The 57,671-nt window shown below is 59.7% G+C and carries 47 protein-coding genes and 1 pseudogene (1 of these 48 running past the window's edge); 21 read left to right on the top strand and 27 right to left on the bottom strand.

Features of this window, described 5'->3' with window-relative positions; translation table 11 throughout:
• The 4 genes in view from NKH73_RS29935 to NKH73_RS29920 are tightly spaced (at most 15 nt apart) and all read left to right on the top strand, a layout consistent with a single transcriptional unit that may run on beyond the window.
• Positions 1–637, top strand: the 3' portion of a protein-coding gene (locus NKH73_RS29935) for a hypothetical protein (RefSeq protein WP_352938561.1). It extends 29 nt beyond the left edge of the window; only the last 637 of its 666 coding nucleotides appear in the window; its start codon lies off the left edge, out of view; its stop codon occupies positions 635–637.
• 7 nt (positions 638–644) lie between these two features.
• The gene (locus NKH73_RS29930) at positions 645–2,891 is read left to right on the top strand and encodes an OmpA family protein (RefSeq protein ID WP_352938559.1); all 2,247 of its coding nucleotides are present in this window, start codon (positions 645–647) and stop codon (positions 2,889–2,891) included.
• 15 nt (positions 2,892–2,906) lie between these two features.
• Complete coding sequence (locus tag NKH73_RS29925) at positions 2,907–3,398, top strand: Rab family GTPase (protein WP_352938555.1); 492 nt, start codon at positions 2,907–2,909, stop codon at positions 3,396–3,398.
• A gap of 3 nt (positions 3,399–3,401) precedes the next feature.
• Positions 3,402–4,472: an adenylate/guanylate cyclase domain-containing protein gene (locus tag NKH73_RS29920; protein WP_352938552.1), complete on the top strand. Its 1,071-nt coding sequence runs from the start codon at positions 3,402–3,404 to the stop codon at positions 4,470–4,472.
• Positions 4,473–4,644: 172 nt separating this feature from the next.
• Here the strand turns inward: NKH73_RS29920 and NKH73_RS29915 are convergent, their stop codons facing one another.
• Positions 4,645–5,778 carry a glycosyltransferase family 4 protein gene (locus NKH73_RS29915; RefSeq protein ID WP_352938548.1) on the bottom strand — a complete coding sequence of 378 codons (1,134 nt, stop codon included), beginning with the start codon at positions 5,776–5,778 and terminating at the stop codon, positions 4,645–4,647.
• 291 nt (positions 5,779–6,069) lie between these two features.
• Here NKH73_RS29915 and NKH73_RS29910 point away from each other — a divergent pair, with 291 nt between their 5' ends.
• The 3 genes from NKH73_RS29910 to NKH73_RS29900 are packed head-to-tail and all read left to right on the top strand — an operon-like array spanning position 6,070 to position 10,468.
• Positions 6,070–7,665, top strand: a complete 1,596-nt coding sequence (locus tag NKH73_RS29910) for a DUF4214 domain-containing protein (protein ID WP_352938544.1) — start codon at positions 6,070–6,072, stop codon at positions 7,663–7,665.
• Positions 7,662–9,110, top strand: a complete 1,449-nt coding sequence (locus tag NKH73_RS29905; protein WP_352938542.1) for a lipopolysaccharide biosynthesis protein — start codon at positions 7,662–7,664, stop codon at positions 9,108–9,110. Before NKH73_RS29910 ends, NKH73_RS29905 begins: the two co-directional genes overlap by 4 nt.
• Complete coding sequence (locus NKH73_RS29900; protein ID WP_352938539.1) at positions 9,107–10,468, top strand: glycosyltransferase family 4 protein; 1,362 nt, start codon at positions 9,107–9,109, stop codon at positions 10,466–10,468. Before NKH73_RS29905 ends, NKH73_RS29900 begins: the two co-directional genes overlap by 4 nt.
• Here NKH73_RS29900 and NKH73_RS29895 read toward each other — a convergent pair.
• From NKH73_RS29895 to NKH73_RS29885, 3 genes are all read right to left on the bottom strand, one after another.
• The gene (locus NKH73_RS29895; protein ID WP_352938536.1) at positions 10,381–12,462 is read right to left on the bottom strand and encodes an oxidoreductase; all 2,082 of its coding nucleotides are present in this window, start codon (positions 12,460–12,462) and stop codon (positions 10,381–10,383) included. The two genes, NKH73_RS29900 and NKH73_RS29895, sit on opposite strands and share 88 nt — an antisense overlap.
• An 11-nt stretch (positions 12,463–12,473) precedes the next feature.
• The gene (locus tag NKH73_RS29890; RefSeq protein ID WP_352938533.1) at positions 12,474–13,226 is read right to left on the bottom strand and encodes an FkbM family methyltransferase; all 753 of its coding nucleotides are present in this window, start codon (positions 13,224–13,226) and stop codon (positions 12,474–12,476) included.
• Positions 13,227–13,512: 286 nt separating this feature from the next.
• Positions 13,513–14,337 (bottom strand): PIG-L deacetylase family protein, encoded by an 825-nt coding sequence (locus NKH73_RS29885; RefSeq protein WP_352938530.1) that lies wholly within the window; start codon positions 14,335–14,337, stop codon positions 13,513–13,515.
• An 88-nt stretch (positions 14,338–14,425) separates the two neighbouring features.
• On the opposite strand from NKH73_RS29885, the gene rfbF reads away from it, so the two are divergent.
• The 4 genes from rfbF to NKH73_RS29865 are packed head-to-tail and all read left to right on the top strand — an operon-like array spanning position 14,426 to position 18,729.
• Positions 14,426–15,265: a glucose-1-phosphate cytidylyltransferase gene (gene rfbF, locus NKH73_RS29880; protein ID WP_352938527.1), complete on the top strand. Its 840-nt coding sequence runs from the start codon at positions 14,426–14,428 to the stop codon at positions 15,263–15,265.
• Entirely contained in the window at positions 15,201–16,244 is a 1,044-nt protein-coding gene (locus NKH73_RS29875; RefSeq protein WP_352938524.1) for an NAD-dependent epimerase/dehydratase family protein, read from the top strand. The genes rfbF and NKH73_RS29875 overlap by 65 nt, the downstream gene beginning before the upstream one ends.
• Before the next feature lie 26 nt (positions 16,245–16,270).
• On the top strand, positions 16,271–17,518 hold the full coding sequence (locus tag NKH73_RS29870; RefSeq protein ID WP_352938521.1) for a class I SAM-dependent methyltransferase: 1,248 nt from the start codon (positions 16,271–16,273) through the stop codon (positions 17,516–17,518).
• Between the two features lie 44 nt (positions 17,519–17,562).
• The gene (locus NKH73_RS29865) at positions 17,563–18,729 is read left to right on the top strand and encodes a class I SAM-dependent methyltransferase (protein ID WP_352938518.1); all 1,167 of its coding nucleotides are present in this window, start codon (positions 17,563–17,565) and stop codon (positions 18,727–18,729) included.
• Here NKH73_RS29865 and NKH73_RS29860 read toward each other — a convergent pair.
• From NKH73_RS29860 to NKH73_RS29845, 4 genes are all read right to left on the bottom strand, one after another.
• Complete coding sequence (locus tag NKH73_RS29860) at positions 18,716–19,696, bottom strand: DUF707 domain-containing protein (RefSeq protein ID WP_352938515.1); 981 nt, start codon at positions 19,694–19,696, stop codon at positions 18,716–18,718. The genes NKH73_RS29865 and NKH73_RS29860 overlap by 14 nt on opposite strands.
• A 40-nt stretch (positions 19,697–19,736) precedes the next feature.
• Positions 19,737–20,696 carry a glycosyltransferase family 2 protein gene (locus NKH73_RS29855; protein WP_352938512.1) on the bottom strand — a complete coding sequence of 320 codons (960 nt, stop codon included), beginning with the start codon at positions 20,694–20,696 and terminating at the stop codon, positions 19,737–19,739.
• Positions 20,697–20,725: 29 nt separating this feature from the next.
• Complete coding sequence (locus NKH73_RS29850; protein ID WP_352938509.1) at positions 20,726–21,709, bottom strand: class I SAM-dependent methyltransferase; 984 nt, start codon at positions 21,707–21,709, stop codon at positions 20,726–20,728.
• Between the two features lie 233 nt (positions 21,710–21,942).
• The gene (locus NKH73_RS29845) at positions 21,943–23,223 is read right to left on the bottom strand and encodes a glycosyltransferase (RefSeq protein WP_435528737.1); all 1,281 of its coding nucleotides are present in this window, start codon (positions 23,221–23,223) and stop codon (positions 21,943–21,945) included.
• Between the two features lie 358 nt (positions 23,224–23,581).
• On the opposite strand from NKH73_RS29845, the gene NKH73_RS29840 reads away from it, so the two are divergent.
• Both NKH73_RS29840 and NKH73_RS29835 read left to right on the top strand, forming a co-directional pair.
• Positions 23,582–24,448 carry a glycosyltransferase family 2 protein gene (locus NKH73_RS29840; protein ID WP_352938503.1) on the top strand — a complete coding sequence of 289 codons (867 nt, stop codon included), beginning with the start codon at positions 23,582–23,584 and terminating at the stop codon, positions 24,446–24,448.
• Positions 24,449–24,462: 14 nt separating this feature from the next.
• Positions 24,463–25,899: a polysaccharide biosynthesis/export family protein gene (locus tag NKH73_RS29835; protein WP_502893925.1), complete on the top strand. Its 1,437-nt coding sequence runs from the start codon at positions 24,463–24,465 to the stop codon at positions 25,897–25,899.
• 15 nt (positions 25,900–25,914) lie between these two features.
• Here the strand turns inward: NKH73_RS29835 and NKH73_RS29830 are convergent, their stop codons facing one another.
• A complete protein-coding gene (locus NKH73_RS29830) occupies positions 25,915–27,387 on the bottom strand; it encodes a hypothetical protein (RefSeq protein ID WP_352938500.1) in 1,473 nt (490 codons plus the stop codon).
• A 19-nt stretch (positions 27,388–27,406) separates the two neighbouring features.
• Here NKH73_RS29830 and NKH73_RS29825 point away from each other — a divergent pair, with 19 nt between their 5' ends.
• A complete protein-coding gene (locus NKH73_RS29825; protein WP_352938497.1) occupies positions 27,407–27,781 on the top strand; it encodes a hypothetical protein in 375 nt (124 codons plus the stop codon).
• A gap of 53 nt (positions 27,782–27,834) precedes the next feature.
• Here NKH73_RS29825 and NKH73_RS29820 read toward each other — a convergent pair whose 3' ends face one another.
• From NKH73_RS29820 to NKH73_RS29800, 5 genes are all read right to left on the bottom strand, one after another.
• Positions 27,835–28,701 carry a sugar transferase gene (locus tag NKH73_RS29820; RefSeq protein ID WP_352938494.1) on the bottom strand — a complete coding sequence of 289 codons (867 nt, stop codon included), beginning with the start codon at positions 28,699–28,701 and terminating at the stop codon, positions 27,835–27,837.
• Between the two features lie 303 nt (positions 28,702–29,004).
• Positions 29,005–30,921 carry a Wzz/FepE/Etk N-terminal domain-containing protein gene (locus NKH73_RS29815; RefSeq protein WP_352938491.1) on the bottom strand — a complete coding sequence of 639 codons (1,917 nt, stop codon included), beginning with the start codon at positions 30,919–30,921 and terminating at the stop codon, positions 29,005–29,007.
• 67 nt (positions 30,922–30,988) lie between these two features.
• Complete coding sequence (locus NKH73_RS29810; protein ID WP_352938488.1) at positions 30,989–31,759, bottom strand: response regulator transcription factor; 771 nt, start codon at positions 31,757–31,759, stop codon at positions 30,989–30,991.
• Between the two features lie 383 nt (positions 31,760–32,142).
• The gene (locus NKH73_RS29805) at positions 32,143–32,856 is read right to left on the bottom strand and encodes a Crp/Fnr family transcriptional regulator (RefSeq protein ID WP_352938485.1); all 714 of its coding nucleotides are present in this window, start codon (positions 32,854–32,856) and stop codon (positions 32,143–32,145) included.
• Positions 32,857–34,004: 1,148 nt separating this feature from the next.
• Positions 34,005–35,246: an acyltransferase family protein gene (locus NKH73_RS29800; RefSeq protein WP_352938482.1), complete on the bottom strand. Its 1,242-nt coding sequence runs from the start codon at positions 35,244–35,246 to the stop codon at positions 34,005–34,007.
• Between the two features lie 179 nt (positions 35,247–35,425).
• Here NKH73_RS29800 and NKH73_RS29795 point away from each other — a divergent pair, with 179 nt between their 5' ends.
• Positions 35,426–35,770: a hypothetical protein gene (locus NKH73_RS29795; RefSeq protein WP_352938479.1), complete on the top strand. Its 345-nt coding sequence runs from the start codon at positions 35,426–35,428 to the stop codon at positions 35,768–35,770.
• Here the strand turns inward: NKH73_RS29795 and NKH73_RS32645 are convergent.
• The 5 genes from NKH73_RS32645 to NKH73_RS29770 form a co-directional block, all read right to left on the bottom strand.
• Positions 35,759–36,142, bottom strand: coding sequence for a hypothetical protein (locus tag NKH73_RS32645; protein WP_502893926.1), 384 nt, complete (start codon positions 36,140–36,142; stop codon positions 35,759–35,761). The genes NKH73_RS29795 and NKH73_RS32645 overlap by 12 nt on opposite strands.
• A gap of 143 nt (positions 36,143–36,285) precedes the next feature.
• Entirely contained in the window at positions 36,286–37,848 is a 1,563-nt protein-coding gene (gene guaA, locus NKH73_RS29785; RefSeq protein WP_352938476.1) for a glutamine-hydrolyzing GMP synthase, read from the bottom strand.
• A gap of 55 nt (positions 37,849–37,903) precedes the next feature.
• Positions 37,904–38,569, bottom strand: coding sequence for a 5'-methylthioadenosine/S-adenosylhomocysteine nucleosidase (locus NKH73_RS29780; protein WP_352938564.1), 666 nt, complete (start codon positions 38,567–38,569; stop codon positions 37,904–37,906).
• A 4-nt stretch (positions 38,570–38,573) separates the two neighbouring features.
• Positions 38,574–39,032, bottom strand: a complete 459-nt coding sequence (locus NKH73_RS29775; protein ID WP_352938473.1) for a PaaI family thioesterase — start codon at positions 39,030–39,032, stop codon at positions 38,574–38,576.
• A 97-nt stretch (positions 39,033–39,129) separates the two neighbouring features.
• Complete coding sequence (locus NKH73_RS29770) at positions 39,130–40,419, bottom strand: RsmB/NOP family class I SAM-dependent RNA methyltransferase (RefSeq protein ID WP_352938469.1); 1,290 nt, start codon at positions 40,417–40,419, stop codon at positions 39,130–39,132.
• 340 nt (positions 40,420–40,759) lie between these two features.
• Between NKH73_RS29770 and NKH73_RS29765 the strand changes: the two genes are divergently transcribed.
• The gene (locus NKH73_RS29765) at positions 40,760–41,437 is read left to right on the top strand and encodes an MIP/aquaporin family protein (RefSeq protein WP_128285315.1); all 678 of its coding nucleotides are present in this window, start codon (positions 40,760–40,762) and stop codon (positions 41,435–41,437) included.
• Between the two features lie 102 nt (positions 41,438–41,539).
• Here the strand turns inward: NKH73_RS29765 and katG are convergent, their stop codons facing one another.
• Positions 41,540–43,735 carry a catalase/peroxidase HPI gene (katG, locus tag NKH73_RS29760; RefSeq protein WP_352938465.1) on the bottom strand — a complete coding sequence of 732 codons (2,196 nt, stop codon included), beginning with the start codon at positions 43,733–43,735 and terminating at the stop codon, positions 41,540–41,542.
• Between the two features lie 143 nt (positions 43,736–43,878).
• Between katG and NKH73_RS29755 the strand changes: the two genes are divergently transcribed.
• A complete protein-coding gene (locus NKH73_RS29755; protein ID WP_352938462.1) occupies positions 43,879–44,784 on the top strand; it encodes a hydrogen peroxide-inducible genes activator in 906 nt (301 codons plus the stop codon).
• Positions 44,785–44,963: 179 nt separating this feature from the next.
• Here NKH73_RS29755 and NKH73_RS32640 read toward each other — a convergent pair.
• Both NKH73_RS32640 and NKH73_RS29750 read right to left on the bottom strand, forming a co-directional pair.
• Positions 44,964–45,056 (bottom strand): annotated as a pseudogene (locus tag NKH73_RS32640) (VOC family protein); the annotation flags it as partial.
• Positions 45,057–45,065: 9 nt separating this feature from the next.
• A complete protein-coding gene (locus tag NKH73_RS29750; RefSeq protein ID WP_352938459.1) occupies positions 45,066–45,287 on the bottom strand; it encodes a cysteine rich repeat-containing protein in 222 nt (73 codons plus the stop codon).
• Positions 45,288–45,366: 79 nt separating this feature from the next.
• Between NKH73_RS29750 and NKH73_RS29745 the strand changes: the two genes are divergently transcribed.
• Both NKH73_RS29745 and NKH73_RS29740 read left to right on the top strand, forming a co-directional pair.
• On the top strand, positions 45,367–46,533 hold the full coding sequence (locus tag NKH73_RS29745; RefSeq protein ID WP_502893924.1) for an efflux RND transporter periplasmic adaptor subunit: 1,167 nt from the start codon (positions 45,367–45,369) through the stop codon (positions 46,531–46,533).
• Positions 46,530–49,679, top strand: coding sequence for an efflux RND transporter permease subunit (locus NKH73_RS29740; RefSeq protein ID WP_352938454.1), 3,150 nt, complete (start codon positions 46,530–46,532; stop codon positions 49,677–49,679). The genes NKH73_RS29745 and NKH73_RS29740 overlap by 4 nt, the downstream gene beginning before the upstream one ends.
• 147 nt (positions 49,680–49,826) lie before the next feature.
• On the opposite strand, the gene NKH73_RS29735 is transcribed toward NKH73_RS29740, so the two are convergent.
• From NKH73_RS29735 to hisS, 4 genes are all read right to left on the bottom strand, one after another.
• Positions 49,827–51,593 (bottom strand): AMP-binding protein, encoded by a 1,767-nt coding sequence (locus tag NKH73_RS29735; RefSeq protein ID WP_352938452.1) that lies wholly within the window; start codon positions 51,591–51,593, stop codon positions 49,827–49,829.
• A 210-nt stretch (positions 51,594–51,803) separates the two neighbouring features.
• The gene (hisG, locus tag NKH73_RS29730) at positions 51,804–52,505 is read right to left on the bottom strand and encodes an ATP phosphoribosyltransferase (RefSeq protein WP_352938449.1); all 702 of its coding nucleotides are present in this window, start codon (positions 52,503–52,505) and stop codon (positions 51,804–51,806) included.
• Positions 52,502–53,623 (bottom strand): ATP phosphoribosyltransferase regulatory subunit, encoded by a 1,122-nt coding sequence (locus tag NKH73_RS29725; protein ID WP_352938447.1) that lies wholly within the window; start codon positions 53,621–53,623, stop codon positions 52,502–52,504. Before NKH73_RS29725 ends, hisG begins: the two co-directional genes overlap by 4 nt.
• Positions 53,624–53,801: 178 nt before the next feature.
• Positions 53,802–55,334, bottom strand: a complete 1,533-nt coding sequence (hisS, locus tag NKH73_RS29720; RefSeq protein WP_352938445.1) for a histidine--tRNA ligase — start codon at positions 55,332–55,334, stop codon at positions 53,802–53,804.
• Between the two features lie 216 nt (positions 55,335–55,550).
• Here hisS and NKH73_RS29715 point away from each other — a divergent pair, with 216 nt between their 5' ends.
• Positions 55,551–55,802, top strand: coding sequence for a hypothetical protein (locus tag NKH73_RS29715; RefSeq protein WP_352938442.1), 252 nt, complete (start codon positions 55,551–55,553; stop codon positions 55,800–55,802).
• Between the two features lie 31 nt (positions 55,803–55,833).
• Here NKH73_RS29715 and NKH73_RS29710 read toward each other — a convergent pair whose 3' ends face one another.
• Positions 55,834–56,469, bottom strand: a complete 636-nt coding sequence (locus NKH73_RS29710; protein ID WP_352938440.1) for a DNA-3-methyladenine glycosylase I — start codon at positions 56,467–56,469, stop codon at positions 55,834–55,836.
• 212 nt (positions 56,470–56,681) lie between these two features.
• On the opposite strand from NKH73_RS29710, the gene NKH73_RS29705 reads away from it, so the two are divergent.
• Entirely contained in the window at positions 56,682–57,428 is a 747-nt protein-coding gene (locus NKH73_RS29705) for a L,D-transpeptidase (RefSeq protein ID WP_352938438.1), read from the top strand.
• Positions 57,429–57,671 lie beyond the last annotated feature (243 nt).

Genomic DNA, 57,671 nt, shown 5'->3' with positions numbered 1-57,671 from the left:
TTCAGCAAATAAAGCGGACGTAAATCTGATAGGTAATGCAGACGGAAACGGGCTGGCCTTCATGGCGGCCCAGGCTCGCGAGAGTGGAGGCCCCGGCGACGCTGTAGGTGTCGACAAGATACGTGATCTGCTGTTCGGTAACCAGATGCAGGACTATGACCGCCGTTTTTCCAAGCTTGAAGAACGGTTCTTGCAGCGCTTCAAGGATGTCGAATCCGAGGCCAAGCGCAATCTTGAAATGTACGAGTCAAATGCAAAGAAGCAGGTTGAATCGCTTGCGGGGCAATTGCGGAACGAAAAAGATGCACGAGCCGAGGCCGACAAGGAGATTGACCGGAATCTTCGCGAGCAAAATCAGGCGCTTGAAAAGCAGGTGCGCGCGTTGTCGGATCAATTGAGCGAGCTTGAGCGCGAAGTTGCGGACCGGATAAATCGAAGCGATCAATCGCTGCGTGAGGAAATCAAGCAAAAGAATGAAACCATTCAGATGGTAATGGAGAAAATGTTTTCCGATCTCAGCAACGTCAAGACCGACCGAAATCTTTTGGCCGGCCTGTTTGTCGAGGTTGCAAAATGTCTGAATCAGGATCCCGTCGGCAGCAAGAGCAACTCGGAACGTAGCTGGAAAGTGAGTTGATCGGAACTTGACGTCGACCGTCGACCCAATCAGCCTTCCTCAAGCAGCTTCGAACGATACAGAGATTGATCGCGAGGCTCTGGCTAGTCTTTTGGTCGAAATTGCCCGGAACGTTGATCCGGACTATCGCGCGCGTTTCGACGGAGTTCCAACCGCCGATCCTCGCATGGAAACGCTGCGCCAGTTGCTGGTCGGCCGCGAAATTTCGGAGCTTTCACGAGTTACGCACCTGCTCGACGAACCTGAGCAGCTTGCGTCTGCAGTTGGGGGTGTTCTCCCCAGTGCAGCCGCACGTGCGCCTTATGCGCAACTCGGCGAAGCCCTTGCGCCAGCTGTCGAGAGGGCTGTGCAACGGTCTATCCAGAAGAGCCCGCGCACGCTTACGGATATATTATACCCGGTGTTTCTGCCGGCAATTCGCAAGTCGATCGGGGAAAAGATCGATCAGACCTTTCAGTCGCTGAATGAAACTTTAAGACATATATTTACCTGGCATGGGCTCAAGTGGAGATTTGAGGCCTGGAGAACGGGCGCAAGCTTCTCAGAAGTTGTTCTTAAGCATTCACTTGTCTATCGTGTAGAGCATGTCTTTCTCATTAACCGCAATTCCGGCCTTTTGATAGCGCATGTAACTGCCGACAATGCAACGAGCGAAGACCCTCAACTCATTTCATCGATGCTTAGTGCAATTCAAGATTTTGTAAAAGATTCATTTAACGAGAAAGAGCAGAGCGGCCTGGACACTATCCGTTTTGGGGAGCTTCGTCTCTGGTCGGAAGTTGGACCGTTTGCGACCTTGGTTGCGGTGATCCGGGGGAATCCCCCAGAGGAATTACATGAAATAGTTCGCGATGTGTTGCTTCGCATCCATGATGAATGCTCACAGGCCTTAGAGGAGTTTGACGGCGACAGTTCGCAGTTGGCCGGCGTAGAGACGCTGTTGCAGACCTGCGTTGAACTGAAGCAGGAGGACTCTAACCAGGGATTTCCTTGGCTGGTGGTGGCTGCAGTTCTGCTGGTTTTGATTCCGGCAGGCGGTTGGTTCCTTCTTTCCTGGCAATCCGGGCAGCGCTGGCAGGCCTATGTGTCGCGGCTGAGTACCCAGCCGGGCATCATCGTTGCCGAACAAAAGGTGCGCGATGGCCAATTCTATATTGCCGGCCTGAGAGACCCGCTTGCCGCCGACCCGCAGTCGCTGTTGTCCGGAACGCAGGTCGATCCCGCCCGCGTTCATTCGCAGTGGCAATTCTATCAGAGCCTTGAGCCGGAGTTCGTGCTGAAGCGGCTAACGGCGTCGCTGACCCCACCGAAATCGGTTCGACTTTCGATCGTCAACGATCGCATCGTTGCCGAGGGTGAGGCTCCCGACACCTGGATAGATCGGGCACGCGCAGCGGCCCGACAGCTTTCGGCAGGCGGACCGGCATTCGACATCTCCAAGGTTCGTGACGTGAGCCCCGAAGCACGCGCGGCGGAGCACTGGCAGCATTATGTGTCGCGACTTGAGGCCCAACCGGGGATCATCGTCGCCCAACAAACTGCGAGGGGCGGACATTTCTACATTTCCGGCCTGAGAGATCCGCAGGCCGCCGACCCGCAGGCTCTGCTGTCCGGAACAGGGGTTGATCCGGCTCGCGTTCATTCGCAGTGGCAATTCTATCAGAGCCTTGATCCGAAGTTCGTGGTGAAGCGGCTGATGGCGTCGCTGGTCCCGCCGGATTCAGTACGATTTTCGATCATCAAGGATCGCATCGTTGTCGTGGGTGAGGCTCCTGCCGCCTGGATAGATCGGGCGCGGGTGGCCGCCCAACAACTGGCCGCGGACGGACTCTCTCTAGAAATTTCCGAGCTGCGCGAGGTGACCCCTCAGAAACTCACTCATTTGAGGGAGGCTATTCAAGCGGTCGACATTTTCTTCGATTCTGGCAAGGCTGTACCGGGGCCAGAGCAACTACCAGTTCTCGACAAATTGGCGAATCAGTTGAAGGAATTGGCCAAGGACGCCCGCAAGGCAGGCGTAACAGCACAGTTCATGTTGACTGGCCATTCGGACGCCGTGGGCCGTGAGACGGCCAACGCTTCGATCAGCGCCGCCCGCGCCGAGACAATTCGTGCGCTTCTCAAGAAGCGCGGCGTCGCTCCGGAATCGCTTTTGGTTCGCGGCGCGGGCACCTTTGAGCCGGCGGAGACTGAGAATAGCAGAACCGGGAGCTCCGCCAATCGCAGAGTTTCGGTTACGGTCAACTTCCACTAGGCGGAGCCCAGGATATTGCAAAAGAAGATCTGCATGTTGGGCGGGTTCGCTGTCGGAAAGACGAGTCTGGTTCGCAGATTTGTGCAAAGCATCTTTTCAGAAACCTACTTGACCACGGTGGGAGTGAAAATCGACAAGAAGAGTGTCGCACTCCCGGACAAAACCGTGGATCTGATTTTGTGGGATTTGGCCGGCGAAGACGATATCGGCTCATTCCGCGTCAGCTATGTGCGAGGTGCGAGCGGGCTCGTGCTTGTCGTCGATGGAACCCGCGCTGCTACTCTTGCCGTGGCGCTCACGCTGCGCGAGCGGGCCGAGGCCGAATTCGGCGCTATGCCGTTTGTATTGCTGTTCAACAAATCCGATCTGGCCGATCGGTGGGCAATCTCGGATAGTGAGATTGCCGAATTCAGGCAACTAGGATGGCAAATCTATCTAACAAGTGCGCTTTCAGGTGAACACGTTGATGATGCATTTCGTCAGCTTGCTTCGATGGTCACCAAATAGATCATGCATGGATTGCCAAGAGAAGTCAGAAGCTGGATTTACGATTTCTTCTACAACGAGCACTCTGTCGCATATCTGAAAATTGATGCACAGCTTTGCATCGCTGCGAAGGGCGGTAGTGTAAAACATTACGGACTCTCATCACTTCGCATTGGTAGGCCTGTTGCCGAGCAGCTTGAATTCATGGAGGGTTTGCTGCCTTGCCCGGAGCTGCCATATCATATGGCCATGGTCGAGCTGCCCAGCGGGCGTGTCGCGGACCTTCATCTTTTTGCTGACAATGCCAGCGTATGGCTGCTCTTTCTTGACGCCACTGCCGAACGCGACAATAGGCAGCGGCTTCAACAGAAGGCTTATGAAATGACCCTCCTGCAAGAGAGGGAGCGCCAACTCAACGAAAAATTACAATTGATGAACGAGGCGTTGAGGCAGAGCCAAGAGGGATTGTCGCGTGAATACCAGCGCGCCGAAAACCTACTCCTCAATATTCTTCCGGCGTCGATCGCGGAGCGGTTAAAAGCGGACGAACAAATTGCAGACAACCACGCTGAGGTGAGTGTGCTTTTTGCCGACATCGTCGGCTTTACGGAAAGAGCGCGGAGCGTCGGAGCCGAGACGACGCTCGCTATGTTAAATTACTTCTTCAAGGCGGCGGATCTGCTCTCGGAACGATACGGCTGCGAAAAGATCAAGACAATCGGCGATTGTGTGATGGTGGTCGCTGGCCTGCCCGCCGCGCGATCCGATCATGCAGAAGCCCTTGCGCGCTATGCACTTGAACTGCGGAAGGCGGTTAAGCTCGAACGCTTCGCGGGACAACCGCTAAGACTCAGGATTGGAATTCACTCAGGACCAATCGTAGCGGGCGTCATAGGCAAAAGACGGTTTGCCTATGACCTGTGGGGCGAGACCGTTAATCTCGCCGCACGTATTCAAACGTCAGCGGAGCCCGATGAAATCCGTGTTTCGGATGCAACTCGCAAACTGCTTGGACCAAAGTTTGCCTGCGATCCACTCGCGGAAACGGAATTGCGTGGTACAGGTCGTGTGCGAATGTGGCGGCTCCCGGCCTGACGTCCGTCAGCGGAAGGCCTGGCCGGTGCAAGCCACACGAAGCGAACATCTAGTCGGAGCAGTTGGAAGCTATCGCGCTATTCAAGCCCGGCAGCTACACCACCTGGGCGTGGCCCCGACAAGGCCGCGCCATACTGTCCAAAACGGTTGTTCCGAATGGGGCGGCAAGTTGCTAATTCAGACAGTATTCGGCTTTGCTAAGTGGCGGCGGCACTTTTGGAAATCCATCCACGCTGGCCATCAGTTCCAAATATCGCTGAGCCGACGCGGCCCACTGAAATCGGGCCGCCCTCGCACGACCGCGTGCGATCAATTTGGTTCTGAGGCCTTCCTCGTGGACCAGGCGCATGAAACAATCGAACCATGCGTTCTCATCGCAAGGCGATGCGTACAAAACCGCATTCCCGCCGATTTCGGGCAGACTGGCACGATCCGACATGACCACCGGACATCCTAGCGTCATGGCTTCGAGGGGCGGTAGTCCGAAACCTTCAACCAGAGAGGGGAACGCGAGGCACAAGCAATCGCTCAGAAGCGCGCCGAGTTCAGCGTCTGACCTTCTCCCCAGCCAGATGATGTTAGGCGACTTCTTGTTGTCAGTGCTGCCGAAGACACGGGACGTGGATGCACCCACCACAACAACCTGTAGCCCCGCAGCGGCAAGTCGTTGGTGCATGCCGGTGATCAGACCGACATTTTTGTGCGGGATCGAACTGCCAAGTACGACGATTGTCCTAGGACCGGCAACGGCCAGTGTTTGTTCCGAGTGACCGGGGGTCCATCGCAGCGCATGTTCATGCCCGTTGCTTACAACCTCGACCTTTGCCGGCGGGCACACGCCATAGCGCGCCAGTTCAACCGCAGAGTACTGCGACACGGTCGCAACCTTACGCGCGGTCCTGCCCAAGGCGGGAACTAAGGTGCGGTAAAGGAGCCGAAATGGAAGTGAATAGCTCTGCGGGCATGCTCGTGTATTGAGGTCGTGAATGCAAAGAACCTGCTGGCGTACAGTCAGAGGGCCCGTATTGCAGAGGCTGAGCAGGCCGCCGCGAGAGTAGGCAGGAAGCACGGCTTGTTCCCACGCATGCCCACCGAAGCTGCCGACAGTCCGGACACGGATGGCGGCCAAGGGCAAATTGTCAAGCGCCCCCGGCGGGACCAGCAGCTCGAGGGTCAGATCCCGTGCCAAGGGAGCTTGGCCCACGATCAAGGCATCCAGCGCCGAAACGATCTCGCGTGCGTACCGCTGAACTCCGGTGGTCGGCTGCGCGAGAAAACGGCCGTTGATCGTCCAATGTCGTGTCATCGCGAACCACGTCCGGGCGACAGGTTTTGGTCACCAGCGCTATGTCTCAACTCCGCGACTTTGGATGACCGAGACGGCCGGGTCATCTTGGCCTTTGGGACGTAGCCGGTCGTTCTGCCCGGAACAATTTTCGGGGCAGCTTTCATCCGAATGGCGTGGCAAATCCTGAGTGTCTACGCCGAATGTGTGAGGTTCCGCATGGCGCGGCGGTGGTAGACTGGGTTGAGTGGTGCGGCAGATCTCAATCGTCGTGCCCGGATGAATCTCAGGCAGAGTTCAGCGAATGGAGTGATGCCGCATGATATCTGGCGCAAGACAAGCAAGTTCGCGCTAATGCAGCGGTCGACCAATCCGTCGCAACCAAGTCTCGTTGGACGGGCCGTCGCCACGACCAGACGTCTATGGACAATCCTGGCATGTCTGCTGGGTATGACGGCCTCGTGCGCAGCGGACCTACTCTGGGGGGTAAATGGCCACCCCTTCAACGCTTATCACGGGGTATCGATCGAACAGCAGCTCGACTACGTCCGCGACCTCGGCATGAAGTCATATCGGGTCAACATTTCCAGCGCCGACAGCGCCGCCAAACTTGCCGAGCTGGTCAAGGCGGGCAAGGAGCGCGGGGTCCAGATCCTACCTGTCATCACGCCCGACCTCGACCTCGACAATGGAACCGTCGATGACCTCTATGCGCAGGCCTATCGCCTCGCGTCGACGCTCGTATCCCGCTTCAAGGACGACATCCGCACTTGGGAACTTGGCAATGAGATGGAGAACTATGCGATCTTGATGCCCTGCGAGATGCAGGACAGCGGAATACAATACAACTGCTCCTGGGGCCCTGCCGGCGGCACCGTGACATCCGACTATTTCAGTCCGCGCTGGGCAAAGGCGAGCGCAGTGCTGCGCGGTCTATCGGATGCAACCATCGCAGTGGATCCAACGATAAAAAAGGCCATGGGGACTGCCGGCTGGGGTCACCGTGCAGCATTCACCCGCATGCTGCAGGACGGTATCAGATGGGATATTTCGGTCTGGCATCTTTACGAAGGTGACCCGGAGGAAGCATTCAAATTCCTGGCGACATTCGGCCAACCCATCTGGCTGACAGAGTTCAATCACAGTGGCGGCAGCCAGCGAGGGGAAAAGCAGCAGGCCGAAGGTCTGGTCGAGACCATGACACTCCTGCGCAGATATCAATCTCTATACGGACTGCAGGCTGCCCATATCTACGAACTGCTCGACGAGCCATACTGGGCGCCAAGCTATGAGGCCTTCATGGGCCTTGTCCGCCTGAAGAAGCGCGACCACGGGCTATGGGCACCGAGCGGGCAAAAGCTGGCATATGATGCCGTGAAGAAAATCATTGCAGATGGCAATGCAGTTACCAGTTCGTCGACGGTCTCGACGAAGACCCCGCCGCCGCCGGACCAGACGTCGGTGCCCGCCGTTGTGGGCACCGGTACATTTCACCCCTGTTCGCTTGATGCGTTCGACAAGTCTGCCTTCAACCACGCCAACCAGGTTGCATATGCCTATTGTCTGATCTTGCATCGCATGCCCTCCCCGACCGAGCAGTGGCGCGAGGTCGTCGCGATGAAGAAGGATCCATCTATATTTCCGACACTGACGAAGCTGTTGCATTCGGTTGAATTCAGGACTGAAAATCGGCCAGTTGGGCTTGGAAATGCGCAATACGTAGCCCTTCTCTATCGGCTGCTGCTTGGACGGGAGCCGGACAACAATGGGCTTTCCGTTTATGTGTCGAAACTGAACAGCGGCAAGGTGAGTGGCGAACAGATCGTGGCGGAGTTGATCCACTCGTATGAATTTCGCTCCAGACACACGGTTCTGTTTCCCAACGAGTCTCAGCAGGCGGTTCAATGAACGTTTTCGGCCGACAGGTCGTTAGTGGCGCTGTTTGGGCCGCCGTCGAGACCTGGGGCCGACAGATCGCCATGTTCGGCGTATTTGTGGTGCTGGCTCGCCACCTTGGCCCAGAGGCATTCGGGCTCGCTGCGCTCGCCATGGTGGTGCCCAATATTCTGGCCGCTCCGGTAACGAGGGGTCTACCCGACGCGATTATCCAGCGCGAGGAAATCGATCCCATTCACCTGGATTCGGCTTTCTGCCTCCTTGCGGCGACAGGCGCTGCGATCACTGCACTTATCTGGATATCCGCCGGCGCCATCGCGGCCGCGTTCGACCAACCGCACTTGGAAGCACTCATAAAATGGACCAGCGCCATCGTTGTGATCCAGGCATTCGGTGTCGTACCGGCGGCGATCCTCAAGCGGCAGCTGAATTTTCGGCTGTTCGCCGTGCGCACGCTTACAGGCTCGGTAGTCGGCGGCGCGTTGGGCGTAGGCATGGCTATCGCGGGTTTTGGCGTGTGGAGCCTCGTTTGGATGCAACTCACGAAGGCCGTAGTTGAAACCGCCATTATTCTTTTCGGAAGTTCCTGGCGGCCAAATTTCAGATTCTCCTACGTCCGCATTCGGGAGCTGTTCGGATTTGCCGGCCCTCTTGTCCTGCAAACGCTCTGGAATTTCGCGAACGACGAGCTCCCCAAGATTGTGCTCGGCGCGTTCCTCGGCCCTCATGCCGTGGGTATATATGCGCTTGCGCGTCGACCTCTCGATCTGCTGGTGGAATCGTTGCTCTGGCCGCTCATGGCCATCACCTTGCCAACCGTGTCTCGCATCCAGGCTCAGCCGGAAAAGATAAACAGCTTTTTCAACGCAACCGTGCGCGTGGCGGGTATAATAGGTTTTCCGGCCTTTTTTGGTTTTGCCGCGGTCGCGCCGATCGCTGTTCCCTTCATCTTCGGCCAGCAGTGGTCGGTTGGCGTAGCGGCTGTACAGATACTCATGGTTTTGGGCGTCCAACGCACCGTTGACAGCCTCTGCTCGTTCACGATCCTGGCGCTCGGCCGCTCGGGCCTGCTCCTGAAACTGAACATGGTCTATACGGTGCTGGCTCTCGCCTTGATCACGGGGGGCGTGCAGATCAGCTTCGAATGGGCCATTGCCGCCCTCGTGGCTAGCAACGTTCTGCTTCTGCCGGTCTTCCTCATCCAGGTTCAGAGACTTGCCCACATCGACGTTTTGAGGCCGCTGGTGATTTTCCCACGGCTTGCCGTCGCTTCGATCTTGATGTTTGCAGTCGTCAGCGCATGGCTGCGCGGTGCCCCGGCGAATGCCGCGCCTGGAATCGTACTGGCCGGCGGTATCTTGATTGGCGCGGGCGTTTATGCAGCAGCTTCCTTCGTGCTGGTGCGCCCTGACCTGCTCAACGCACGCAATTTTGTATTAAGGCTGAGGGCTCGATGAAGGTCGTAATCCTGAGCCAGCCTTTTGACACGGTCACGCCCCCGATCCAGAACTCGATCGGCATTTGGACGTATGAAGTCGCGAGGCGGCTGGGTGCAGATTGCGACACGACCATAATCGCTCGGCGCCTGCGCGGGATGCCGGCCCAGATGGAAATCGACGGTGTATGTTTTGAGTTGCTCAAATGCGCGCCGGCACGCGTATGGAGCCTGGCGTCCCGCCTCTGGAGCCGCGTCCGGCCGCGCTCGCCTTTGGTTGCACAAAGTGTCTATGCATTTGACTTTCTCGCCCAGGCCATTCGGACGATACGCCGTCTCTCGCCCGACGTGATCCACATCCAGAATTTTCCGCAATACGTACCCGCCATTCGAAGGGCGGCGCCGCAAGCAGCAATCGTGTTGCACATGCACTGTGACTGGCTCGCAGAACTTGACCGCCATGCAATGAAACGAGCGCTCGCCGCCACCGATCTCGCCTTCGGGTGCTCAGAACATGTCGTGACCGCGGCGCGCACGCGCTTTGCTGAAATGGGCCCAATTTTCGCAGTCCTGCCGAATGGAGCGCCTGCGAACCAGGACGTCGCCGTAGCGCGAATACCGGGAAAGGTATTGTTCGTTGGCCGTGTGTCGCCCGAAAAAGGCATCCACACACTGATCGAGGCCTGGCAGACCGTTGTTGCGGCCTGTCCCGATGCCCGCCTCGAGATCGTCGGCCCATCGGCAACGCTTCCTCGTGAATTCCTGATTGACCTGAGCGCGGATCCCGAAGTCCGCGATCTCGCTCGCTTCTACCACGGCGGCAGCGCGTATCTCGGTTCCTACGATACCGCGCTGCGTGCGATGATACCGCCGGCGATCGCTCGCACCGTGGGCTTCGTTGGCACACTGCCCTACGAAAAATTGGCCGAGCGATATGCCGAAGCATCGCTTCTGGTAAATCCCTCTCTCAGCGAGTCCTTCGGAATGAGCCTGATCGAGGCGCTGTCGAATGGTACCCCTGTCGTAGCCACTCGCGTCGGCGGCATGACGGAGATTGTGGAAGCGACTGGCGGTGGCGTCGTGGTTGAGAAGAATGACCCGGATGCGCTTGCAGCCCAAATCATCGACCTTCTCAAAGATCCAGCGCGAGCGGCGAAACTGGGGAACCGGGGAGCCGCGCGCGTCGCCGATCTTTATGCTTGGGAAAGGATAGCCCAGTCGACCCGGACCCTATACGACAAGGCCATCGCCACCCACCGTTCACAGCTTGGAAAGCGAAACCGCGCTTTCGTTCAGCGCCGGGCCTTGAACGACGTGAACACCGAGCCCGTGTCATCGCCCCACTCCCAGTTGACGGCGAGTCCGACCCGCAAAATTTGAAGGGCAGCGTCATCGGGATAGATGTCGGTGAGGCTTCGCTGCATCACCAGTTCGTCGTCGATCGAGATTGCAAACCGATTTCCGTCGAATGCGACGCGCATGCGAAAGCGTTTTCCCCAAACGACCTTGTCCGCCACATTAGTCCAGACTGCGTCATAAAGTTCCTCAAAGCCAAGTCGCTTGATGAACACCGAAATTGAAGCACCTTGGTAGACATCATCGAGCCAAGTCGTGACACAAACGTAGTTGTCGCTGTCTTGCCAGAAGAGCAGTCCCGCCCGGCTGCGCTGATCTTGGCCTCGGCGCTCCCCAGGGGGCTCGATTGTAACCTCGAGGTCGCTGAACCCCGGTAGATCCCACGGCAGCGAATAGAATGTGCGACCCGGGTTCGGTCTGTCTACACTGGCGCGCACACGGGCGCTGCCCAGTCCGTCGACGTCGATGACCCCGGTTCCCAGTGTTCTTGCCCATTGTCCGCCGCCCAGTTCCGTCGTGCGGCGATCCAGTTCGCCGGCAGCACCAGCAAAATCGTCGGCGTACGACAGGCTTGCTCCGCGGTGGTTCCACGGCGCCTCCAGGGGCGCCATTACTGGTATGGGAATTTCGCGAGGATGAGCCTCAAAGCTATGCCAGCGCGGCTCGCTGTCGGAGCTTTTCCATATACCCACTCCGGTCGCACTCTCGATTGGACCGGCCTCAGCAGACAGGTCGAAAAGGCGAGCCCCATCCAGGAAGCAGCTCACCTGACCGTTCCAGTCAAGGATCTGGACCGAATGGGTAGAACGCTCGCGCAACGCCTGCCCCGCATTCGTCGCGATCGTGATCTCGCTCCCCGATTGCTTGTTGACCAAAGTGCATCCAAGCGTCGAAAGTTTCAGCAGCCAGAAATTGTCCTTGTCCCGAAACCGCCAGACAAGACCACACACATCAGAGGCTGCGGAAATTTCAAGCAGCCCGTGGATCAATCCTGAAGGGTAGCCAGGATCGACGATGGACAGATTGTCGCCAGCGTCTTGCAAGAAACGCCACCGCCCCCCGATTGCAGCGACCTGCCCCGGCAAGCCTTCCACGTGTGCATCGGCAGCATGGGCGGTGCTAAACTCGCTAGAAAATTCAGGTATCCGCCCGACATGAACCGCTTGGACGCGTGTGTCGACCCGAAACCCTATCTGGCCAAGTGCCGACTGATGCACACCTGCAAACAGCTTTTCGTCCTTGTTGAAAGGATCGATCGCGATAGGACGCATCATCGGAAATGCGGCAACCCCGTGGGCTTCTTGGTCAGCGGCCACATAATAGACGGCGCCCTGCTCCCGCAGCGCTACGACATAATAGAGATGAAGGTTCTTCAGACGTCGGAACGCACTCAGGCATTGCTTTCCTACGCGAGCCCACAGCTCGCCGTTTTCGCCTTCGGCGGCATGCACGACAAAGCCGCAGCCCTCTTCCACGGGATTAACCGGCGCCTCACTGGGGAACCACCCGACAGCCAGGTTCTCGTTGATGTTCGGACCCCGATAGGTCCAAGGCGTGCTGAGCACCCACCACCAAAGGCGGCGAAGGGTGAGCCTCTTTCGTGGCGCCCGTATCAACGACATCAGACGGCCGGGCCACGGGTCGATGCCGGGTCCCCGCAGCCAACGGTAGACCCGCCTGGCGATGTCGTCGGGCAGCGGCGATCCCTGCGACGTGTTGTGGCCGTTGGTGATCGAGACCAACAGCACCAGACCAGCCTCTCGTTGAAAGGGACCGTAGGAGATCCCTTGCCGGCGCCAGCCGGGCCTGACGAGTGGCTGGAAACGAAGTGCACCGTGATCGATCGCGATCTGGCGTTCGATGTCGCGTCCGAGCCTCACTCCTCCCGCTGTCGCCAAGGTCCCAATCACCGTCCCGCGGGTGCGATCGTCCTGAAAACTGTCTGCGAGAAGAACCTCCGGCCGGACAACGCCGGGCTCGGCCTTTTCAGCAATCCCTGCCCAGTCAAGACGCAGCAACGAAGACCTCCTCACGTCGGCATGGGCTGCGCGACAATGTGCTCGACCTGCCAGCCGTTTTTGGCATAAGCGGCAGGCAAGGAAGACACGGCATAGCCGGTTGTGGCCAAGAACCCGATGATTTCGCGTGCCTTGTGATCGAGCCCGCTTTTCGTTGCCGCATCCACCTCGCAAATGACCTTGGGGCGATATGCGGTCAGCGCCGCTGTCATGCCGCGAAGTACGTCGATTTCTGCACCCTCGACGTCGATCTTGACGAGGGTTGGCGGCCTGAGGCCGTATCTGGCGATCGAATCGTCGAGTGTTGTCGTCCTGACGCTGAGGCGCCCATTCACATCCGGCGGCGTGGAGACATTGGCGAGCGTTGCGCCACCGAGGTGGCGCGCCAGCAACAATTCGGCATCGCCGGTCACCGCCCCAACCGCTTCGGCGAAAACCTGAATGGTGCTCAGGCTGTTGACGTCTCGGCTTCGCCTGATGGCTGCGGCATTTCGGGGAACGGGCTCGTATGCGTAGACTTGGCCATGCGGGCCGACGCGACGCGCTGCGATCAGTGAGAAGAAACCGATGTTGGCGCCAACGTCATAGAACACATTGCCCGGCTCCAGAAGCGATGCAATTGCTTCCTGTATCGGAAACTCATAAGTACCTCGCGCAAAATCGGGGTCCGCGCCGCGCGAAAAGATCCTCAGGCCGGCAGCTTCACCCGCTGCAACGACAGGCATGCCGTAGAAGACATTGCGGAGCTTCGTCGCCAGTCTCATACAGTGTCCTCATTGGCCTATCTCACATCCAGGGCCAAGCTCAGTGCGGCGCATCGAGTTGCACCGTCCGAAGATGGCAGAATGAATGGCCACCTTCGAGTCATACATCGGGTGGTCTGCTCATACTTTTGCCGGTCTGGCGGTACCTCCGATGTGTGTTTGCCTAATGCATGTCGCCCAAAAGTGCGCAGCGGTCTTGGGGTAAGAACAAAGACTTAAAGCGCGTTGCATGAATCCTTCAAGCACGAAGCGCTTTAAGTGGCGCATGAAGAGGCGAAGACGGCGCTCACGCGTAAACCTCGTATCGCGTGAACATCTCGTGGTCGCTCAGCAGCCGATTCAGCAAATCGCCCCCGCCTACATCCGCCAGGATAGGCCAATCGTCGAGGCCCGCCGGCCGCTCCATCTGGGACCGGTGCGCTGCCAGCGCGTGACGTTTCACATCGATCATGTCGCCGATATAGGCATGGGAGTTGAACATCCTAATGCCGCGCAAGCCGGCAAGAGTCCGGGCCGTTTGCCGGAATGCGGTGCGATTGAATCCATGCACATCGTCGTGCAGGCGGACCCAGGGCCACTGATACCAATACCAGACGGGATACTCGAACACCGTCACGCGCCGGCCATACAGCTTAAGCGCGCCTCGCACGCCAAGATTGGTGGCAACATGGTCGGCAGGCGGCTCCTTTGCATGCGTGACGTACACGCTCTGTGGTTGCCAAGCGAACAGCAACTGAGCGATTGCGTCTGCGATCTTGCCGACATGATGCTTTGCCATGCCGTCGGGAACACGCAGAAATCTCACCCGATCGGCCGACCCGCCCAACCGGCAAACCGCCTCGATCGCTTCGTTTTCGCGCGCGATCCGCAGTGCCTCCATATCAAGCCGATCTGAATGAGATGCCGAACCGTCGGTAACGAAAATAAACCGGACGTCGGCGCCGGCGCTGAACTTCTTGCTGGCGACCCCTCCACATCCCAATGTCTCATCATCGGGATGGGGTGCAATGACGACCGCCGACGCCTGCCAGTCTGCTACGTCGAATGGATGAGACCCCTTATGCATCGCTCTATCGAGCATAGCGCCAATTGTATGCCTGACGTCACGCATCGACGGTTTCCGATCATCCGTTCTTCGGTGTGGTCCAACCTGACCTCCGCATGGTAGCAAAACAGTAAGCAGTTGGGGTGAGAAAACAATGAAGGTAGGAATTCTTGCTGGCGGATTGGGAACGCGGCTGGCGGAAGAAACCGAAATCCGACCGAAACCAATGGTCGAGATCGGAGCGAAGCCGATCCTTTGGCATATCATGATGCATTACTATGCCTACGGCCATCGCGAGTTCGCCGTCGCGTTGGGATACAAGGGCGAATACATCAAACGTTGGTTCAGCGACTATGTCGCATTCGATGGCAGCTTGACGGTCAATGCGGCATCGGGAAGCGTCAAGCGCCATTCGAACTCGCTGCCTAATTGGTCCGTTGATCTTGTTGAGACGGGACTGAACACGCTGACGGGCGGCCGCATAAAACGCCTGATCGACTGGATGGGCGACGAGACATTCATGCTCACTTGGGGTGATGGCGTTTCGGACGTCAACCTTGATGACCTGATCGCCTTTCACAAGTCGCATGGCAAGCTCGCAACGATGACGGCGGTACGTCCGCCAGCACGCTATGGGCACATCGAATTCGATGGCCATCGCGTTGTCGACTTCACAGAAAAGCCACAGGCTTCAGAGGGTTGGATCAATGGCGCCTTCTTCGTGCTCGAGCCGGGCATAAAGGACTATATCGACGGCGACGACGTCATGTTCGAACACGCGCCAATGCAGCGGCTCGCGGCCGACGGCCAACTGATGGCATATCGCCACGAATCCTTCTGGCAATGCATGGATACCATCCGGGAAAAGCATCTCCTTCAGAAATTGTGGGACAGCGGGCAGGCCCCCTGGAAAACATGGGAATTGAACGATGAAAGTTCTGGTTACAGGCCACCTCGGTTACATCGGTTCCGTCCTGACTCCGATGCTGCTTGACCGCGGCCATCACGTCACGGGCCTAGACAGCGACATCTTCCGGTCATGCACTTTCGTAGGGAAGCTGGCCGAAGTGCCGACGATCGAGAAAGACATCCGTGACATCGAAATCGACGATGTCGCCGGCTTCGACGCGATCATCCATCTCGCCGGACTTTCAAACGATCCGTTGGGAGACTACCGACCCCTCCTTACCGAAGAGATCAACTGCGGCGCTTCGGTGAGGCTTGCGCGACTCGCCAAGGCCGCCGGAGTCCAGCGGTTCCTATACGCCTCGTCTTGCAGCAATTACGGCGCAGCAGGCGACAGCTTTCTGACTGAAGATGCTCCCTTCAACCCGGTTACGCCCTACGGCGCCTCAAAGGCGAATGTGGAGCGCGCAGTCGCGCCGATGGCGGATCAATCGTTCAGCCCGACGTTCCTGCGCGCTTCCACTGCCTACGGCCTGTCGCCTCGCATCCGCTTCGACCTCGTGGTCAACAACCTGACCGCCTGGGCTTATACAACCGGCCTGGTTTACCTCAAAAGCGACGGCTCGCCATGGCGTCCGATCGTCCACGTGGAAGACATTTCGCAGGCCTATATCGCCGTACTCGAAGCCGAGCGAGAGCTGGTCCACAACGAGGCATTCAATGTCGGCCTGACCACGGAAAACTATCAGATTCGGGAGATCGCGGCGCTGGTGCAAGAGGTCGTTCCCGACAGCCGCGTGAAGTTCGCGCCCGACGCCGGTCCAGACAAGCGGTGCTATCGCGTCGACTGCACCTATATTGGTCGCCGCCTGCACGGGTTTAAGCCGCAATGGACAGCGCGGCGCGGTATCGAACAGCTCTACTACACATTTCGCGCAGCAGGCCTTGCACTTGGGGATTTCGAGGGCGAGCGATTCAAGCGGATCGCCCATGTGCAGAAGCTGATCCAAAATGGCGAATTGGATGCCGATTTGCGCCGGACGCCGCAATTGGCGATGGCCGTTTGAGCAAAACACAACCGGGAGCCATGGCCATGATGATTGCTGGAGCAGCATCCGTAACCGAGCAGGTCTGCCGCTCCTGCGGCGGGAGTCACATCGATACTTTCCTGAAGCTCGGCACGACGCCCCTTGCCGATCGGCTTCCATCGAGCATCGACGATGGCGAAGAAGAGCCTGTCTTTCCGCTCAGTGTCGCCTTCTGTGGCGATTGCAGCTTGGTGCAGATCACAGAAACGGTGAACCCCAGGATCCTGTTTGCCGATGCCTATCCCTACTACTCCTCGTTTTCGCAGGCACTGCTGCGGCATTCTCGAGACAATGTGCTCGATTTGATTGAGCGTCGCGGCTTACACTCGGGCAGTTTCGTAACCGAGTTGGCAAGCAACGACGGCTATCTCCTGAAAAATTATGTCGAGGCGGGCATTCCAGTTCTTGGCATCGACCCCGCCGATGGGCCTGCTGCCGTCGCCAGCGAGTTCGGCGTGCCAACGCACGTAGCGTTCTTCACGCGCGAACTGGCTGAGTCTCTTCGCAGACAGGGCGTGCGAGCCGACGTAATTCACGCAAACAATGTGCTCGCGCATGTGGCCGACACGAACGGTTTTGTTGCAGGCATTGCGCTATTGCTCAAGGACGACGGCGTTGCGGTGCTGGAGGCGCCCTATGTCGAACCAATGATCGAGCACTGCGAGTTCGACACGATCTACCACGAACACTTGTGCTATTTTTCAGTGACGGCATTGGACAAGCTGTTTCGCAGGCATGGCCTTTATATCAACGAAGTAAAGCAGCTCTCGATTCATGGCGGTTCAATTCGCCTTTACGTCGAACTGCAAGAGCGTGTCGGAGCAAGCGTCAGGGACCTGCTTGCTCATGAAAGGGCGCAAGGCATCGACGCCATCGATTACTACATTGATTTTTCCGCGACGGTCGACAAGTTGAAAATTGACCTCTCCGCATTGTTGCACCGACTGAAGGCTACCGGCGCCTCAATTGCTGCCTATGGGGCGGCGGCAAAAGGCGCCACCTTGATCAACACGGTCGGCATCGGACGCGATCTCATCGACTTCGTCGTCGATCGCAACGTTCACAAGCAGGGCAAGCACATGCCCGGTCAGAAAATTCCTATCCGCTCTACGGAAGCTCTGTTGGAGGCGCAACCTGACTACGTTCTAGTGCTTGCCTGGAACTTCCTTGATGAAATCATGGAACAACAGGCTGAATATCGAGCTAGGGGCGGAAAATTCATCGTTCCCGTGCCGACCCCGCGGATCGTGTGACCGTGCAAGTCCGAAGCGCTGCCTGCGCCGAGCCGCGCGAACCGGTGAAGAATTCGATCCGTCTTCGCGGCGACTGTCCGGTCTGTCGGCAGAAGGATTTGCTGCACTCGGTGTCATTCGAAGCCATTCCGTTTTCCTGCAACTCTCTGCACCCTGACGCAAACTCGGCCGTCGCTGCACCGACTGGCCAATTCGTTCTCGCGTTTTGCCGCAGTTGTGAACATTTCTTCAACGCGGCGTTCGAAGACGGTCGGATCGGCTATACGCAAAATTACGAGAATTCCCTGCATTTTTCGCCCCGCTTCGTGGCCTTCGTCGAGGATCTCGCCGGTCGCCTGTCCACTGCCTACGCACTCGACGGAAAAACGGTCGTGGACATCGGTTGCGGCAAGGGGGATTTCCTCAAGCGGCTTTGCTCAACCAGCGGCGCCAGAGGCATTGGTTTCGACAGGAGCTTCGAAGATAATCGGGGCGAGAACGTCGCCGGCGTTGAGTTCATCAACGACTGGTTCGGCGATGCCTATCCGGACGTCAAACCTGACTTCGTTTCATGCCGCCACGTCCTGGAACACATCGCTAGCCCGATCGCCTTCCTGCAAGGGCTTCGTTCCCATCCAGGCGTTGGGCCGAGTACCGTATTTTACATCGAGGTGCCTAATGCCCTCTATACATTGCGCGACATGGGAATCTGGGATCTGATCTATGAGCACGTTTCCTACTTTACGCCTCACTCGCTGCGGACAGCGATGCAGGAAGCAGGGTTCGAGGTGCTGGACCAAGGCGCGTCGTTCGGTAACCAGTACCTCTTCATCGAAGCAAAGCCTCTCCAAACCGGCGGCGATTTTTCAATATCTGGGGAGATAGACGCGTTGGTCCGCCGCTTCGACCAAACCTATCGCGACAAGGTCGCCTGGTGGCGCGATTACCTTGCAGGACGGGATCCAGAGCAGACCGTTGTCTGGGGTGCAGGATCAAAGGGCATCACTTTCGTCAACGTCGTTCCGCAGGGACCGCGGATAAGCGCTCTGGTCGACGTCAACCCGCACAAGCAGGGGCGCTTTGCTCCAGGCACAGGCACACCCGTGATTGGGCCGGAGAGCCTGCGCGGCAGACCCTTGCAGTCGATCATCGTGATGAACCCGCTCTATCGAGACGAAGTTGCCCAGGCGGCGAACAGGCTTGGTCTCGCGCCGGATATCATCGTGGCGTGAGCCGACCCGCCCTTTGCGGCTGACGGCCTGGCATTCCGACTCCATCGACGTCGATCCGTTGCAGGTTGACCGGTCTCGACCAGCAATGTCGGGTATAGTCGGTCGACCGACGCATAAATTGCGTCCAATTGACCGGCGTCCTGAACAGCGCCCGCCAGAGGGACAGGGAGTTAAGTCCGATCAGAAAGCGGGACCGGACGAGTTGCCCGCGCCGGTCGACCGCTGCATAGGTTACGAACCCGCGAAACGCAGTGCCGAACCTCTTCAGCACGGCATCGACCTGGGTGTCGTAGCGTTCGTTGGCAGCGAAGCCTTGAAGCGACTTTGTTGTCCCGACCGGCCGCGTGTGTCTTACAACGACGTCGTCAATTATGGCGTAGCGCAACCAGGGCATGTCGGTCAGGCGGGTCCAAAGAAGATCTATTCCCGTCTCGTAGCCAAGCCCGAATAGTTTCAACGCGGTTTGCAGACACCTTGCGCTGAACACCGGACACATCATTTCGACCGTGTTGGTGTATCGCAACAAGTATCTCTTGCCGCTGACAAGTGTTGCTGCGTAGGAGAAATAACTATCCCATGACAACGCTGGCTGAAACAGATCTAATTTATATTGGCGCCCGATTGCGAACAGACGATTCAAGTCCAGCTTCGTCACCTCGATATCATCGTCGATCAGTGCAATGAGGTCATATCGCGTCACAATTTCAGGGTAGCATTGGAACAAGGCATGATACCCTGCGATCTTGCGCCCCGGCAGAAATACGCTCAAATCGTTCTGTCCATGAGAGACGCCAGCCTCGTAGGCGGCGACGAGAAGATCGAAGTCGGCTTCGACCATCCCCTCCGTCCAGCCGGCATGCAACGAGCTACGCCCCGCCCGGACGATAACCAGATTTCTCTTGCCCGAGCCCTCCGGCAATCTCCGGAAGGCTGACACTGCCGCGGGCGTAACTTGGCGAAGGTTCATTCAAAGCCTCCCGGCAGACGTCGCACCAGATCACTCGTTTCTAGCCAGGAGATCGATTTGAGACGGCATGAATGCGTTTCAGTGCCCCCAGGCCGGCGCCGCGCAGCTTGATACGAAGCTGCGGAGAAACAACGCCTACAAGTTCCAGGCAAAATCTCGCGATGAGCAGCGGATCCAAGATCCATCCAACCAGATGAAACAGCGTCATACCCAGCGGTGCTGTCCGCCTGTGCCGATAGGCAATCGCGACGAGGTGTTTTACCCGCCTCGACAATTCAAAGGCGTTCGCGGTAGAGCGGTCTGGATTTTGCCAAGCCAATCGTTCGGAGCTCGGCAATCGCACCGAGCGCGTCGGATGGTCACGGCTATATAGTATGGCGTTGGGCGCGCGAACAAAGGACCCGAGAAGAGCCATCTCGGCCAAAAGCGCACAATCGGAGCCATAGTAGGGCTCGTGCAATGTCGTTTTGGCTAGGGAATCCCGGCGCCAAAGACCAAACATCGCCGCATCCCATCCATGCGCCGCAATCATCACCCGGAAGCGGGATGCGGGCGACGATCCTTCCATGTCCTGCAGCACCCGTTCGACATAGGAAGTCAGTTGCCCGGTCTCGTCGATTCCCAATAAGCGCGGATAGGCAATGACGTGGCGGGCATCGTCGTCGAGCGCACGCACACAGTCCATCAGGAAACCGCGACCCAAGACGTCATCGTGTGCGCACCACTTGAAATATGCGCCCGAGCTCAATTCGAAAGCTCGATTGAAATTGGCTGCGGCGCCCAAATTGCGTGGATTTCGGACATAGCGGACGCGCTTGTCCCGCCGAGCGAATTCCAGACATATATCGGCGGTTCTATCCGACGAAGCATTGTCGGTGATGACAAGTTCGAAATCATCGAAGTTCTGCTCGAGGATCGACTGGATCGCCTCGGAGACGAAATTCTCGCCGTTATAAACGGGCATACCAAGGGATACTTTTGGCGGCTTGGAATGTTCCATTTCCAGGTTCTTCTTTGATGAAAGTGCGATTAGACCGCGACGATTTCCGGTCGCAGGTCCAGCGCTTTCAAGGATAGCGCCACTTCATTCAGGTAAATCGGGTTCATGACGATGACGAGGTCAGGCGGAGCGTCCAAGAGGTCGCTTGGCGCGATGACCGGGTGACCGGTTCCGGGCGTAAACTTGCCTTGCTTGTAGGGGTTAATGTCGACTGCTGCCCAGACTTCGTCTCCAAGCTGCAAGGTCGTCAGGAACGACACTGCTTTGGAACCGCCACCCCACAGAACGACCCGCCGGCCGGCGGCATGCGCAGCGCGAATGCGCTCCTGCCAGGCGTTCTGAACGGCTCGCACGCGGGCGGGAAAGGTTTCCGCCAAACGGTGCATCACTTCCAGATCGTCCTCGAGCGGCAGTCTCGATGCCGTCCGACCTGCCGACGGCCGAGCGTACTGAACGATGTACTGATTGTCGTAGACGAGTTCCAGATCGGTAACGTCGAATCCTTCTTGGCGAAACAGCCGTGCGTGGGTGCCGGGACTGAAATAGGAGCAATGCTCGTAGTAAATGTCCCAGAACGCGCTCTCTAAGAGCACACGTTTTGCATCGGGCGTTTCGAAGACGGCCCAATCTTCGGTCCTTTTACCGATCATCTTGCGGATCAGCCGCACGAAACTCGACACGGAACTTACGTGTTCGAGCGTGTGGCGACAAAGGACGGTATCCGCTTGGAGATGTTGGTAATCTGGTCCGAAAAAATCGATGATGATCTTAACGTCGCCGTGTTCTTCACTGCGCCCTTTGTCAGCTCGATAACCTGGATCGATGCCGAGCCCAGTGGCACCGCCGGATATGCAAAGTTCGCGGAGAAATTCACCCTTGCCGCAGCCGATCTCCAACACGTGCTTGCCAGTTATCGCACATTTTTGTGCAATCTCGCGTGCAAGTCCCTTCGCGAAACTGTTGAAAGTGCTGGAAAAATGCTGGGATTCCTCGAAATTGGTCGAGTAACCCATGATCGCTTCGTCAAAGGTCCTGTTGAATATGAACCCGCATGCTTCGCAGAATGCGAGGTCAAGGTCGCGACGAGGAAAGGCATGGGCTTCTTGGGCCGAGTTAAGCAGGACGCAGCTATGCACCGGGATGGCTTCGACCCGGTAGATTGACCGGCTAACGGGCGCCGAGCAGCACGGACACGTGGTCGGTCGAAGCGCTTTGCTGTTGCTTGTCATGTGAAGGTCAACCGAATTCATTGTAGAATTGGCTCGGCAAGAGAATCGGTTATATCGCGCGTCGAACTCTCGGCTCCGAAGAGTTCATTGTGCACGGTTGCGCGACCGAGCTGGACAGACCGGGCCAAGCCAAGAGCGTCGAGTATCGCCAGGTCGAACCTTTCCTCGGAGAACCGGGTCGCGTTCATACGACAGGCGTGCGGCGTAATGGACACCGCATTTTCCTCGAATAGATCAATTGCCTCAGCTACAGAATCGACGGCTTGACGGTCGAAGAGCACACCTGTCGGATGGATGCTCTCGCCAAGCGGCCGGACAATGTCGCGGGCACCGCCACGGCCGAAGGCGATCAAAGGAGTACCGCACGCCTGGGCCTCGGCAAGCGTTATCCCGAAATCCTCGCATCCAGCGAACACCATCGCACGAGCATTGGCGATTTTTTCGACGTATTCATGCCGCGGAAGATAACCAGTGAAGATTATGTTTGGACCAGCAAGCGAGCGGAGATGCTTAGATTGTACTTCGTCGCCCACAACAATCAGGCGACGCGACGGAGTTTTGCTGAACGCCTCAATTATCAGATCCGTACGTTTATACGGGGCGTGGAACGCGGCAGTTACGTAGTAGTCATCCTTGCTGGCGACGAATTTAAGTTTCTCGGTGGCCACGGGCGGATGGACTACCCGCGCGTCGCGGCCGTAAATCCGTTCGATCCGGGAGCGAACATAGTTCGAGTTTGCCAGCATCAAATCAGGCCCGTGTGCCGTACGGGTGTCCCAGGTCCGCAGCTTGTGAAGCATATAACGAAAGGCCAGACCCTTCGGCCCGAATCCCAAGCGGGCTTGCTGCAGATAGGAGAATTGTTCGTCCCACGCATATCGCACCGGACTGTGCACATAGCAAAGGTGTGGTTGGTCTGGGCGAGTGAGAACGCCTCGAGAGAATGCGGCCGAAGAAGAAATTACCGCGTCATATCCTGTGACGTCAAATTGCTCGATCATAAACGGGCAGAGAAAAAATAACGACCTATAGTACTTTTCCACGAATGGAAATCGATTCATTGGAGAAACGTGAAAAACTACGTCTCGAAAAAACTCATCTTTGACTTCCGCCGGAAGAAAATCAAATAGGGTGAAGACCTCGGCTCTCGGAAAAATCTTGCAGATCCGAGCTAGGACCTGTTCCCCTCCCCGAAAATTCGGGCACCAGTCATGCACGACGGCGATGCGCGCATTGCGGTCGATGGCAGCAAATGGCGCCTTGCTGAGGGATCGAAAATGTTTGGTGTCACGGCCCATTATGGTGTTTGCTTTTGGCTGTCGCACATGGCGCATGAATTGCCCTCCCGGAACGTTGGCACCTTTCGGGAATTCTGTGTTGCCCGGATGCTCAACGACTGTGTGTCGGCCGTTCCGTGCAAACAAGCTGTCTATCGGGTTAAGCTCCGCCGCCTCCCGAGACCAGATATACTCCAACGAGGTACGGCTCCTACTTCGATGGGCCTAAGCACACGTCAACGCTAACCTTATGCGCAGGCTGTGTCGGCATGACCGGCGGATTAGGATCATAGCGCGCTCACGTCAGAAGCAGTGCGGGGGCAGAAGCAGTCCGGGGTGCCGTGTCCATGTCCATTGCCGCGCAGGGAGTTGATCGTCGATGAAAATGGTCGTTATTGTCGCAACGTTTGGTCGCCGGGAACAAGTGGCTCGGCTTCTCGCACAGCTTGAGCGACAAACCCGACTTCCTGACGCGGTAATCATTTCGGCTCCCGACGCAGGCCATGTTCCCGACAACATAGTTTGCCGGTTTCCTGTATCGAGCATCTTCGGGAAAACGGGCTTGCCGGCACAGCGCAATATCGCCCTCGATGTCGCGGGTGACCGTTTCGACGTAATCACCTTTTTCGACGACGACTTCATTCCTGCAGACGACTATCTCGAAGGCGTATCGAAGGCGTTCGACCAGCAGCCGGACTGGGCAGTGGTGACTGGAAACGTGCTGAAGGACGGCGCAACGACTGCAGGGCTCACGTGGGACCAAGGTATTCAGGCGCTCCGCGAAGCCGGCACAGCGACTGATGCGCGTGGAGTAGATCAACTCAGCGCCTATGGATGCAACATGTCGATCAGGGCGGCATTCATCAACAGCCTTCGCTTCGACGAACGGCTTGTGCTCTATGGGTGGCAGGAAGACGTTGATTTCACCAGCCAGTTGAGAGCCCGAGGGCGGGTCGTCTCTCTGCGTTCGATCCGCGGAGTTCATCTCGGCGTCAAGAGCGGTCGCGTAAACGGCGTTCGTTTCGGCTATTCTCAGGTGGCGAACCCAATCTACCTCATCCGCAAAGGGACCGTTCCATTGACGGTCGCAGTAAAATTGATGGGCAAGAATCTGCTTGCCAACCTCGCGCTCAGTCTCTGGCCGGAATCCTACATCGACCGGAGAGGACGTCTGCGCGGCAATCTTCTGGCTCTTTCACACGTCGCAAGAGGCCGGGTGCAGCCAGAATACATCCTAGAGATCTAGCGCAGAGGTAAGAGATGCTCGACGACCCGTCCTTTTCGACCGACAAAGCCACTCGCTCAAATCACCGAGCCCGGTGCCCCGACAGGCTGTCCAATCGGCGCGAGCATTGGCGCTCGCTCCACGTCCTGGTGTCGGCGGGGATGTCCTTGGCCTGCATGTTGGGTGTTTCGGTTGCAAATGCCAAAGAGTATGTGCTCGGGCCGCAGGATAAGCTCCGCATCAAGGTCTACGAATGGCGCGCGTCGCGCGACACGATTTTTGCCTGGAGTGCTCTCAACGACGTATACACGATCGGTCCCAACGGCTCCGTCTCGCTGCCGCTGGTTGGCGAAATCAAGGCTGCCGGCCTCACCAGCAGCGAGATTGCGAACTCCATCGGCGACAGGCTGATGAAAAGTGTCGGTCTTGGGCGAAAACCGAACACTGCGGTGGAAATCGTCCAGTTCCGACCGTTCTACGTTGTCGGCAAGGTGACGCAGTCGGGAGAATTCGCATACCGGCCCGGACTGACCGTCTTGCAGGCATTGAGTATTGCGGGCGGACTGCGGACGCGAGAGGACAAGGACGCCAGGTTCGAGCGCGAAGTGATCCAGGGTCGAGGGGACGTGGACCTGCTTAAACTGAACGAGGCCAATCTCCTCGCTCGCAAGGCACGGCTCGAGGCGGAACTCTCGCATGCCAGCGACATTCAGTTTCCGCCCCAGTTGATGTCGAGCATTCAGGACGGCGTCTTCGCTATGCTGATGAACCAGGAGCGTTTGATCTTCCAAGCGCGCAGCGAAGGGTTGGACACTCAGATCAAGGCGCTTCAAGGTCTGCGTGAATTCCTCCAGAAAGAACTCGCTTCGCTGGAAGCGCAACTCGTTTTCCTCGACAAGCAGATCGGCTCCATCCAGAAAGAGTTGACGGCGGTCTCGGCGCTTGTCGTCAAGGGTCTTGCGGCGGCGCCGCGGGAATTTTCTCTCGAGCGAGCCCTTGCGCAGGCGCAGAGCGAGAGATTGTCGGCGGAAACCAGTCTGCTGCGCGGCCGTCAGGAAATCAGCAAGACAGACATATCAATTCTCGAACTCCAGGATGGGCGGAAAAACGAGATAACGATCCACCTGCGTCAGACTCAAGCCGAACTCGATGCTCTCGACAGCAAAACAGAAACAGCAAGGCGGCTACTGTACGACTCCGCGATATCCGCCCCGAACCTTCTTGCCCGCCGAGCCGACGCGGACCTGGCTGCGCCAATCTACACGATTTTCCGACCGTCGGCGGATGGTGCGACAGCGCAAATACAAGCTAAGGAAACGAGTGTCGTGGAGCCTGGAGATACCATTAAGGTTGAAATACCACTGCCCCCGGATGAAACAGGCGTCTTGGACCTCACGTCAACCGAGCGGCACGGGGCGCCGGGAATAGAACTCAAAGCAGATATCACCGGCGATACTGTTGGCATTCCGTAGCCTCGGCGGATTTTGTTAGACGCGGCCTGGAACGGTGCCGACCTGCGCTTGAATCGCGTTTTCGCTGGAATCGTGCGAATGCTGGAGCGTCGCAAGAGCTCCAGCAACGCTTTTGTCTTCAACAGCCAAGAGCCGGCTGACAAGAACGACAGCGAGAGGAATCAAGAACACGATACCGGGGTCGGCGCTACCGCTTGCCAGGGAACCGGCGACGAGCGCAGCCAAGGCGCAAGCGCGGACACTCGATGCAATCGCGTCAACCTCCGGGTCGATCCGACCGCCGCCACCCCGCAGACCACGCACCAGCATTGCCAACAGAACCGTCATCATCGCGGTGCCGAACAGCCCCAACTGGGAAAGCAGCGCTATCGGCCAACTCGAGGCCCGCGAGCTTCCCAACCCGACCCCCAACCCACCTGTATCGAAGAAAGACTGCAGGCTTTTGTAATTCCAGTAGCTGCGCTCCTGGCCGGAGGCCGATGTAACTTTGTTGATTACCGTGGTGTCGACAAGCTGCAAAACCGGATCGAAGAAATGCGGATAGAGCAGACTGGCGGCCATCGCGGAGAGAAGCAACGGCGGCGGCAACGCGATAAGCAGTGCCTCCCCCGGCCTCAGCCGACCTGAAGCGAGCGACTTCACGACGGAAAAGACAGCGGGCACGCTTATGATTGCAAGACCGACATAGGCGGTCGACGATGTCGACAGCAGCAGGAGAACAAACAGGGCCGCTCCTAACCCTAATGCGCATTTGGATCCGGTCTTGCGCCAATAGGTGTAGGTGAACGCCAGCCCTGCCAGCGATGCCCCGCCGAACGCCGATGCCTCTGAAAACGCCCCCGCAATCCGCCAGAACCCAGCTTCCGTAACTTGCGTCAGCATGGCGTAGTTGGCTGTACGAATCGGGGCGAGGATGTCGCCGGCGCCAATCACCTTGCCCAACAAATCCAGAATGCCCATCAACACATGCAAGCTGAACCATAAGAAGAAGCCTCGCCTGATATCGGCTAACGTGCCGCTGCGCCGAAGCAACAGACAGACAGCCAGGAATGTCAGCCCTCCCAGCACGAAGTATCCCGCCTGAGAAATATTGGCCGAGACCGGCGCCAAGGCCGCTTCGTAGACGCCCCTACCGGTGCGGGAAGCGACGAAGGCGCTCGTCTGCCCCGCAAAGAGCCTTGGAAATAACAGCGCTCCGATGCTCACATAGATCATGAGTGCGCAGACGATCCATGCTGCACCTATACGAACGAAGACCGCTCCTATTTCCCCCCAGATTCGCCGTCGAGCTAGCGCGGTCACAATCAGAAGCATGTCAAAGACCGTGAAGATAAGCGGCGATGAGCCGCCAAGCGCGGTTATTGTCCCGATCGCGGTCGCACCAAAAGCCAGAGAGGCAATTAGCGCAGTGATCATCGACCAGCGCATGTAAACGACGAAGGCAAGGATTCCCGCGCAAATTAATAACCCAACGACGGAAACCTGCATTTCATCCCTCCGACGATCAATGATCCCGATGCTGGCTGCGCCACCGGAACCGCTTAGCCATGCGAGTGGCTTCACAGAAACGGGCGACTCTGATTTCCTTGGGACGGGGTTGATCTCGCGCAGCGTAAATTGCCCCGGGGAGGTCGTCGTGTTGCTTGCCATTGTCGGCGTTGCGGGTGTCGCCCTGATAATGGGGCTTACGCTGCGCGCGCCGGCGCTGATAGTGGCGACATTGGTGGTGATCGTCGTCAGCATCGCTGTGGGCAGTTTTCTCGACCTGTCTGTTCAAACCACCATCCGCTCGACACTCTACCTCGTTATCGTCACCCAAATTGCCTACTTGGTCGGCCTTGCGTTTGCCGTGCTGCGGCGCCGCCCAGGCCGCGGGCGATAATCGCGTGGGCGATACCCCTAAGACCGCTCCATCTCCCCCTGACATTCCCAAGTTCAGGAGGTCTGATCAAACTTCATCATGGCCGGTATTGTCCGCATCAGGATCGAAAGATCGCTGCGTAGAGACCATGTTCGAACGTACTGCGTATCCAGCAATACGCGATGTGAATAGTTTGTCATGTTTCTCCCGTTTATCTGCCAGAGGCCGGTCAGTCCTGGCCGCGTCTTCAAATATTCGTGCGACGCGGCGCCGTAGCGTCGCAATTCGTCGGCAACGACAGGTCGCGGACCGACGCAACTCATGTCGCCACGCAAGACGTTGAACAGCTGCGGCAGCTCATCCAAGCTCGATTTGCGAAGCATCTTCCCGAAAAACAGGATACGCGGATCGCACTTCAGCTTCTGGTTCGCTGCCCACTCCTGGGCGGCTTGTGGATCGCTGCTCAGATGCCGCTCGAGCACCTCCTCGGCGTTTGGTACCATGGTGCGGAACTTGTAGCAGTCGAAGACCTTTCCGTTGAATCCAATACGGCGGTGAACAAACAGCACCCGACCGCCTGTGGTGGCCTTGATCAGAAGCGGGATAAGAACCAGAATTGGGCCGGCCATAATGAGCGCTGTCGAGGCCACCAACAGATCCAGAACCCTCTTGGCCCGACCGCCGAGAGGCCGTCGGTGGTCGCCTCGCGCATTTTCCTGAATGCTTGCCGTTTGCATACCTGGCTCAAGCGCGATGGTGCCGTGGTCATGGCTTGCATTGAGTTGAGGCGACGAAGGGTCTGGCGTGTTCGATGTGGCGGCCGCGCCGCTTTCACGCCGAAGAAGCAATGTCGCCGCAGGCTTGGTTCCGACCAGAATGGCCCAGTCTTCAAGGGCCAAGTCTTCGCACGATCCCAGGTTGCTTTCGATCACGTTTGACATTTCTGATTGCGCTCGATTTCTGCTGTTTTCGTTTGTATTTTGTCGACGACGGATGACCTCCGGCAAGCAGGGAAAAGGTGGTAGATTGGGGATGATTGGCAGCGTATGGCTACCCCTAAGATGCTAAAGCTAGGTACGGACGAATGGCTGTTCCGTCCAAAGGCTGGGCACAATACCGGAATCGAACGTTCGGCTCGCCGTTCTCTGCGCCGTCTTGCCAGGGGCGCAGATTCACTTTGCAGGCAGGTCGAATTGACGGGCAATGGACCCGCGCTCGACTGACAACGTTGCGAGGACAAGATGTCAGCGTGGTGCTTCGGCTGCGCGCTTGCGGTAACGATGAGCCGAAACAGAACGAACACGTGTCATCAACACACCAAGGACGGACGAATTGGTGTTTTTGAGAGTCTGCGTCAGATCTTCAAGTTGATCGAGCGACGTCACACCCCACTGCGCCACCACAATCACGCCATCAAGAAGAAGCGGGCAGACGGCAAGCCCTTCAGCACCTGAACTAAGCGGCGGAAGCTCAACAATGACGACACTGTAAGCGCCAGCACCGCTTAGTAAGATCTCCATGTTGTCGGGAACACGCAAATCCGACGAATTCGACCAATCGTTCTTCAGGTAATAGAATAATTTCTCTTCAATGAAGCGAATTTGCTTCACGAGATCTTTTGGGCTCCCGGAATCCTCGCCGATCAATTTGAAATCGGATGGATCGGCAAGTTCGTTGGCCAGGGCGGACTTATGATCGACGTTGATCACGAGGGTTGCTGTGCCAGAGGCCCCACAGAGGGCCGCCAGATTGCTCACAACGGTGCTCTTTCCATCACCGGGAGACACGGATGTGATTCCGATGCGACGCCTTGAATGGGTAGCCCCGGTCAAGCCCATGATCGCCTTGACTCTTTTAAGACTGCCGCTGAATGAAGAGTCCGGGTTCCTCAGCACCTCGTCAAGGCGGCCAAAACCACCCCGCCTGAAGTTGACCGGCGGCAATTCTCCAATACAGGCCAGGCCCAATTCCAGCCGGATCTGATGCGGTGTCCTCACGTTCCGATCGAGGCCGCGCCGCGCCACGGCATACCCGATGCCAGCCACCAGTCCGGCAAGTGCGCCAAAGGCGAGGATCAGCGTCTTGCGCGGCCGACTTGCTATCTTGGGGCTGGTTGCGGATGTAATGACGCGAGCATCGGCGATTAGATAAGGCTGTTGGTCAACCGAGTTCGTATACGCCCCGAGCAGGCTTTCATACATCTTGCGATAGGTGTCGGCGGTAACTTCCAACTGCTCTAGCGTAGTCTGGTGTGTTGGCTGTTTTTCGCTGGGCGGGAGAGCCTGCCCCTCGATGGATATCTCCCCCTGATCTATGCTGTAGTCGTGCTTTGCGCGAAACTCTTGGGCGACCCTGGTTGCCCTGTTCATCTGATCACCGACCTCCCGCATCCGCCTTTCCAACCATGCGATGCCTTCGCTAGCCGCTGCTGTCGTCGTTTGCACTTGCTCACGCACGAACGCGTCCGCTGTGGCATTTGCGATGCGTGCCGCCAATGCCGGGTCCAGAGACTGGAATGTGATGTCTATTGCATACGAAACGCCGACACGCTGGACGTCCAAGCCATCGTTGAATGTCTCCACTGCGCTAAGCTCACGTTCGGATTCCGGCTGCGGGCTAGCCGTTTGCATTCGGTCCGGCCCCGGCAGCACTCGATGAGGTCCGCCGGCCTGAACCACACTCACCCAGGCCCTGCGAAACCTCTCGCCTATGGTCGGACCTTGCATATCCCTGAACGTTGGATTGTTCATGAGTCCAAGGTCATCGATCACCATCCTCGCGATCTTCTGGGACCGCAGAACTGCGAGCTGGCTCTCGACCTGAGCGGTGTCGAGCGACAGATTCACTTCGGCGGGTTGCTGCTGAAGGTTTCTGGGAATCTTCGGCTCGATGAGGATCTGGGTTCGCGCCGTATAAATAGGATCCGAGGTAACGAAGTAAAACGTGGCGCAAACGATTCCGGCGACCATGAATGCCAGAATCGAGAAAAGATACTGCCGGACGAAAGAAACAACGTCTGCGAGGCTGATAAAATCCTGCGCGGCATCTGCCCCGAGCCATGGCTTGTGAGCAATTGCCGCCAACGGCCGGTCTAGCATGGCTTCAATCCATATCTGCAACGAAAAGGGCGGCGAACTGCAACGGTCGGGCAGGATCGCCACCGATGGGCATGTTGGGAGCATGCCGCCGTGGCGAAACCGTTTAGCTTGATCGGCTCAACATTTGGGCTTAGCTTGATCGGCTCAACATTTGGGCGCCAGGAAACATCTCATTGAGTTTGTAGACGACCTCCGTCCTGTTCGTCGCCTTCAGCTTCTTCATAATGTTGCGGATGTGGACCTTGACCGTGCTCTCTCGGAGATTGAGCTCATGAGCGATTATCTTGTTCGCCTTCCCACGCCTGAGGGCCTGGACGACCTCTTCTTGCCGCTCCGTGAACACGCTCGCCATGGGTCTTGTCGTATCGACACTCGTGTCGATTGCCTTGTGCTGGGCAAGCACACTGCTTGCAGGGACAAATGTGCCCCCGGCAAGGACAAGATTTACGGCTTCAACACAGATCTCGAAACGGATCGACGAAGGGATGTAGGCCTTTGCGCCATAATTCAATGCCTTCAGAATCTGCTCTAAATCGTCGGTGTCGGCCAAAATCACCACTGGAACCGGGTGAGCCTCATTCACGAGATCGGCGATCTCGCTGCCGGTCCTTGCGTCTGTCACCTTTCGGCTGCCCACGTTCAGCAGAATAGCCGACGTCGACAACGCGATCTCTTGATGCCGCCACTCTTCGATGGAGCCGAACGACAGGATTTCCTTCCCGATGCCATAAGCGGTCAAGCATTGCGCAAGACATTGTCGGTCAAGCACTCGCTCATCCACCAGAGCCAGGCAGGATTCGGCTAAGCCGTGTCTATGAAGATGTATTCCATTCCCGGTCTTCCGCGATACGAATTCCAGCGCACCGGGTGATTTGGTGTCCAATTGAATTGTCGCAACCATGAAGTTACTCCCCAACATTACCCACGTTTAGAGACCAGCACGAGAGGGACTTCGGAAAATTACCTTTCCCGCGAGCGATGTTCCGCTCGCGCCACCTTCATTATAAGTGTGAGATTGTCAGGCCCCCGCCACGGTCACAGCACTATTGCGTAGACGAGGTTATCGGCCAAAAGATAGGCCTTCACTAATTTAGGTTAACAAAATCTAAAAAAAAAATTTGGCTACTTCATTTGGTCTCAGAAGAGCCGAGACGAGCGGAAAAGGGACCCTCGCGTTGTTTTCCAATTGCAAATATCGCCGTCCATAAGGATAGCCGGCTTTCACGGAGGCGGTATGGCTTTGAGGCGCGTCGCACCGCCTTGGCGTCGTGCGCCAATATGGCGTCAACCATAGATATAGCTGTCATCGAACTCGGCAAATTTCGTTACGCCCAGTCGATCCAGCAGGCGAACATGACCTTGGCGGAACTCCAGGAACCTACGTTCCCGCAATTCCCGCAGCATTCGATTGACATGGATCGGCGTCAGCCCGAGCGCGTCGGCGAGGTCGTACTGGGTGAGAGGGCATGCATAGCCCGTGCGGGTGACAGCACCGACACGCTCCAAGCGCGTTCTCAGCTCGAGCAATAAGTGCGCTGTACGCGCCAAGGCGCTGCGTCGGCCTATGTTGGTGAGGTGTTGGGCAACAAGCGCCCTCTGGCGCGCGATAGTTTCGAGAAAAAGAGAAGCTATGTGGGACGACTTCGCTGCACCAAGTGTCTTGGTAGAGGCTTCTAATACCGCAAGGTCGGTTTGAGCCACAAATGTCTCAAAAGCAGTACCGGTGTACATCTGTGGCATGACGACATCGCCTTTCAGGGCGAAATCCAAGATCTGTCGCTGGCCACCGGCAAGATCATGGGAAATGCACCCCCAGCCTGACTCGATAAAGAAGACCCGATCGTCGCCCTCCCCCTGATTGACGATGGCGGTCTCCGCCTCGTATCGCTTCGGCACGAAACCTAGCGCCTTAATATACGCCTTATCGTGGCTTTTGACTCCGACCGACGTCGGACCGTTCTCATATCCATTCGAAAAAGGGCGTGAAGCGTACGTCATTCGAACCCCGCCAATCCTCCTCTAGATACCTCCCTAGGCAAAAATGTACTTCAGCTTTGACGCGCTGAGTACCCTGCTCAGGCTACAACCATCGGATGATATTGCACTGCACTCTCGCAAGAAAGCAAGGATCTGCCCGATCAAGCCCGAAATAGGATCCGAATTGACCGTAAAGTTCGACCGATTTTCTGCACCGCCCTTCCGCGTCGCGACGTCTCCGGCGGTCGCCAGCGCTCGGTGACATCTGCCACTCGCCGTCAACTTTCGAACACGCGCTCACGGCATTCGGCGTGACTGATCCGCCGGAATCAAACCGAGGCGAGCATCGCTGCTTTGACTTGAGGTCGCGCCGACATTGCCAACTGAACCCGCCGGTCGTTCAGTCGGCCACACCATACCACATCTTTGGGTTACCCTTTTGATTTCATTCGCAGATAACACTTCGGATGGCTCCTGGTATGCAGCACGATTCACGCGTCAAGTGCAGTGCTACAAGCCCAACCGCTGTAGGTGAACTGCCTCACAGGGCCAGTAACTCGCCACGAGGCCGGCACGAGATTTTCTTTTTCCTAAGACAACGTTCAAAGGACGAGAGCGCTGGTTTATCCGGAACGACTACTGCGGCCCAACTAGCACCCTTCGCCGCAGTTCTGGAGTGGGCCGATTGATGCCCCACCCCTCGGCCCAAACGGTTGCGGTTTCAACCGCCGCACAGTGGCAAGATACCCCATTCGCGGTAGCTATGGTTCCCCGATCACTTCGCAAATGCGAAGAGACCGCCCGCCACATACCCGCAAAAGGACATCTGGAAAGCCGATGGCACCAATCGAAGCCGTTCAACGGCCGCATCGGCTTTTGCGCATCATGGACCACCACCTAGGGCGAGCGGCGCTTCTACTGTCTTGCCACGGTCCATAGTGTGAATGTTCCACACGCGGTGGTGGCTTCGGGTTGCGGCTTAAAACCGGATTGGTCCGCCCTTGGCGGGCTGAGACACGTCACGCAAATTGTCGCCTGATTCCAGGCAGGGCCTGGTTGTAGATGTAGGGCGCGCGTCTCATCGGTTGCGTTCCCACAGCGCCCTTTCCGATGCAGCGCGGTCCCCAACCATGCGGCCGCCACGCTTACAGCGCCGTGATCCCAGCCGCCTAAAGGCGTGGGGTTTCCTGGTCCCCCATCGGCGACCCTAAACCGCCATCGTGATCGCGTTTGGCGGCGGGTTTAGCGCCCCCTCCTCTGATGGCGCTTTGAATCCTCTTTTCCAACCACATAACAGCCATACTCAAACCCAAAACGAACAGCATGGAGAGCACAAAGACGATGGGCGCCGGAAAATCCAAGGTAAATAGCCACCAGACCGCAACCATACCGACGGAGTAGTGATTCAAATATATTGGGTAGCTTATTCCTCCGATATATTTTATTATTTTCTGATGATTAGAAAGTTTATATTTAATAAAATTACCGTGCTTTATTCCTTTTGCCATTGCATACATGCATGACAACCAAATTACCACGGCAGAGATCTTATACACACAGTCGCGCTCAACCGAAATGAAAATCTCCGCAGTGCTCATAGCGCCGAAAAGCAACAACAATACTGCCTTCCACGCATGGCGCTCCATTTTACGATGATCATCACCACCGTTCTTGACAAGAAAGAAGACCATACCGGCAGCGAAGAAAACGCCGTGCTGCAGCAGAAGCAGTTTGAAGGGGAACCGTGAAAGCGCTGAAATCGCCTCCTCCGACCGCGTGGACGGTGGCAGCAAATGTAGCCCCGAGACAATGAGAATATATACCGAGCTAGAAAACCCTATTATTTTAGCAATATCGTAGAGTGATAGACGAAATCTCGACAAAATTGATGCGGCTACCAATATATAAAATACGGCCTCGACGACGAGAGACCATACTACCCCGTCGATATAGGGACCTTTAGGGGACAATATTAAAGATCTACAAAAATCCATCAGAAGATCGGACAAATCCTCGCCATAAAAAGCTCGTGCGGCCAAGCTGACGAGCGCAGACAGCCACAAGGCTGGCAATATGCGCGTAGCGCGAACGCGTGCGAAACGCAGTGCTTGCGACGCTCCCCCTTCGCCTGAGGCGCTCATGGCGATGACAAACCCGGAAATTACGAAAAAAATCTCGACCCCTACAGCTCCCAAACCGGCAAACGCCGACAGGAAACCGAAGGCGACATCGCTTCCCTCGGCGACTGACGCGCTGTTCCAGGCGTATGTCGCGAAATGGTTCAGCAGCACCAAAATCGCTGCAAAAATGCGTAAGAAATCTATGATGAGGTAGTGGACACTGCGTTCCAATGTTTCCGGACCTTGCCAACGGCCAAGGCGGAATATTACCGTGAATCCATCTTCGCACATGCTAGTACATTCGGATATAGGCCAAATGGATTACCCGTCTGATATGGTATTTTTCCTGCTGGAGATACTCCGACCTGTTACACCTTACCTTCTCTAGACGAGGTTTTAGAACAGACTGATCACTCGACCCCTTAGTAAGTGGAGTAGCATTGCGTTCCAATCATTGCTAATGATGGAGAATGCTTCGTGCCGCCTTCAAAATAACCGCATGGGTTTTGCTCATCGCTATCATGGCCGCGACGATTGTGCCGATTGGAATGCGCCCCCATTCAGGCCTTGGCCCAGAGCCAGAACGGGTCGCCGCATTCCTTGTCGTCGGTCTGTTGTTCGGTCTCGCCTACGACCGCAACTGGATGCTGGCGCTTAGCGTGGTGATCGTGGCTGGACTCGGCATCGAAGCACTGCAGATGCTTAGCCCAAGTCGCCACCCTACCCTTGAGGACGCTGTGATCAAAGCGATCGCCGGCAGCGTCGGGGTTTCGGCCGGCTGCGTCATCACAAAGAAGGGCTGGTTAGGACGGTAGACCGCTCGTTTTGAACCGGCGCCTTGCAGCCAAAAGTGTACCTGCCGTACGCCTAATTGATGTCACTTCTCTAATTGATCCCATGCTAATGTTGCGGCCGGCTTGGGAGGTTTCAATCGACCTCATTGCGAATGTATTCGCCGGCGCATGGGCTGCCGGTGTGCTTGCCGCCATCTGGCATGTCTGGATCCGGCCCTCGCCGCCTGTTACCGAAAGCGAGCAAGACCGCGATTTGCGGGAATGGCTGGATGGGCAATTGTAGAGGTCGTTCTGGCGACCTGTCGATATGGGCAAGGCACATCCACAATGTGGCTCGCAGGAGAATATGCCGAGATCGGGACAGCCGTACCCGAGATCGGCCAACCCGAACAGGGTATCGCCGTCTCCGTCCAGTTCGGGCGCGGGCCATGTGCAGGCTCCCGACAGATCGAGGCGGAGCTCCTCGTAGATCCTGATTTATCAGCCGGTCATGGCGAACCGTAGCGTAGTTTCGGATACTGCTGGATAGGCAAAAATCATTCCCACTCTATGGTGCCCGGCGGCTTGCTCGTCACGTCATAGACAACGCGGTTGATGCCACGCACCTCATTGATGATACGGGTGGCGGCGGCGCCCAGGAACGCCATGTCATAGTGGTAGAAATCCGCGGTCATGCCGTCGACCGAGGTGACGGCGCGCAGCGCGCAGACGAATTCATAAGTGCGGCCATCACCCATCACGCCGACAGTCTGCACCGGCAGCAGCACGGCAAAGGCCTGCCAGATGGCGTCGTAGAGGCCCGCCTTGCGGATCTCGTCGAGATAGATGGCGTCGGCCTCGCGCAGGATCTCCAGCTTCTCGCGAGAAATGCCGCCCGGGCAGCGGATGGCAAGACCAGGGCCGGGAAACGGGTGCCGGCCGATGAAGCTGTCGGGCAGGCCGAGTTCCTTGCCGAGCGCCCTCACCTCGTCCTTGAACAGTTCGCGCAGCGGCTCGACCAGCTGCATGTTCATGCGCTCGGGCAGGCCGCCGACATTGTGGTGCGACTTGATCGTCACCGACGGGCCGCCGGTGAAAGAGACGCTTTCGATGACGTCGGGATAGAGCGTGCCTTGCGCCAGGAAATCGGCGCCGCCGAGCTTCTCGGCCTCTTCCTCGAACACCTCGATGAACAGCCGGCCGATGGTCTTGCGCTTCTTTTCCGGGTCCGACTCGCCCTCGAGCGCGCCGATAAAACGGTCCGAAGCGTCGACCAGGATGAGCGGCAAATTATAGTGCTGGCGAAACATCTCGACCACGCCTGCCGCCTCGTCCTTGCGCATCAGCCCGTGGTCGACAAGGATGCAGGTGAGCTGGTCGCCGACTGCCTCGTGGATCAGGAGTGCAGCGACCGAGGAATCGACGCCGCCCGAAAGCGCGCAGATGACCTTGCCCTTGCCGACCTGCTTACGGATTGTCTCGACTGCATGCTCGCGATAGGCGCGCATCGTCCAGTCGCCTTCGATGCCGGCGATGTTGTGGACGAAATTCCTGAGCAGCCGGGCGCCGTCCGGGGTGTGCACCACTTCGGGGTGGAACATGATGCCGTACATCTTGCGTTCGACATTGCCGAAGATGGCGAAGGGCGAGCCTTCCGACTTTCCGAACACCTCGAAGCCTTCCGGCAAGGAGATGACACGATCGCCATGGCTCATCCACACTTGGTGCCGCTGGCCGGGCGCCCACAGGCCCTCGAACAGCGGACTGTCCTTCTGGATCTCGACGAAGGCACGGCCGAATTCGCGATGGTCGGAGCTTTCGGCGACGCCGCCCATCTGCACGCACATGGCCATCTGGCCATAGCAGATGCCGAGCACCGGCACCCCGGCATCGAAGACGATCTGCGGCGCGCGCGGGCTGCCGATGTCGCTGGTCGAGGCCGGGCCTCCGGACAGGATCACCGCCTTCGGCTTGATGCGCTTGAACGCCGCTTCGGCCGACTGGAACGGCACGATCTCGGAAAACACGCCGGCCTCGCGGACGCGCCTGGCGATGAGCTGCGTGAACTGGCTGCCGAAATCGACAATCAGGACGGTGTCGGGGTGATTGGCTATCTTCATGGCGAGCGTTTAGAGAAAGAAACGAGTCGGCGCAATGGGTTGCGAGGCGTCTCTCTCAATCTGATTCCGCGTCTTCATGTGGTGGTCCAAACTGCAGCGCGCCGGACCCGATCGCCTGTTCAAGCCGCATGACCGCATCCGCCAGCTTCTCGTCGATGACATGGAGATACTCTTTCCAGTCGCCGACATGCCTGAGATCGGCGGCCCCGTCGGAAATGCCGCGCAGGCCGACGAGCGGCACCCTGAACAGTTGGCAGGCACGCAGGCAGGCGAAGGTCTCCATGTCGACCATGTCCTCAGCAATCGCGTCGTAGGCGCTGCCGGAAATGATCGCCGCACCGGTCGACAGCGTCGCCTCTCTTATGCCGGGAATCCTGAACGGCAGCGGCACGATCACCGGCAGGTCGAGAAACGGCGTCGCGCCCTTCTCGAACCCCAATGGCGAGGCATCGATGTCGCGGTAGGCGACCGAAACGGCCTGGTAGATTTCCGTCTGTTCCAGTGTCCGGCTGCCCGCCGAACCGAGCGACACGACGAGGTCCGGCAGCGCCTTTTCAGACTTCAACCATGACAGTTCGGCACCCAGCCTGACGCCCGCCTCGACCGGCCCGACGCCTGTCATGACAGGCGTGAAAAGCCGCTGCAGATGCGGACCGTATTCGGCCTGCGCCGCCATCACAAAGAGGACGTTCCTACCCGCAATTCTGACCGCCTTGGGCATCGGATCAACCTTCAATGCCATCGCGACCGACCACCGTCATCATCGTTCCGGTCATGGTGGCGATCAGCTTGGCCTCGCCGTCGACGGCGAAGGCATAGGCCTGGCCGTCGGCGACGATGATGGTGCGGCCGGGCTTCGTCACCGAGCCGCGGAACAGGAAACGCTCGCCCCGGCCCGGCGCCAGCAGATTGACCTTGAACTCGATGGTCAGCACGCCGGAATTCTCCGGCATCAGCGAGAAAGCCGCGTAGCCGCAGGCCGAGTCCAGCGCCGTCGAAATGACGCCGGCATGGAGAAAGCCGTGCTGCTGGGTCAGCGCCGCCGAATAGGGCATTTCGATCTCGATGATGCCGGGCGTCACCAACGTCAGCTCGGCGCCTATGGTCGTCATGGCGTTCTGGCGCGCGAAGGATGTCCTGACGCGATCCTCATAATCGGAGGCGGGTACGATCTTTGCGGCCATGGCTTTTCACGCTCCTGTCAGAAAAGCTTATTGCAGAGGCATAAGCGGCAGGCAATCGCTATTGCTGCACTGCAGCAATCAGGCTCGCTGGCCAAGTTCAGCCGCCCTTACGCAGCGCGCAGACATAAAACCCATCGGTACCGCTCAGCGCCGGCGACAGCGAAATGCCGCCTGCAGCGCCGATACGCGCGGCCGCCTCGTGGCCCGGAAAGCGGCTGTCCCAGAGCTGACGATGGTCGACCGGGACAAAGCCGCTGTTCCGATCCCGAAAGGCCGCGACCTGCTCGCCATTCTCCTCGTCGAACACCGAGCAGGTGATGTAGACCAGCAGCCCGCCCGGTTTGACGAAGGCTTTGGCCGCGTCGAGGATGGCCAATTGCTCGCCCTTGCGTGCATCGAGCTGCTTCTGCGTCAGCCGCCATTTGGCATCGGGCCGGCGCCGCCAGGTGCCGCTGCCGGTGCACGGCGCATCAACCAGGACGATATCCATGTGGCCCGAAAGGGCGCCGAGCTCCGCCGGCTTGGTGACGATTTGCACATTGCGGTTTTCCGAGCGGCGGATGCGGTCGAAGATCGGCGCCAGCCGCGCCTTTTCGGCGTCATGCGCAAACACCTGGCCGCGATTGTCCATCGCCGCCGACAATGCCACGGTCTTGCCGCCGGCGCCGGCGCAAAAGTCGAGAACCTGCATCCCGGCCTCCGCGCCAGCCAGCGTGGCGGCGATCTGCGAACCTTCATCCTGAACTTCGAACCAGCCTTTCTGGAAGGCCGGCTCCGCCTGCACGTTCGGGTGCCTACCGTCACCTGCGATCGGCGGGATGCGGATGCCGTGCGGCGCGATCCGTGCAGCCTTGGCGCCGGTCTCGGCCAGCTCGGCGAGCACTTTGCTGCGATCGGCCTGCAGCGTGTTGACCCTGATATCCAGAGGCGGGCGGGTCGCCAGCGCGGCACCCTCTTCAACCCAGGCGGCGCCGAAGGCCTGCTCGAAGAGCGGTTCGCACCAATCGGGAATGTCGGCGCGCACCACCGGCGGCGCATCGTCCAGCTGGCGGGCGGCGATCGCCTTCAATTCGTCGGCGTTGAGCAGCGGCGGCGCGAATTTGTCGCCATCGAGCGCCTCGTTCAGCGACTGCGCGGTCTGGTTCCATTCAAGCAGCAGCGCGCCGAAGCCGATGGCGCGTGGCGTGTCCTCGTCCAAAAGCCAGCCGGCGGAGCGCTTCCGGCGCAGCGCGTCATAGACGATGTTGCCGATCGCAGCGCGGTCGCCGCCGCCGGCGAAGCGGTGCGACAGGCCCCAGTCCTTCAGCGCATCGGCGACCGGCCGGTGACGCCGGCCGATATCATCCAGCACTTCGATGGCCGCCGCCAGCCGTCCGCCCAGTCGCATCTTGTCATTCCGTTATTCAGCAAATTACTTCCGCCCTGCTCTAAAGCGCTGGACTGGCGCACACAAGCCGGGAGAGCCTCGGACGCCAGATCGAGCGCAGATATGTTAGCACCCACAGATCTAGCGCATGATCCTTACCGAAAATCGGAATCGATTTTCGGTAAGGATCATGCGCAAAATCAAAAGTGCTACAGCGTCCTTTGCGCGTCCCAATGGACGCGCGGCGCTGTAGTCGGGCGTAATGCTTGTGCTTCCAAAGTTTTGAAGTTGCGATACTCTTTCGCTGCGTGATTCGCCAAGAACTGCAAGCGGATCGGCGGGAAATTACGAGGAGAGGGCAATGAAGACTTATCTGGCGGAAGTTCTAGGGACATTTTTACTGGTGTTCATCGGCACGGCTTCGGTGGTGACGGGCGGCTTCGGTGGCGCGCTGCCGCTCGGCCAGGAAGGCATCGGTCTTGCATTCGGCATCGGCCTGATTGCGGCGGCCTATGCGATCGGCCCGATCTCGGGCGCGCATCTCAACCCGGCGGTGACACTCGGCGTGTTCCTTGCCGGCCGGATGCAGGCCAAGGACGTCATTCCGTATTGGATCGCGCAGATCATCGGCGCCATCATTGCGTCGCTGGCGCTGTGGATCATCGTCTCCGGACAGGTCGGCGGACACACCGGCGGTTTCGGCGCCAACGGCTGGGATGCGACGAAATGGGGCGTCAGCTCGGCGTTCCTGTGGGAGCTGATCGGAACCTTCACCTTCGTCACGGTGATCCTCGGCGTCACCAGCGGCAGCCACACGACAGCTTTTGCCGGGCTCGTCATCGGCCTGACGCTGGCGGGACTGCACTTCGCCATCATCCCGGTGACCGGCACGTCGCTCAACCCGGCCCGCTCGATCGGCCCGGCGCTGTTTTCGGGAAGCGCTGCGATCGGCCAGCTCTGGCTGTTCATCGTCGCACCGCTGATCGGCGGCGCCATCGCCGGCGTGGTCGCCAAGACCCGGATCTTCGAGAAGGACTGATTTTCGAAGACTTCAATGCAAAAAGGCGCGGGCCAAGACCCGCGCCTTTTTTGTCGAGACTCACCGCAAGCGGCGATGCTGTCCGCTCCGGATCTTCGCCGATCAGGCGAGTTCAAACCGATCGGCGTTCATCACCTTGTTCCATGCCGCCACGAAATCGTTGGCAAACTTCTCCTTGGCGTCCGCGGTTGCATAGACTTCCGCCAGGGCGCGCAGTTGGGAATGCGAACCGAAGATCAGGTCTACGCGGGTGCCGCTCCACTTGAGCGCCCCTGTTGCCCGGTCGCGTCCTTCGAACACGTCCTTGGCCTCCGATGTCGCCTTCCACACCGTGCCCATGTCAAGCAGGTTGACGAAGAAGTCGTTGGTCAGCGTCTCAGGCCGATTGGTGAAGACGCCGTGCCCGGACTGGTCGGCGTTTGCACCGAGCACGCGCAGGCCGCCAACAAGGACCGTCATTTCAGGCGCCGTCAGCGTCAGCAATTGCGCCCGGTCCACCAGCGCTTCCTCGGGAGACAAACGCTGCCTGCCGCTAAGATAGTTGCGGAAGCCGTCGGCGGTCGGTTCGAGCGGGGCGAAGGATTCCACGTCTGTCTGCTCCTGCGAAGCATCCATGCGCCCCGGCGTGAACGGAACCTTCACGTCGTTGCCGGCATGCTTGGCGGCTTTCTCGATCGCGGCGGCGCCGCCAATGACGATCAGGTCGGCAAGCGAGACTTTCTTGTCGCCGGACTGCGAAGCATTGAACTCCTTCTGGATCGCTTCGAGCTTCTCCAGGACCTTGGCCAGTTGAACCGGCTGGTTGACGTCCCAGTCCTTCTGCGGCGCGAGGCGAATGCGCGCCCCGTTGGCGCCGCCGCGCTTGTCGGAGCCACGGAAGGTCGAGGCGGACGCCCAGGCCGTCGACACCAGCTGCGGCACCGAAAGGCCGGAGGCGAGGATCTTCGCCTTCAGGGCGGCCACGTCCAGCTCATCGACCAGCACATGATCGACCGCCGGGATGGGATCCTGCCAAGGCAGCTCTTCCTTGGGAACGAGCGGACCGAGATAACGCACGACCGGGCCCATATCGCGATGGGTCAGTTTGTACCAGGCGCGGGCGAAGGCATCGGCGAATTGGTCCGGATTCTCATGGAAGCGCCGCGAGATCTTTTCATAGGAAGGATCGAACCGCAAAGCGAGATCGGTGGTCAGCATCGACGGCGCGTGACGCTTGGCCGAGTCATGCGCGTCCGGCACCGTGCCTGCGCCCGCGCCGCCCTTCGGCGTCCACTGATGCGCGCCGGCCGGGCTCTTGGTCAGCTCCCACTCGTAGCCGAACAAATTGTCGAAGAAGTTGTTGCCCCATTTCGTCGGCGTCGTGGTCCAGGTCACTTCCAGGCCGCTGCCGATCGCATCCCCGCCCTTGCCGGTGCCGAACTTGCTCGCCCAGCCCAGGCCCTGCTCTTCGATGCCGGCGGCTTCAGGCTCCGGACCCACCAGCGTTGCATCGCCGGCGCCGTGGGTCTTGCCGAAGGTGTGTCCGCCGGCGATGAGCGCGACAGTCTCCTCGTCGTTCATCGCCATGCGCGCGAAGGTGTCACGAATGTCGCGCGCTGCGGCGAGCGGATCCGGATTGCCGTTCGGCCCTTCCGGGTTGACGTAGATCAGACCCATCTGCACCGCGGCGAGAGGGTTCTGGAGATCGCGGTCGCCGCTGTAACGCTCGTCGGCCAGCCATTTGCCTTCGGGACCCCAGTAGATGTCCTGTTCTGGCTCCCATACGTCGGCGCGTCCGCCGGCAAAACCGAAGGTCTTGAAGCCCATCGATTCCAGGGCGACGTTGCCGGTCAGAATCATCAGGTCGGCCCAGGAGATCTTGCGGCCGTATTTCTGCTTGATCGGCCACAGCAGCCGGCGGGCCCTGTCGAGGTTGACGTTGTCCGGCCAGCTGTTCAGCGGCGCGAAGCGCTGCTGACCGGCTCCGGCACCGCCACGTCCGTCGCCGATGCGGTAGGTGCCGGCGCTGTGCCAGGCCATGCGGATGAACAGCGGCCCGTAATGGCCAAAGTCGGCCGGCCACCACTCTTGCGAGTCCGTCATCAGGGCGTGCAGGTCCTTGATCACGGCGTTCAGGTCGAGACTCCTGAATTCCTTGGCGTAGTCGAACGCCTCGCCCATCGGATCGGACAGTGTCGATTGCTGGTGAAGAACCTGGACGTTCAGCTGGTTCGGCCACCAGTCACGGTTGGCCCTGGCAGCCGTCGTGTGCACGACCGGGCATTTTCCCGCGCTATTGTCATCGGTCTTTGCGTCCATCGTTCTCTCCGATTTGTCGATTCCGGGATTTATCGATTTTCCGGGCGGGCCTTGAGCCACGCCATTCTGGAATGGTTCCAGACTAGGCTGCCGTGCCGATAAAAACAAATTGCCTTTCCTGTTTGTTGCGATAGGTTTTCCTTATGATAGGCCTCACCGTACGGCAGATGCATTATTTCGAAGCGTTGGCGCAGACGCTGCATTTCGGCCGCGCCGCCAAGCTGGCCGGCGTCAGCCAGCCGGCGCTGTCCTCGCAGATCGCCGAGATGGAGCTGCGCCTGAATTGCCGCCTGTTCGAGCGCGGCAAATCGGTTCGGATGACCGACGAGGCACTGGCCATGCTGCCGCGCATCGAACGCGTTCTTGCCGACATCCGCGAGATCGAAACCACTGCCCGGCGCGGCCGCCCCGCTATGGAAGGGCGCTTCCGGCTCGGCATCATTCCGACGGTGGCACCCTATCTCCTGCCGCATGTGCTGCCGGAGCTGAGACGCCATTTCCCGGCCTTGCAGCTCGAATTGCGCGAAGCGGTGACGGCGTCGCTGATCGAGGACACCAGCCTGGGGAAGCTCGACGCCTTCATCGCGGCCCTTCCCCTCGATCAGCCGGGCCTGATCACCGAGGCGCTTTTCTCCGACCGGTTCTTCCTTGCCGTGCCGGCGGGCGATCCCGCCTTCGCCTCGCCGCCGGTTCCACCGGAAAGCCCGGCGCTGGAAAGGCTGATGCTGTTGGAGGAAGGCCATTGCCTGCGCGAACAAGCGCTTGCCGTCTGCGGCAGCGTGCGCCCGGTGGCAATGGCGAGCTACGGCGCGACCAGCCTGACGACGCTGCTGCAGATGGTGGCGCACGGGCTCGGCGTCACGCTCATTCCGGAAATGGCGACAGGACCAGCCAGTGCCATGCGCGATTTGAAGATCGTGCCCTTCCAGGAACCGATGCCGCAGCGCACGATCTGTCTCGCCTGGCGGCGCAACAAGGTTCGGCACGATGAATGTGTGGAACTGGCCAAGATTATTCGCGGGCTGGATGCGGCGGTGCTGGCGGCCTGAGGCGAGGTGTACTGTATCATTGGCATCGGACGTGCGCTTCGCAGGAGTGTGCGAAGGTCGCTTTGATCGCGCTACGAGCCTGCTCTGAACCAGCTGACCGTGGAAATCGAAGGCACGGGCGGACGGGCGCACTGGTAGCGAACTGACACGCTCTGGCAGCAATTGGTCGCGATGGACCGTCAGCCGCGCCGCGCCGCCTCGATCACGGCGACGTCGATTTTCGCCATGGTCATCAATGGCATCAACGCTTCGTCACCGCCAGCCGCCAGCGCTCAGTGGTGCTATCCGGGCGTGTTCGCCTTGACGACCTTTTGGCATTCGGGCGTCAGCTCGCTCATGTGATCGGCCAGGCATTTGATGATGCGGCCACCGCCCTGCTCCACGCCGCTGCAGAATTTCTTGTAGTCCGCCTCGCAGGCCTCGCGCTCGGACGCAGTCTGCGCCAGCGCTGCTGTCGCCGCCATCTGGGTTGCCAGGAAAAGCACGCTTAACGCAATCCGCATGACAAACTCCCCTCAAACATGTAAATTAGCTCACTTTCATATAATGCGATATACACCGGGAAGTATCCAGAGGGGGAAAATGCTTTTCGTATCAGGTAGAATCGCGCCGGCGGCAGGCTTGGTCGCCGTCACAATACTGTTGTCCGCATGCAACGAACAAAACGCTTACGTGGCGCCACCTCCGCCCAAGGTCGACGTGGCACTTCCATTGAAGCAGAGCGTGACCCCCTATCTCGAGGTCACTGGCAGCGCCGCGGCGGTAAACACGACACCTCTGGTTGCGCGCGTCTCGGGCTTCATCCAGGAAATCGACTATAAGGATGGCGACGAGGTCAAGGCCGGCGCCCGGCTGTTCCTGATCGAGCCCGATTCCTACCAGCTGGCGCTCGAGCAAGCCGAGGCCGGGCAGGGTTCATCTGATGCCGCCGCCAAACAGTCCGGTGCTGACCTAAAGCGGCAGCAAGAGCTGCTGTCCCAGAAAATCATCTCGCAATCGACCGCTGACCAGTCCGCGGCCGCGGCACAGGTCGACATCGCCAAGCAGAAGCAGAGCGCGGTCGACGTCAAGCAGGCTCAACTCAATCTGAGCTATACCGAGGTCAAGGCGCCGTTCGCGGGCACTGTCACCTCCCGCCAGGTATCGATGGGGCAGCTTGTCGGCGCCGGCGGAGCCACCACGCTGGCGACCATCGTTCAGCTCGCTCCCATCTACGTCAATTTCAATATCTCGGAGCAGGATGTGCTGCGCATTCGCGCCGCCATGGCCAAGCGTGGAATGACCGCGCAGGACCTCAAGAAAATACCGGTCGAGGTCGGCCTGCAAAGCGAGACGGGTTATCCCCATGCGGGAATGCTGGACTATGCCGCGCCAGAAGTTACGGCCGCCACCGGCACGCTGGCGGTCCGCGCCGTGCTGCCCAATGAAGACCGGGCGCTGCTGCCGGGCTATTTCGTGCGCGTGCGCGTGCCGCTGGGCGAAGAGCCGGACATGCTGCTCATTCCCGACCGGGCGATCGGCAGCGACCAGAAGGGGCGCTACGTGCTGGTCGCCGGAAAGGATGATGTCGTCGAGCAGCGGCCGGTTGAGATCGGTCAACTGGTCGGAGCGTTGCGTGTCATCACCAAAGGTGTCGCGCCGGATGACCGTGTCCTTGTCTCCGGCCTGTTGACGGCCGTGCCTGGCCAGAAGATCGAACCGCAGGAGAAGAAACAGGAGGCGGCCGCCACGGACGGCGCGGCGCAATGATCTCCAAATTCTTCATCGAGCGGCCGGTCCTGGCCAACGCCATCGCCATCCTCATGGTCCTCATCGGCATCATCTCGCTCTTTGCCCTGCCGGTGGCGCAGTATCCCGATGTGGTGCCACCCACCGTTTCGGTAACGACGCGCTATCCGGGCGCCAGCGCCCGCGCGGTGATCGACACGGTGGCGCTGCCGATCGAGCAGCAAGTCAACGGCGTCGAGGGCATGATCTACATGCAGTCCTATGCTGCATCGGACGGCACCTACAATCTCACCGTCACCTTCGCGATCGGCACCGATCTCGACCAGGCGCAGGTGCTTGTGCAGAACCGTGTGTCCTCCGCGCTCGCAGGGCTGCCGCAAGCGGTGCAGGTGCAGGGCGTCACCGTTCAGAAGAAGTCGACCTCGATCCTCGAAATCGTCACGCTGACCTCGCCTGACAGCCAATATGACAGCCTTTATCTCGCCAATTACGCGACCATCCAGCTGAAGGATGAGCTCTCCCGGATACCGGGGGTCGGCAATGTCAATGTGTTCGGCGCCGGCCAGTATTCCATGCGCGTCTGGCTCGATCCCGAGAAGATGCAGGCGCGCGGCCTTTCCACGCAGGACGTCGTCCAGGCGCTGGGGCAGCAGAGCGAGCAGGTCACCGCGGGCCAGATGGGCGCGCCGCCGGCGCCGGACGGCCAGTCCTTCCAGTACACGGTCGAAGTGTCCAGCCGCCTTGACGACCCCGACCAGTTCGGCGCGGTGATCGTCAAGACCGGCGCCAATGGCGACATGACGCGCGTGCGCGACGTCGGCCGGGTCGAGCTCGGCGCCCAGACTTATGGGCAGTTCTTCAATCTCGACGGCCAGCCGGCGGCGGGCATGGCCGTCTTCCTGTCGCCGGGCGCCAACGCGCTCGATGTGGCCGGCAAGGTCGAGGCCAGGATGAAGGAACTGTCGGGCGAGTTTCCGAAAGGCCTGGCATATTCGATCCCCTTCAACACCACGATTTTCGTCAGCCAGGCGATCCACGAGGTCTACAAGACGCTGATCGAGGCCGCCGTCCTGGTGCTGATCGTCATCCTGCTTTTCCTGCAGGACTGGCGGGCCATGCTGGTGCCGGCAACGACCGTTCCGGTGACCATCATCGGCGCATTCGCGGCGATGGCCGCACTCGGCTTCTCGGTCAATCTGTCGACCCTGTTCGCCATCGTACTCGCCATCGGCATCGTCGTCGACGACGCCATCGTGGTGGTCGAGGGAGCCGCTCACAATATGGAGCGCGGCATGTCGGGTCACGATGCGGCGATTGCCGCCATGAACGCGCTGTTCGGGCCGATCATCGGCATCACGCTGGTGCTGATGGCGGTGTTCCTGCCGGCTGCGTTCCTGCCCGGCCTTACGGGGCAAATGTACGCGCAATTCGCACTGGTGATTGCGGCAACCGCCATTATCAGCGCCATCAACGCGGCAACGCTCAAGCCGACGCAGTGCGCGACATGGCTGAGGCGGCCGGTGCCGCCGGAGCAGCGCAATTTCTTCTTTCGCGGCTTCAATGCGATCTACCAGCGCCTGGAGAACCGCTATGCCGGCCTGATCGGCTCCATGGTGCGTCACAGCACGGTGATGGGCATCATTGCGCTGCTGATCATCGGCGCGGCAGGCTACGGCATATCGCGCGTGGCCACCGGCTTCATTCCGATCGAGGACCAGGGCTACATGCTCGCCGCGGTTCAGCTGCCCGACGGCGCCGCACTTGGCCGTACGCAGGAGACGCTGCAACAGGTTTCAAAGATCGCCAAGGCCACCCCAGGCGTCGATCAGGTGGTGACCATCGCCGGCATCTCGGCGCTCGACAACAATTCGACGCTCGCCAACGCCGGCGTCGCCTACATCATCCTCAAGGACTGGAGCCTGCGCGGCAAGGGCGAGGATCTTGCCTCGCTCTATGCCACGCTCAACAAAAATATGTCCGACATGGCTGACGGAACTGTGCTGGTGCTGCCGCCACCACCGATCCAGGGCATCGGCAACGCCGCCGGCTTCACCATGCAGGTCGAGCTGCGTGACGGCAGCTTCGACCTTGCCAAGCTGCAGGGCGCGGTCGCGGCGGTGACCAGGGCTGCTCAGACGCAGTCGGGCATCCAGCGCGTATCGGCGCCGTTCCGGGCCAACGTCCCGCAATACACGGTCGAGATCGACCGCGAGAAGGTGCAAACCCTGGGGCTGACCACGGACCAAGTCTTCCAGACGCTCGCCGGCTATCTAGGCTCAACTTATGTCAGTCAGTTCAACAAGTTCGGGCGGGTGTTCCAGATCTATGTGCAGGGCGATGCGCAATTCCGCCTGACGCCCGAGAATATCGCCCGCCTGAGTGTCCGCAACCAGAACGGCGACATGATTCCGCTCGGCACGTTGCTGACGATCACACCGAGCGTCGGCCCCTCGCTAATCAGCCTCTACAACCTCTATCCCTCGGCATCGATCATCGGCGTGCAGGCGCAAGGCTTCTCGTCCGGCGAAGCGATCAAAATGATGGAAGGGGTCGCGGCCGACACACTGCCGCCCGGCACGGGCTACGACTGGACGGCGCTCTCCTACCAGGAGAAGCTCGTCGGCAGCCAGATCTATCTGGTGTTCGGTCTGGCGCTACTCTTGGTCTATCTGGTGCTGGCAGGCCAATATGAGAGCTGGCTGGCCCCGATCTCGATCTTGCTTGCCGCACCACTGTCGCTGGTGGGTCCGGTCCTGGTCCTCAACGGCCTCGGCATCGACAACAATCTCTACGTCCAGATCGGCCTGATCCTGCTGATTGCGCTATCCGCCAAGAACGCGATCCTGATCGTCGAGGTCGCGCGCGAACTGCGCGCCGCCGGCAGACCGATCGTCGAAGCGGCGGTCGAGGCAGCACGTGCGCGTTTCCGCCCGATCCTGATGACGTCCTTCGCCTTCATCCTCGGTGTCGCGCCACTAGTGGTGGCGACGGGCGCCGGTGCCAGCGCACGCAAGTCGATCGGCATCACGGTCTTTTCCGGCATGATCGCCTCGACCTGCCTGGCCGTGCTCTTCGTGCCATCCTTCTTCGTCATTCTGCAGCGATTCGAGGAGTGGCGCGCGGCGCGCAAGGCGAAGCGGGAGTACACACCTACACTTCCCGGGTAGCAGTACCATCTTATCGCGGTCCGTCACTGGCGCTGGCTCGGGACCCGTCTCAGCGGGGACCCCCGTTCGACCGGGTCATTGTCGCCCGACATTGAGATGACGCCTCTGTTCTTGAAACGCGTAATACGAATGGGAGCCGTTGCCCGCTCAAGCCGTCTTCGCCGCCACCAATCCCAGTTCCTCGACCATCGCCTTGCGCATGAGAAACTTCTGCGGCTTGCCGGTCACCGTCATCGGCAATTCGGTGCGGAAGCGGATGTGGCGCGGGATCTTGTAATGCGCGATCTGGCCGGCGCAGAAGGCCTTGATCTCCTCAGCGGTGGCGATCTGGCCGGGCTTGAGCACGATCCAGGCGCAAAGCTCCTCGCCATATTTCGGGTCGGGAATGCCGAACACCTGCACTTCCCTGACCTTGGGATGGCGGTAGAGGAATTCCTCGACCTCGCGCGGATAGACGTTTTCGCCGCCGCGGATGACCATGTCCTTGACCCGTCCGACAATGTTGCAATAGCCCTCGACGTCGATGGTGGCGAGATCGCCGGTGTGCATCCAGCCGTCGGCGTCGATTGCCTCGCGGGTCTTTTCCTCGTCGCCCCAATAGCCCTTCATCACCGAATAGCCACGTGTGCACAGCTCGCCCGCCGCGCCGACCGCAACGGTGGCGCCGTCGGCATCGATCGCCTTGACCTCGACATGGGGGTGGATGCGGCCGACCGTCGACACGCGCTTTTCCAGCGGGTCGTCGACGCTGCTCTGGAACGAGACCGGGCTGGTCTCGGTCATGCCGTAGGCGATGGTCACCTCCGCCATGTGCATCAGCGACACCACCTTCTTCATCACCTCGATCGGACACGGCGAGCCGGCCATGATGCCGGTACGCAGGCTTGTGAGATCGAAGGACTGGAAATCCGGATGATCGAGCATGCCGACGAACATCGTCGGCACGCCGTAGAGGCCGGTGCAGCGCTCGCCCGCCACCGCCTTCAGCGTGGCGCCGGCGTCGACGCCCTCGCCGGGGAAAACCATGGTCGCGCCCTTGGTGACGCAGCCGATTGTACCCATCGACATGCCGAAGCAGTGATAGAGCGGCACCGGGATGCACAGCCGGTCATCGACGGTCAGCCTGATCGCCGAGGTGACGAAATTGCCGTTGTTGACGATGTTGTTGTGGGTCAGCGTCGCGCCCTTTGGCGCGCCTGTCGTGCCTGAAGTGAACTGGATGTTGATGGCGTCGCCAGGCTTCAGCCCCTCGGAGATGCGGTCGAGGCTGTCATGCTCGTCGCGCCCGGCCATTGCCAGCACGTCGGCGAAATTGAACATCCCGGGCGAATTCTCCTCGCCCATGCGGATGACGATCTTCAGCGCCGGCAATTTTTTTGCGTCGAGCTTGCCCGGTGTCGCCGTCGCGATCTCCGGCGCCAGCGTCTCGATCATACCGAGATAATCGGAAGTCTTGAATTTGGCAGCCGTCACCAGCGCCTTGCAACCAACCTTGTTCAGCGCATAGTCCAGCTCGACCAGCCGGTAGGCCGGATTGATGTTGACCAGGATCAGGCCGATCCGCGCGGTGGCGAATTGCGTCACCAGCCATTCCCAACGGTTGGGTGACCAGATGCCCACCCTGTCGCCCTTTTCCAGGCCGAGCGCCAGGAAGCCTGCGGCCAGGGCGTCCACGGTGTCTGAAAGTTCGCTCCAGGTGAAGCGCTTGTCCTGTTCGACGAAAACGGCGGCGTCGAGCGTGCCGTATTTGCTGACGGTGTCCGAAAGCAGCGCCGGGATGGTCTGCTGCAGCAGCGGAACGGTGCGCTCGCCCGACACATGCGCCCGGCCGTCGACCGGCGCAATGAAGGTCCCGCCATTGCGCTTGCCGCGCAGATTGGTGGCATTCTTCAACTCGTCGAGATTGATCGGCATCGCCGTCTCCTCCGCAGACAGCCTGAGTCTATCAGCCTGCCGGGGTGGTGGAAATCCCGTCGATGGTTACCGGAGGCGGAAGGCCGCTCGATCCCTCCCCCTTGAGGGGAGGGTGGACAGCCGCCGAAGGCGGATGGACGGGTGGGGTCGTTGCGGCAGTGCTCGACGTGAGACGACCCCACCCGCCTCGCTCCGCGAGGCACCCTCCCCTCAAGGGGGAGGGAGAGCGCTCATCTTCGTGGCGATGTCGCGTAACACTGCTTCATCCGCAGCCGCACGCGTCTTCCTCGATGCAACCAGGCAGGCCTGCGAGCGCAAGATGACGCCGTCGGCCAGCACCTTCAGATGATTGGCGCGCAGCGTCGAGCCTGACGTGGTGATGTCGACGACGACATCGGCCAGTCCTGCCGCCGGCGCACCCTCGGTGGCGCCCAGGCTTTCGACGATGCGGTAGACCTGGATGCCGTGCTTTTGCGAAAAAAACTGCTGCGTCAGCCGCCAGTATTTGGTGGCGATCCTGAGCCGCCTGCCGTGGCGCTGGCGGAAATCGGCGGCGACGTCGTCGAGATCGGCCATCGTATCGACGTCGAGCCAGATGTCGGGCACCGCCACCACGACATCGGCGTTGCCGAAGCCGAGGCGGGCGACAATCTCCGCGCGAGCCTCCCAGTCGGCGAGGCTTTCGCGCAACAGATCCTCGCCGGTGATGCCGAGATCGACCGAACCCTGGCCGATCTCGCCTGCAATTTCGGACGCCGACAGGAACGCCACCTCGACGGCTTCCACGCCTTCGATGCGGGCGCGATATTTGCGCTCGTCGCCGGGCAGGCTGACGGCAAGCCCGGCCTTGGCCAACACCTCCAGCGCCTGCTCCTTCAGCCGGCCCTTCGACGGTATCGCCAGCGTGATCATGGCGCCTGCTCCCGCAGCGCTTCGATGCGGTCTAGCCAGACCGAAAAGCCGACGCCGGGAATCGGCGTTTTGGCGCCGAGCAGCGTCAGCAGCCGGTCATAGCGACCGCCGCCGGCCAAAGGCCGCTCGCCGTCTTCCGCCGCGATCTCGAAGACCAGACCGGTGTAGTAATCGAGCGGACGGCCAAAGGCGGCATCGTAGCGAATTTTTTCGACTGGCAGGCCAAGAGCTTCGATCGACTTTGCCCGTGCGGAAAAATTGTCCAGCGCCGCGCCCAGCGAAAGCCCGGCGCCGGTCGCGAAGATTTCGAGCGCTTTTGCTGCGCCGTCGAGCGGCACGTCGATCGCCAAAAAAGTCTTCAGCGCCGAAAACGCCTCGTTGGACAGCCGCACGCTGCGCAACTCGGCCTTCTCGATCAAGCGCCGCGCAATGTCGGATGGCGAGCGCCCGGCCGACGCCGACAGGCCCGCCTGCTCCATGCCGCCGGCGATGTGCGTCGAAAGCCCTTCCAGATCGCCATCGAGCACAAGGGCGGCGACCGCACCGGCGAGCTGACCATTCCGCGGCGGGTTGGCGAGGTCGGCAAGCGCTGCCTCCAGCATCGCCGCCGAACCGAAGGCGCGGGCCAGCCGCATGCGCCAGCCACGCGGCAGGCCGAGGGCGGCGAGCACCGCCTCGAAGAGGGTCTGGTCGCCGAGCGTGATCGTCAGCGGCCGTGCCGGCAGCACCAGGGAAAGCAGCGCATGCGCATCGGCCAGTGAACGGGCGTCGGCGGCGGCAGTGTCGCGGTCGCCGAGATCCTCGATACCGGCCTGGAAAAACTCATTGCCGCCCTCGCGGCGCTGACGAAACACCTCGCCGAGATAGGAATAACGGCGCGGCGTGCCGGCCTGCGAGCTGATATGGTCGAGGCAGACGGGAATGGTGAACTCCGGCCGCAGGCAAAGCGTCTGGCCGGTCTCGCTTTCGGTGAGGAAAATGCGACGGCGCAGATCCTCTCCCGCCATGTCGAGAAATGGATCGGCCGGCTGCAGCACCGCGACTTCCACCGCATGGGTGTTGCGCGCGGCGAAGAGCGTCGCGATGTCCGCGGCGATGGCGGGGTAGCGGGAGGTCATTGATCAGTTGGGCGCGAGGCACCCCCCTCTGGCCTGCCGGCCATCTCCCCCTCAAGGGGGGAGATTGGCTTGCATTGCCGCTTTCGCGAATCGCCAGCGCTGCAAGACAAGCGCCGTCGCAGACATTGCCGATCTCCCCCCTTGAGGGGGAGATGGCCGGCAGGCCAGAGGGGGGTGTTCAAGCGCCACCTTTCGCGCGATCGGCCGCCTGCGCCGCGAGTATCTTCCTCACCTCAGCCACCAGCTCGCTTTCCGCGACCGTCACCTGCGCCGGGCGTGCCGCTCGCCATTCGGCGTTGTCGGCGATCTCGGCCGACATGCGGGCGCCCTCGATCAGATCCTTGATCTGCACTTCGCCTTTCGCCCGCTCGTCGCCGCCCTGGATGATGGCGACGGGGCTGCCGCGACGGTCGGCATATTTGAGCTGCGCCTTCATGCCGGCGCCGCCGAGATACATTTCGGAGCGGATGCCGACGGCGCGCAGTTCGCTGACCATCTTCTGGTAGCGGCCGAGGCTTTCCGTGTCCTTGTCCATGGTGAGCACGACGACCGGAGCGACGACATCAGAAGTGTCGAGCTTGCCGAGGTTCTTCAGCGCGGTCATCAGCCTGGAGACGCCGATGGAAAAGCCCGTCGCCGGCACCGGCTCGCCACGAAAGCGCGAAACGAGACCGTCATAGCGCCCGCCGCCGCCGACCGAGCCGAAGCGCACGATCTGGCCATCCTCGTTGGGGATTTCTGCAAGAAGCTCGGCCTCGTAGACCGGGCCGGTGTAATATTCGAGGCCGCGGACGATCGAGGGGTCGATGCGAATGCGGTCCGGACCATAGCCGGCAGCTAGGACAAGCGCTTCAATCTCTTTGAGTTCAGCAAACCCCGCTTCCGCCGTGGGGTTGGCCTCAAGTGCCCTGTTCCATTTCCCTACATCGTTTTTGAGCCCAGCCCCAACGTGTTGGTTATGAAGAACGACGGCGACAACGAACTCTGCTTGAACCTCGTCCAGTCCAGCACCCTTGGTGAAATCCCCCTCGCCTTCCTTACCGCCGTCCCAACGACCCTTGCCCAGCAAAAGCTTGACGCCTTCCGGTCCAAACTTATCCAGCTTGTCGATCGCGCGCAGCACCGTCAGCCGGCGGCCGGCATTCTCATCACCGCCGAGGCCGATCGCCTCCAGCACACCATCGAGCACCTTGCGGTTGTTGACGCGGATGACGTAATCGCCGCGCTTGATGCCGAGCGCTTCCATCACGTCGGCCATCATCATCGCCATCTCCGCATCGGCCGCCACGCCCGGCGTGCCGACCGTGTCGGCGTCGAACTGCATGAACTGGCGGAAGCGGCCGGGACCTGGCTTCTCGTTGCGGAACACCCAGCCGGAACGATAACTGCGATAAGGTTTCGGCAGGCGCTCGTAATTCTCGGCGACGAAACGCGCCATCGGCGCCGTCAGGTCGTAGCGTAGCGACAGCCACTGGTCGTCATCGTCCTGGAACGAGAACACGCCTTCGTTCGGCCGGTCCTGGTCGGGCAGGAATTTGCCCAGCGCATCGGTGTATTCGATCAGCGGCTGGTCGACCGGCTCGAAGCCGTACAATTCATAGACCGAGCGGATCGTCGTCATCATCTTCTCGACGGCGCGGATATCGTCGGCGCCGCGGTCGACAAGTCCGCGCGGCAGCCGCGCTTTCATCTTTTCCGATTTGTCGGCCATGGCATGGGTACCCGGTGTTTCGTGGCGCTCCGTGGATCGGCAAAACTGCTGAATTTCCACAGCGCGGGTGTCCTAACCGATGCAGCCGGGAGCGGCAAGCGTTTGCACGTTTGCTGAAACAAAGCGGAGCCAAAACGAAACAATTCCGCCATAAGCGCGGCATTGTGCCGACACAATCGCAGCCGATAAAGCGCGCCGAAACAAGAGGTTCGGGCCATGATCACGGCACGGGAATTCGACACTATCGACAGCGGCGCCGCCGACCTGCCCCGGCTGCGACGGGCCGATGGCCATGCACCCGGATTGGCCGGCCAAACGGCGGGACCATTCGAGATCGCCGCGGACGAGCGTACAGGACCGACCATGCGCGATGCACTGATGACCAGCCTGCTGGTGATCTATCCGGCTTTTGCCACGATAGCGGCAATCGTCGTCGGGCTTTTTCTGGCCGGCGCCAGCGGTGCTTGAGTTTTGTCGCCCGCTTCGGCGGTGAGGAAGCTCACTTCGGCCGCTTGAACGTCTTGCGTTCCGCTTCGACCTGCTCGCGGCAGACGCAGCCTTCGAGATGATCGTTGACCAGCCCCATGGCCTGCATGAAGGCGTAGACGGTGGTCGGGCCGACGAAGCTCCAGCCGCGTTTCTTCAACTCCTTCGAAATCCGCACAGAAACCGCCGTGGTCGGATTGGCGCGCAGATGGGCGAGATCGACGATTTCGGGCCGTTCGTCCGGGCCGGGTTCGAACTTCCAGAACCAGGCCGCCAGCGAGCCGGCCTCTTCGGCCAGTTCGCGGGCACGCTTGGCGTTGTTGATGGTCGAGACGATCTTGCCGCGGTGGCGGATGATGCCGGCATTGCCGAGCAGGCGCTCGACATCCTCGTCGGTGAAGGCGGCGACCTTGTCGACATCGAAGCCGGCGAACGCCTCGCGGAAATTCTCGCGCTTGCGCAATATGGTCAGCCAGGACAGGCCCGACTGAAAGCCTTCGAGGCAGATCTTTTCGAACAGCTTGCGGTCGTCGGTGACCGGCCGGCCCCATTCGTGATCGTGGTAGTGCAGATAGTCCGGCAGATTGCCGTGCCAGAAGCAGCGCGCGATACCATCGGGGCCGGCGAGCAGGCCTGTGTTCTCATCCATGGCGGAATTCCACTTCGTTAATGCGCTTTTGCGCCGCTTTACTCCGGCTTTACCAGATTCCTGCACCGGCCGGTAACCACACCGAAAGCTTTACTGACACATCCGCATTTTACGCATTCCGATTCATGTTTCAGTTGCCGCTTCGCGCCAATGTCCGGGCGATCGGGGACGCCTTTGCGCCCCGGCATGTTCGACGATCAAGGTGCGTTCCGATGAAAACATTTTTGTTCCCGCTGCTCGGCGCCGCAGCCGTACTGGCGGCCGCCGCCACATCCTCCAGTGCCCGCGACCGGTATGCCGACAGGCCGCCGGTGATGGTGAGCCCTGACCTTTCGGCGCCCTGGGTGCTGCAGCTTGGCCGCGCGCCGGGCATCGTCCGGCAGGGCAGGCAAGAGATGCAAAGACCGCAGCGCCGTTATCAACGGCAGGCGCAACCGGCTCAGCTGCACACGGCCGCGATGCAGGCGCCGTCCAAGAAGCGCATGGTCGCGCGCCCGCAGATCAACCCGATCTACTTGCCGCAGGAAGTCGCCTATGACGGCCCGCACAAGCCGGGCACGATCGTCATCGATACGACGGAGAATTTTCTCTATCTGGTGGAGAACAACGGCAAGGCGCGCCGCTATGGCGTCGGCACCGGCAAGCCAGGCTTCGAGTGGGCCGGCAAGCACAAGATCTCGCAGAAGAAGGTCTGGCCCGAATGGCGGCCGCCGGCGGAGATGATCACGCGCGAGGCCGCCAAGGGGCGCTATTTGCCGACCTATGTCGCCGGCGGCGCCGAGAACCCGCTCGGCGCACGCGCGCTTTATCTCGGCTCGACGCTCTACCGCATCCACGGCACCAACCAGCCATGGACGATCGGCGGCGCGGTCTCGTCGGGCTGCATTCGCATGCGCAACGAAGATGTTGTCGACCTTTATGAACGCGTCAATGTTGGCACGACGGTTGTGGTGATATAATTTGCAGTTGATTTTATTGCTGATTCTGTCCAGAAAAGCTCTGGATCAGGGATACCAGAAAACTCTGGATCCGGGATAACGGGGGACGGGCCGTGTGGGGATGCGGTCAGTCAGGAAAGGGGGGGGCGGGGCCCCCCCCCGCGCCGGGTGTTTTTTTGTAAAGAGAGGGGGGGGGGGGGGGGGGGGGGGGGGGGGGTTTTTGGGTGTGGGTTTAGGGGGGGGATATTGTGGGTTTTTTTTTTT

Origin of the sequence: Mesorhizobium sp. M0938, from assembly GCF_040319125.1 — a bacterium.
GTDB classification, from domain to species: Bacteria; Pseudomonadota; Alphaproteobacteria; order Rhizobiales; family Rhizobiaceae; genus Mesorhizobium; species Mesorhizobium robiniae.
This window is presented reverse-complemented; position numbering and strand designations above follow the sequence as displayed.

Excerpts from the sequence above, each read along its gene's own strand:
- NKH73_RS29920 (WP_352938552.1), top strand. The coding sequence starts at position 3,402 with ATGCATGGATTGCCAAGAGAAGTCAGAAGCTGGATTTACGATTTCTTC.
- NKH73_RS29915 (WP_352938548.1), bottom strand. The coding sequence starts at position 5,778 with ATGACACGACATTGGACGATCAACGGCCGTTTTCTCGCGCAGCCGACC.
- NKH73_RS29910 (WP_352938544.1), top strand. The coding sequence starts at position 6,070 with ATGCCGCATGATATCTGGCGCAAGACAAGCAAGTTCGCGCTAATGCAG.
- NKH73_RS29905 (WP_352938542.1), top strand. The coding sequence starts at position 7,662 with ATGAACGTTTTCGGCCGACAGGTCGTTAGTGGCGCTGTTTGGGCCGCC.
- NKH73_RS29900 (WP_352938539.1), top strand. The coding sequence starts at position 9,107 with ATGAAGGTCGTAATCCTGAGCCAGCCTTTTGACACGGTCACGCCCCCG.
- NKH73_RS29890 (WP_352938533.1), bottom strand. The coding sequence starts at position 13,226 with ATGAGACTGGCGACGAAGCTCCGCAATGTCTTCTACGGCATGCCTGTC.
- NKH73_RS29885 (WP_352938530.1), bottom strand. The coding sequence starts at position 14,337 with ATGCGTGACGTCAGGCATACAATTGGCGCTATGCTCGATAGAGCGATG.
- rfbF (WP_352938527.1), top strand. The coding sequence starts at position 14,426 with ATGAAGGTAGGAATTCTTGCTGGCGGATTGGGAACGCGGCTGGCGGAA.
- NKH73_RS29875 (WP_352938524.1), top strand. The coding sequence starts at position 15,201 with ATGAAAGTTCTGGTTACAGGCCACCTCGGTTACATCGGTTCCGTCCTG.
- NKH73_RS29870 (WP_352938521.1), top strand. The coding sequence starts at position 16,271 with ATGATGATTGCTGGAGCAGCATCCGTAACCGAGCAGGTCTGCCGCTCC.
- NKH73_RS29860 (WP_352938515.1), bottom strand. The coding sequence starts at position 19,696 with ATGAACCTTCGCCAAGTTACGCCCGCGGCAGTGTCAGCCTTCCGGAGA.
- NKH73_RS29855 (WP_352938512.1), bottom strand. The coding sequence starts at position 20,696 with ATGGAACATTCCAAGCCGCCAAAAGTATCCCTTGGTATGCCCGTTTAT.
- NKH73_RS29850 (WP_352938509.1), bottom strand. The coding sequence starts at position 21,709 with ATGGGTTACTCGACCAATTTCGAGGAATCCCAGCATTTTTCCAGCACT.
- NKH73_RS29845 (WP_435528737.1), bottom strand. The coding sequence starts at position 23,223 with ATGGGCCGTGACACCAAACATTTTCGATCCCTCAGCAAGGCGCCATTT.
- NKH73_RS29840 (WP_352938503.1), top strand. The coding sequence starts at position 23,582 with ATGAAAATGGTCGTTATTGTCGCAACGTTTGGTCGCCGGGAACAAGTG.
- NKH73_RS29835 (WP_502893925.1), top strand. The coding sequence starts at position 24,463 with ATGCTCGACGACCCGTCCTTTTCGACCGACAAAGCCACTCGCTCAAAT.
- NKH73_RS29830 (WP_352938500.1), bottom strand. The coding sequence starts at position 27,387 with ATGCAGGTTTCCGTCGTTGGGTTATTAATTTGCGCGGGAATCCTTGCC.
- NKH73_RS29825 (WP_352938497.1), top strand. The coding sequence starts at position 27,407 with ATGATCCCGATGCTGGCTGCGCCACCGGAACCGCTTAGCCATGCGAGT.
- NKH73_RS29820 (WP_352938494.1), bottom strand. The coding sequence starts at position 28,701 with ATGTCAAACGTGATCGAAAGCAACCTGGGATCGTGCGAAGACTTGGCC.
- NKH73_RS29810 (WP_352938488.1), bottom strand. The coding sequence starts at position 31,759 with ATGGTTGCGACAATTCAATTGGACACCAAATCACCCGGTGCGCTGGAA.
- NKH73_RS29805 (WP_352938485.1), bottom strand. The coding sequence starts at position 32,856 with ATGACGTACGCTTCACGCCCTTTTTCGAATGGATATGAGAACGGTCCG.
- NKH73_RS29800 (WP_352938482.1), bottom strand. The coding sequence starts at position 35,246 with ATGTGCGAAGATGGATTCACGGTAATATTCCGCCTTGGCCGTTGGCAA.
- NKH73_RS29795 (WP_352938479.1), top strand. The coding sequence starts at position 35,426 with ATGCTTCGTGCCGCCTTCAAAATAACCGCATGGGTTTTGCTCATCGCT.
- guaA (WP_352938476.1), bottom strand. The coding sequence starts at position 37,848 with ATGAAGATAGCCAATCACCCCGACACCGTCCTGATTGTCGATTTCGGC.
- NKH73_RS29780 (WP_352938564.1), bottom strand. The coding sequence starts at position 38,569 with ATGCCCAAGGCGGTCAGAATTGCGGGTAGGAACGTCCTCTTTGTGATG.
- NKH73_RS29775 (WP_352938473.1), bottom strand. The coding sequence starts at position 39,032 with ATGGCCGCAAAGATCGTACCCGCCTCCGATTATGAGGATCGCGTCAGG.
- NKH73_RS29770 (WP_352938469.1), bottom strand. The coding sequence starts at position 40,419 with ATGCGACTGGGCGGACGGCTGGCGGCGGCCATCGAAGTGCTGGATGAT.
- NKH73_RS29765 (WP_128285315.1), top strand. The coding sequence starts at position 40,760 with ATGAAGACTTATCTGGCGGAAGTTCTAGGGACATTTTTACTGGTGTTC.
- katG (WP_352938465.1), bottom strand. The coding sequence starts at position 43,735 with ATGGACGCAAAGACCGATGACAATAGCGCGGGAAAATGCCCGGTCGTG.
- NKH73_RS29755 (WP_352938462.1), top strand. The coding sequence starts at position 43,879 with ATGATAGGCCTCACCGTACGGCAGATGCATTATTTCGAAGCGTTGGCG.
- NKH73_RS29750 (WP_352938459.1), bottom strand. The coding sequence starts at position 45,287 with ATGCGGATTGCGTTAAGCGTGCTTTTCCTGGCAACCCAGATGGCGGCG.
- NKH73_RS29745 (WP_502893924.1), top strand. The coding sequence starts at position 45,367 with ATGCTTTTCGTATCAGGTAGAATCGCGCCGGCGGCAGGCTTGGTCGCC.
- NKH73_RS29740 (WP_352938454.1), top strand. The coding sequence starts at position 46,530 with ATGATCTCCAAATTCTTCATCGAGCGGCCGGTCCTGGCCAACGCCATC.
- NKH73_RS29735 (WP_352938452.1), bottom strand. The coding sequence starts at position 51,593 with ATGCCGATCAATCTCGACGAGTTGAAGAATGCCACCAATCTGCGCGGC.
- hisG (WP_352938449.1), bottom strand. The coding sequence starts at position 52,505 with ATGATCACGCTGGCGATACCGTCGAAGGGCCGGCTGAAGGAGCAGGCG.
- NKH73_RS29725 (WP_352938447.1), bottom strand. The coding sequence starts at position 53,623 with ATGACCTCCCGCTACCCCGCCATCGCCGCGGACATCGCGACGCTCTTC.
- hisS (WP_352938445.1), bottom strand. The coding sequence starts at position 55,334 with ATGGCCGACAAATCGGAAAAGATGAAAGCGCGGCTGCCGCGCGGACTT.
- NKH73_RS29715 (WP_352938442.1), top strand. The coding sequence starts at position 55,551 with ATGATCACGGCACGGGAATTCGACACTATCGACAGCGGCGCCGCCGAC.
- NKH73_RS29710 (WP_352938440.1), bottom strand. The coding sequence starts at position 56,469 with ATGGATGAGAACACAGGCCTGCTCGCCGGCCCCGATGGTATCGCGCGC.
- NKH73_RS29705 (WP_352938438.1), top strand. The coding sequence starts at position 56,682 with ATGAAAACATTTTTGTTCCCGCTGCTCGGCGCCGCAGCCGTACTGGCG.